Origin of the sequence: Nonomuraea composti, assembly GCF_012034275.1 — a bacterium.
Taxonomy (GTDB): domain Bacteria; phylum Actinomycetota; class Actinomycetes; order Streptosporangiales; family Streptosporangiaceae; genus Nonomuraea; species Nonomuraea composti.
On the sequence record NZ_JAATEP010000031.1, the window covers coordinates 55,614 to 113,284 of the forward strand.

General features: G+C 73.3%; 45 protein-coding genes and 1 pseudogene (1 of these 46 only partly in view). 21 read left to right on the forward strand and 25 right to left on the reverse strand.

Annotation, left to right across the window (positions count from 1 at the left end):
* Window positions 1-57 precede the first annotated feature (57 nt).
* Window positions 58-741 (forward strand): DUF3152 domain-containing protein, encoded by a 684-nt coding sequence (locus HCN51_RS35535; protein ID WP_168015779.1) that lies wholly within the window; start codon window positions 58-60, stop codon window positions 739-741.
* A 45-nt stretch (window positions 742-786) separates the two neighbouring features.
* On the opposite strand, the gene HCN51_RS35540 is transcribed toward HCN51_RS35535, so the two are convergent.
* Window positions 787-1,359, reverse strand: a complete 573-nt coding sequence (locus HCN51_RS35540; RefSeq protein WP_346433904.1) for a TetR/AcrR family transcriptional regulator — start codon at window positions 1,357-1,359, stop codon at window positions 787-789.
* A 122-nt stretch (window positions 1,360-1,481) separates the two neighbouring features.
* On the opposite strand from HCN51_RS35540, the gene HCN51_RS35545 reads away from it, so the two are divergent.
* The 3 genes from HCN51_RS35545 to HCN51_RS35555 all read left to right on the forward strand — a co-directional run bounded on the left by HCN51_RS35545 (window position 1,482) and on the right by HCN51_RS35555 (window position 4,673).
* Window positions 1,482-2,270 (forward strand): SDR family oxidoreductase, encoded by a 789-nt coding sequence (locus HCN51_RS35545; RefSeq protein ID WP_168015781.1) that lies wholly within the window; start codon window positions 1,482-1,484, stop codon window positions 2,268-2,270.
* 91 nt (window positions 2,271-2,361) lie between these two features.
* A complete protein-coding gene (locus HCN51_RS35550; protein WP_168015783.1) occupies window positions 2,362-3,483 on the forward strand; it encodes an MBL fold metallo-hydrolase in 1,122 nt (373 codons plus the stop codon).
* 209 nt (window positions 3,484-3,692) lie between these two features.
* On the forward strand, window positions 3,693-4,673 hold the full coding sequence (locus HCN51_RS35555; RefSeq protein ID WP_346433905.1) for a pirin family protein: 981 nt from the start codon (window positions 3,693-3,695) through the stop codon (window positions 4,671-4,673).
* 92 nt (window positions 4,674-4,765) lie between these two features.
* Here HCN51_RS35555 and HCN51_RS35560 read toward each other — a convergent pair whose 3' ends face one another.
* From HCN51_RS35560 to HCN51_RS35585, 6 genes are all read right to left on the reverse strand, one after another.
* Window positions 4,766-7,081, reverse strand: a complete 2,316-nt coding sequence (locus tag HCN51_RS35560) for a serine/threonine-protein kinase (protein ID WP_168015785.1) — start codon at window positions 7,079-7,081, stop codon at window positions 4,766-4,768.
* Window positions 7,082-7,312: 231 nt separating this feature from the next.
* Window positions 7,313-8,266: an ABC transporter permease gene (locus HCN51_RS35565; protein ID WP_080040411.1), complete on the reverse strand. Its 954-nt coding sequence runs from the start codon at window positions 8,264-8,266 to the stop codon at window positions 7,313-7,315.
* Window positions 8,263-9,234 (reverse strand): ABC transporter permease, encoded by a 972-nt coding sequence (locus HCN51_RS35570; RefSeq protein ID WP_080040412.1) that lies wholly within the window; start codon window positions 9,232-9,234, stop codon window positions 8,263-8,265. The genes HCN51_RS35565 and HCN51_RS35570 overlap by 4 nt, the downstream gene beginning before the upstream one ends.
* Window positions 9,227-10,756: a sugar ABC transporter ATP-binding protein gene (locus HCN51_RS35575; RefSeq protein WP_168015787.1), complete on the reverse strand. Its 1,530-nt coding sequence runs from the start codon at window positions 10,754-10,756 to the stop codon at window positions 9,227-9,229. The genes HCN51_RS35570 and HCN51_RS35575 overlap by 8 nt, the downstream gene beginning before the upstream one ends.
* 1 nt (window position 10,757) lies before the next feature.
* Complete coding sequence (locus tag HCN51_RS35580; protein WP_080040414.1) at window positions 10,758-11,825, reverse strand: ABC transporter substrate-binding protein; 1,068 nt, start codon at window positions 11,823-11,825, stop codon at window positions 10,758-10,760.
* Between the two features lie 61 nt (window positions 11,826-11,886).
* Window positions 11,887-14,403 (reverse strand): PA14 domain-containing protein, encoded by a 2,517-nt coding sequence (locus HCN51_RS35585; RefSeq protein ID WP_206068268.1) that lies wholly within the window; start codon window positions 14,401-14,403, stop codon window positions 11,887-11,889.
* Between the two features lie 163 nt (window positions 14,404-14,566).
* Between HCN51_RS35585 and HCN51_RS35590 the strand changes: the two genes are divergently transcribed.
* The 3 genes from HCN51_RS35590 to HCN51_RS62535 all read left to right on the forward strand — a co-directional run bounded on the left by HCN51_RS35590 (window position 14,567) and on the right by HCN51_RS62535 (window position 18,191).
* Window positions 14,567-15,367: a DeoR/GlpR family DNA-binding transcription regulator gene (locus tag HCN51_RS35590; RefSeq protein WP_222108205.1), complete on the forward strand. Its 801-nt coding sequence runs from the start codon at window positions 14,567-14,569 to the stop codon at window positions 15,365-15,367.
* A gap of 65 nt (window positions 15,368-15,432) precedes the next feature.
* A complete protein-coding gene (locus HCN51_RS35595; RefSeq protein WP_346433906.1) occupies window positions 15,433-16,926 on the forward strand; it encodes a sugar ABC transporter ATP-binding protein in 1,494 nt (497 codons plus the stop codon).
* A 50-nt stretch (window positions 16,927-16,976) separates the two neighbouring features.
* Window positions 16,977-18,191, forward strand: coding sequence for a glycosyltransferase family 2 protein (locus HCN51_RS62535; protein WP_206068269.1), 1,215 nt, complete (start codon window positions 16,977-16,979; stop codon window positions 18,189-18,191).
* On the opposite strand, the pseudogene HCN51_RS62540 reads toward HCN51_RS62535, so the two are convergent.
* Window positions 18,155-18,277 (reverse strand): annotated as a pseudogene (locus HCN51_RS62540) (hypothetical protein); the annotation flags it as partial. The gene HCN51_RS62535 and the pseudogene HCN51_RS62540 overlap by 37 nt on opposite strands.
* 155 nt (window positions 18,278-18,432) lie before the next feature.
* Between HCN51_RS62540 and HCN51_RS35610 the strand changes: the two are divergent.
* On the forward strand, window positions 18,433-19,173 hold the full coding sequence (locus HCN51_RS35610; protein ID WP_168015789.1) for a class I SAM-dependent DNA methyltransferase: 741 nt from the start codon (window positions 18,433-18,435) through the stop codon (window positions 19,171-19,173).
* On the opposite strand, the gene HCN51_RS35615 is transcribed toward HCN51_RS35610, so the two are convergent.
* The 6 genes from HCN51_RS35615 to HCN51_RS35640 form a co-directional block, all read right to left on the reverse strand.
* The gene (locus tag HCN51_RS35615) at window positions 19,152-20,300 is read right to left on the reverse strand and encodes an iron-containing redox enzyme family protein (RefSeq protein ID WP_206068270.1); all 1,149 of its coding nucleotides are present in this window, start codon (window positions 20,298-20,300) and stop codon (window positions 19,152-19,154) included. The two genes, HCN51_RS35610 and HCN51_RS35615, sit on opposite strands and share 22 nt — an antisense overlap.
* 127 nt (window positions 20,301-20,427) lie before the next feature.
* The gene (locus HCN51_RS35620) at window positions 20,428-21,390 is read right to left on the reverse strand and encodes a coiled-coil domain-containing protein (protein WP_346433907.1); all 963 of its coding nucleotides are present in this window, start codon (window positions 21,388-21,390) and stop codon (window positions 20,428-20,430) included.
* A 92-nt stretch (window positions 21,391-21,482) separates the two neighbouring features.
* Window positions 21,483-23,162 carry a serine/threonine-protein kinase gene (locus tag HCN51_RS35625; protein ID WP_168015791.1) on the reverse strand — a complete coding sequence of 560 codons (1,680 nt, stop codon included), beginning with the start codon at window positions 23,160-23,162 and terminating at the stop codon, window positions 21,483-21,485.
* A 138-nt stretch (window positions 23,163-23,300) separates the two neighbouring features.
* Window positions 23,301-24,359: an NAD(P)-binding domain-containing protein gene (locus HCN51_RS35630; RefSeq protein WP_168015793.1), complete on the reverse strand. Its 1,059-nt coding sequence runs from the start codon at window positions 24,357-24,359 to the stop codon at window positions 23,301-23,303.
* A gap of 43 nt (window positions 24,360-24,402) precedes the next feature.
* The gene (locus tag HCN51_RS35635) at window positions 24,403-25,425 is read right to left on the reverse strand and encodes a LacI family DNA-binding transcriptional regulator (RefSeq protein ID WP_080040421.1); all 1,023 of its coding nucleotides are present in this window, start codon (window positions 25,423-25,425) and stop codon (window positions 24,403-24,405) included.
* Window positions 25,409-27,841 carry a beta-xylosidase/alpha-l-arabinosidase gene (locus HCN51_RS35640; RefSeq protein ID WP_168015795.1) on the reverse strand — a complete coding sequence of 811 codons (2,433 nt, stop codon included), beginning with the start codon at window positions 27,839-27,841 and terminating at the stop codon, window positions 25,409-25,411. Before HCN51_RS35640 ends, HCN51_RS35635 begins: the two co-directional genes overlap by 17 nt.
* A gap of 409 nt (window positions 27,842-28,250) precedes the next feature.
* Here HCN51_RS35640 and HCN51_RS35645 point away from each other — a divergent pair, with 409 nt between their 5' ends.
* From HCN51_RS35645 to HCN51_RS35655, 3 genes are read left to right on the forward strand one after another with little or no spacing between them, the layout of a single operon-like run.
* Complete coding sequence (locus tag HCN51_RS35645) at window positions 28,251-29,576, forward strand: extracellular solute-binding protein (protein WP_168015797.1); 1,326 nt, start codon at window positions 28,251-28,253, stop codon at window positions 29,574-29,576.
* A complete protein-coding gene (locus HCN51_RS35650) occupies window positions 29,573-30,484 on the forward strand; it encodes an ABC transporter permease subunit (protein ID WP_168015799.1) in 912 nt (303 codons plus the stop codon). Before HCN51_RS35645 ends, HCN51_RS35650 begins: the two co-directional genes overlap by 4 nt.
* A 3-nt stretch (window positions 30,485-30,487) precedes the next feature.
* Window positions 30,488-31,390: a carbohydrate ABC transporter permease gene (locus tag HCN51_RS35655; protein ID WP_080040425.1), complete on the forward strand. Its 903-nt coding sequence runs from the start codon at window positions 30,488-30,490 to the stop codon at window positions 31,388-31,390.
* Here the strand turns inward: HCN51_RS35655 and HCN51_RS35660 are convergent.
* Window positions 31,368-32,156 carry a phosphotransferase gene (locus HCN51_RS35660; RefSeq protein ID WP_168015801.1) on the reverse strand — a complete coding sequence of 263 codons (789 nt, stop codon included), beginning with the start codon at window positions 32,154-32,156 and terminating at the stop codon, window positions 31,368-31,370. The genes HCN51_RS35655 and HCN51_RS35660 overlap by 23 nt on opposite strands.
* A gap of 101 nt (window positions 32,157-32,257) precedes the next feature.
* Between HCN51_RS35660 and HCN51_RS35665 the strand changes: the two genes are divergently transcribed.
* The 5 genes from HCN51_RS35665 to HCN51_RS61640 all read left to right on the forward strand — a co-directional run bounded on the left by HCN51_RS35665 (window position 32,258) and on the right by HCN51_RS61640 (window position 37,953).
* Window positions 32,258-32,983 (forward strand): response regulator transcription factor, encoded by a 726-nt coding sequence (locus tag HCN51_RS35665; protein WP_168015803.1) that lies wholly within the window; start codon window positions 32,258-32,260, stop codon window positions 32,981-32,983.
* A complete protein-coding gene (locus tag HCN51_RS35670; RefSeq protein ID WP_168015805.1) occupies window positions 32,980-34,617 on the forward strand; it encodes a sensor histidine kinase in 1,638 nt (545 codons plus the stop codon). The genes HCN51_RS35665 and HCN51_RS35670 overlap by 4 nt, the downstream gene beginning before the upstream one ends.
* Window positions 34,618-34,711: 94 nt before the next feature.
* Window positions 34,712-35,617 (forward strand): polyphosphate polymerase domain-containing protein, encoded by a 906-nt coding sequence (locus HCN51_RS35675; RefSeq protein ID WP_168015807.1) that lies wholly within the window; start codon window positions 34,712-34,714, stop codon window positions 35,615-35,617.
* A gap of 6 nt (window positions 35,618-35,623) precedes the next feature.
* Window positions 35,624-36,301 carry a DUF4956 domain-containing protein gene (locus HCN51_RS35680; RefSeq protein WP_168015809.1) on the forward strand — a complete coding sequence of 226 codons (678 nt, stop codon included), beginning with the start codon at window positions 35,624-35,626 and terminating at the stop codon, window positions 36,299-36,301.
* Window positions 36,301-37,953, forward strand: coding sequence for a CotH kinase family protein (locus HCN51_RS61640; protein WP_168015810.1), 1,653 nt, complete (start codon window positions 36,301-36,303; stop codon window positions 37,951-37,953). The genes HCN51_RS35680 and HCN51_RS61640 overlap by 1 nt, the downstream gene beginning before the upstream one ends.
* Here the strand turns inward: HCN51_RS61640 and HCN51_RS35690 are convergent, their stop codons facing one another.
* From HCN51_RS35690 to HCN51_RS35700, 3 genes are all read right to left on the reverse strand, one after another.
* Window positions 37,954-38,925 carry a hypothetical protein gene (locus tag HCN51_RS35690; protein ID WP_168015811.1) on the reverse strand — a complete coding sequence of 324 codons (972 nt, stop codon included), beginning with the start codon at window positions 38,923-38,925 and terminating at the stop codon, window positions 37,954-37,956. It lies immediately after the preceding gene.
* Window positions 38,926-38,927: 2 nt separating this feature from the next.
* On the reverse strand, window positions 38,928-39,695 hold the full coding sequence (locus tag HCN51_RS35695; RefSeq protein WP_168015812.1) for a bestrophin-like domain: 768 nt from the start codon (window positions 39,693-39,695) through the stop codon (window positions 38,928-38,930).
* Window positions 39,696-40,262: 567 nt separating this feature from the next.
* Window positions 40,263-40,421, reverse strand: coding sequence for a hypothetical protein (locus HCN51_RS35700; RefSeq protein ID WP_155128000.1), 159 nt, complete (start codon window positions 40,419-40,421; stop codon window positions 40,263-40,265).
* A gap of 164 nt (window positions 40,422-40,585) precedes the next feature.
* On the opposite strand from HCN51_RS35700, the gene HCN51_RS35705 reads away from it, so the two are divergent.
* The 5 genes from HCN51_RS35705 (at window position 40,586) to menC (ending at window position 47,775) form a co-directional block, all read left to right on the forward strand.
* Window positions 40,586-43,447: an ATP-binding protein gene (locus tag HCN51_RS35705; protein ID WP_168015813.1), complete on the forward strand. Its 2,862-nt coding sequence runs from the start codon at window positions 40,586-40,588 to the stop codon at window positions 43,445-43,447.
* Window positions 43,448-43,586: 139 nt separating this feature from the next.
* Complete coding sequence (locus HCN51_RS35710) at window positions 43,587-45,167, forward strand: Na+/H+ antiporter (protein WP_168015814.1); 1,581 nt, start codon at window positions 43,587-43,589, stop codon at window positions 45,165-45,167.
* A gap of 90 nt (window positions 45,168-45,257) precedes the next feature.
* Window positions 45,258-45,809 carry an acyclic terpene utilization AtuA family protein gene (locus HCN51_RS35715; RefSeq protein WP_080040431.1) on the forward strand — a complete coding sequence of 184 codons (552 nt, stop codon included), beginning with the start codon at window positions 45,258-45,260 and terminating at the stop codon, window positions 45,807-45,809.
* Between the two features lie 125 nt (window positions 45,810-45,934).
* On the forward strand, window positions 45,935-46,678 hold the full coding sequence (locus tag HCN51_RS35720; protein ID WP_346433908.1) for a GNAT family N-acetyltransferase: 744 nt from the start codon (window positions 45,935-45,937) through the stop codon (window positions 46,676-46,678).
* A complete protein-coding gene (gene menC, locus HCN51_RS35725) occupies window positions 46,675-47,775 on the forward strand; it encodes an o-succinylbenzoate synthase (RefSeq protein WP_346433909.1) in 1,101 nt (366 codons plus the stop codon). Before HCN51_RS35720 ends, menC begins: the two co-directional genes overlap by 4 nt.
* Here the strand turns inward: menC and HCN51_RS35730 are convergent.
* The 7 genes from HCN51_RS35730 to HCN51_RS58375 form a co-directional block, all read right to left on the reverse strand.
* Window positions 47,765-48,430 carry an ABC transporter ATP-binding protein gene (locus tag HCN51_RS35730; RefSeq protein ID WP_168015815.1) on the reverse strand — a complete coding sequence of 222 codons (666 nt, stop codon included), beginning with the start codon at window positions 48,428-48,430 and terminating at the stop codon, window positions 47,765-47,767. The two genes, menC and HCN51_RS35730, sit on opposite strands and share 11 nt — an antisense overlap.
* Window positions 48,430-50,400, reverse strand: coding sequence for a dipeptide/oligopeptide/nickel ABC transporter permease/ATP-binding protein (locus HCN51_RS35735; protein ID WP_240973583.1), 1,971 nt, complete (start codon window positions 50,398-50,400; stop codon window positions 48,430-48,432). The genes HCN51_RS35730 and HCN51_RS35735 overlap by 1 nt, the downstream gene beginning before the upstream one ends.
* 56 nt (window positions 50,401-50,456) lie before the next feature.
* Entirely contained in the window at window positions 50,457-51,398 is a 942-nt protein-coding gene (locus HCN51_RS35740; RefSeq protein WP_346433910.1) for an ABC transporter permease, read from the reverse strand.
* Complete coding sequence (locus HCN51_RS35745) at window positions 51,399-52,973, reverse strand: ABC transporter substrate-binding protein (RefSeq protein ID WP_168015816.1); 1,575 nt, start codon at window positions 52,971-52,973, stop codon at window positions 51,399-51,401.
* Window positions 52,974-53,064: 91 nt separating this feature from the next.
* Window positions 53,065-54,900, reverse strand: a complete 1,836-nt coding sequence (locus tag HCN51_RS60130) for a PucR family transcriptional regulator (RefSeq protein WP_240973584.1) — start codon at window positions 54,898-54,900, stop codon at window positions 53,065-53,067.
* Between the two features lie 61 nt (window positions 54,901-54,961).
* On the reverse strand, window positions 54,962-56,272 hold the full coding sequence (locus tag HCN51_RS58370) for a serine hydrolase domain-containing protein (protein WP_346433911.1): 1,311 nt from the start codon (window positions 56,270-56,272) through the stop codon (window positions 54,962-54,964).
* Window positions 56,236-57,671 carry the 3' portion of a S9 family peptidase gene (locus tag HCN51_RS58375; RefSeq protein WP_206068272.1) on the reverse strand. 502 nt of this gene lie beyond the right edge of the window, so the window shows 1,436 of its 1,938 coding nt (coding positions 503-1,938); the start codon falls outside the window, past its right edge; it ends in the stop codon at window positions 56,236-56,238. Before HCN51_RS58375 ends, HCN51_RS58370 begins: the two co-directional genes overlap by 37 nt.

The following is a 57,671-nucleotide window of genomic DNA, read 5'->3' on the forward strand; positions in this document are numbered from 1 at the left end:
CAAGCGGCAACGTAGCATCGGATACCTCCCCACCGTTGACGACGTGGGGAGGCCGCCTTGCCGCTGCTCGCACTGCTCCTGCTGCTGCTCCTGGCCGCCGCCGGCTGCGCCACGAGCCCGCCCGCGGCACCCCGGCGCCCGCCGTCCGCTCCGCCTCGAAGCGCGGTCCCGCCCAAGCCGCTCGCGCCCGGCCGGGAGAAGGTGCGGGTCCCGCACTCGGCCTCGGGCCGGTACGCGGTCGTCCGGGGCGGCGCACCGGCGCGGCGGGGTCGTGGCGAGGTGGTGCGGTACCTGGTCGAGGTGGAGCGCGGGCTGCCGTTCGACCCGGCGGAATTCGCCGCCGAGGTGCACCGGACACTCAACGACGTGCGCGGCTGGGGCCGCTTCGAGCGGGTGGACCGGGGCCCGGTGCGGGTGCGGGTCGCGCTGTCCAGCCCCGGCCTGACGATCCGCCAGTGCCTGCCGTTGCGTACGGGCGGCGAGCTGTCCTGCTGGAACGGCCGCCGCTCGGTCATCAACGCGCTGCGCTGGGCCGAGGGCGTCCCGCAGTACGGCGGCGACCTGGTCGCCTACCGGCGCTACCTGATCAGCCACGAGGTCGGCCACGGTCTGGGCCATCACCATCGCCGCTGCCCGGGGCCCGGGCGGCCGGCTCCGGTCATGGTGCAGCAGTCGAAGTCGCTGGGCCGCTGCCGCCCCAACCCGTGGCCGTTCCCGCACCGGGGCCCGGACAAGCGCTGACCAGCATCTTTACAGGCCGCGCGCGGCGCCCTTCCAGCGCCGGCGCTACAGGCCCTGCCCCGCGCCGACCCCGCGCAGCAGCGTGTCGACCAGCCGGGTGGCCATGGCGTCGGGGTCGCCCTCGCGGTCCTGCGCGGCCTCGTGGCACAGCGCGTAGTAGACCCGCTTGGCCCAGAGCACGTCCACGTCGGCCCGCAGCACCCCCGCGTCCTGGGCCCTCCTGAACAGCTCCTCGCAGCGCCGCTCCACGTCGGAGTGCACCCTGGCCACCTCGGGGTCGTCGGACAGGGCGCGGCTCATCGCGAAGCCCCAGTCGATCTTCACGCGGAGCACGTTGGCGGTGGCCTGGTAGAGCGCGACCAGGGGCGGGGTGCTGTCGGTGTGCGCGGCGTCCATCGCCTCGGCGAATTGCCGGGTGGCCCACGCCGCCATCGCGTCCACCAGCGCCTCGCGGGAGGCGAAGCGCCGGTGCACGGTCGTGCGCGCCACCCCGGCCGCCTCGGCGATCTGCTCCATGGTGGCCGCCGGGTTCCTGCTGAGGACGCGTTCGGCGGCCTCCAGGATCGCGCGCACCGTGCGCTCTGCGTCGGACCGCAGCGCTCGCGTCGTCTCACTCACACCTCACAGGGTACGGCATCGTCCCCTTTATCCCCGAACTTGCGTCATCGATGTTGCAGGTTCTAGATTAACGGCAACATCGCCGACGCGACTGACCGTCGCGACCGACAAGGAGATCCGTCATGGACATGCGACTCACCGGCAAGACCGCCGTGGTGACCGGCGCGAGCAGGGGCATCGGGCTCGCCGTGGTGCGGGCGCTGGTCGCCGAGGGCATGCGGGTCGCCGCCGCCTCGCGCACCGTCACCCCCGAGCTGAAGGAGACCGGCGCCGTCGTGCTGACCGCCGACCTGTCCACCCCCGAGGGGCCCGCCGAGGTGATCGAGCGGGCGACGGCCGAGCTGGGCGACCTCGACGTGCTGGTCAACAACGTGGGCGGCGGCGACTCCGGCACGGAGCTGGTCGGCGGGTTCCTGAGCGTGAGCGACGAGGTGTGGCGCGAGGTCCACGACCTCAACCTGCTCAGCGCCGTACGCGCCACCCGCGCGGCTCTGCCGAGCCTCCTGCGGCGGGGCGGCGCGGTGGTCAACATCTCGTCGAACGGCGCGCGCATGCCGGCCGCCGGCCCGATCGCGTACACGACGGCCAAGGCCGCGCTGACCGCCTTCGGCAAGGCCCTGGCGGAGGAGTTCGGCCCGCAGGGCGTGCGGGTCAACACCGTCTCGCCCGGCGCGGTGCTCACCGCGATGTGGGAGTCCCCCCGTGGCTACGGCGCCGCGGTGGCCGAGGCCCACGGTGTGGAGCACGAGCGGTTCCTGGCGGGGCTGCCGTCGAACGCCGGAATGACGACCGGTAGGTTCATCCAACCGGACGAGGTCGCCGCTCTGGTGACATGGCTGGCATCGCCGCACGCCGCAAGCGTCTGCGGCGCCGACTACGTCATCGACGGAGGGGCGATCAAGACCGTCTGACCTATCGCGATATATCGTAGAAAACGGGAACACCGGGGAGTCCCGTCCGGTTGGGACGGGACAGACGAGACATTCCAGGGGAGAGTGGGCGATGGCAGGATTGCGGACGGCACGGCGGATCCTGGTGGGCGGCGCGACCCTCGCCGCGGCCGGGTGGGCACTGCGCGAGGTGCCCGCCGAGCTGGGCGTGCGACCCTTGACGTCAGGGCCGGAGCGAGCGGCGCGGATCCGGCGCTCGCCGCAGTTCAGGGACGGCATGTTCGTGAACACGATGCCCGAGCAGACCACCCTCGTCAGCGGCCCGCCCGTCGGGCTGCTCGGCGAGCTGGCCAAGGACAAGGAGCAGCGCCGGCCCGCCGGCCTGGTCCCGATGCGCGTCCCGCCGTCCACCTCGCCACCCGCCGACGGAGTGCGCGCCATCTGGTACGGTCACGCCTCCACGCTCGTGGAGATCGAGGGCAAGAGGGTGCTGTTCGACCCGGTGTGGAGCAAGCGCCCCTCCCCCTCGCAGCTCGTCGGCCCCAAGCGGCACCACCCCGTGCCGGTCGCGCTGGGCGAGCTGCCCCAGGTGGACGCCATCGCCATCTCCCACGACCACTACGACCACCTCGACATGGCCACCGTGCGCTCCCTGACCCGCACCCAGAAGGCGCCGTTCCTGGTGCCGCTGGGCATCGGGGCGCACCTGGAGCGGTGGGGCGTGCCCGCCTACCGGATCATCGAGCTCGACTGGGACGAAGAGGCCGAGGCCGGCGGGCTGCGCTTCGTCGCCACCGCCGCCCGCCACTTCTCCGGCCGCACCCTCACCCGCAACGACACGCTGTGGGGCTCCTGGGTCGTCACGGGCAAGACCAGGCGCGTCTTCTACGCGGGCGACTCCGGCTACTTCGAGGGCTACCGCGGCATCGGCTCCGCCCACGGGCCGTTCGACCTGACGCTGATGCCGATCGGCGCCTACAGCCCGGCCTGGCCCGACATCCACATGACCCCGGAAGAGGCCGTCAACGCCCACCTCGACCTGGGCGGAAAGCTGCTCCTGCCGGTCCACTGGGCCACGTTCACGCTCGCCCTGCACCCGTGGGCCGAGCCGGTGGAGCGGCTGTGGCGGGAGGCCAAGGCCCGCGACGTCAAGATCGCCGTACCCCGCCCCGGCGAGGCCGTCGACGCCTCCGCCGCTCCGGCGGTCGAGGGCTGGTGGGAAATGCTGCACTGACGCACGCGGCGCGTACAGTCTTTGCCGTGAGCAACCTGGAGCTTGACCCTCGGGAAATCCACTGCGGCGCCGCCGCCAGTGCCGGTAACAATGCCGACGCCAGCGCTGGTGGCAGTGCCGCTGCCGACGTTGGTGCCGGCGCCAGTGACTCCGGCGCCGGTGCTCGTGCCAGTGTCGGCGTCGGCGTCGGCGTTGGCGTTGGCGCCAGCGTGGGCGACAGTGCCGGCAACAGCGCTGACGACAGCACCGTTGACAGGGCCGACGAGAGGACCGGCGACAGCAGCGACGGGGGCACCGGGGTCGACGGTGGCACCGGGGCGGACGATGGCACCGGCCGCGAAGTGCTGGAAGGGCGGGAGGTGCCGCTCGGCGGGCCGCGCGCGATGGCCGTCAGCAGGACACTGCCCGGCGTCCACCGGCGCATGATCGGCGCCTGGTGCTTCGTCGACGCCTACGGGCCGCAGCGGGCCACCATGCGGGTGCCGCCGCACCCGCACACCGGGCTGCAGACGGTGAGCTGGCTGGTCGCGGGCGAGGTGCTGCACCGCGACAGCCTCGGCACCCTCCAGGAGATCCGCCCCGGCCAGCTCAACCTCATGACCGCCGGCCGGGGCATCTCCCACTCCGAGGAGTCACCCGAGACGGTGCTGCACGGGGTACAGCTCTGGGTGGCGCTGCCGGAGGCGTCCCGGCACGTCGAGCCCGGCTTCGAGCACCACCCCACGCTGCCGGCGCTGTCCGGCCCCGGCTTCGAGGCCACCGTCGTCATGGGAACGCTCGGCGGTGTCACCTCACCCGCCACCGCCTACAGCCCCCTCGTCGGAGCCGAGATCGCGGTCGACGGGTCCTGCGAGGTGCCGGTGAACCCTGCGTTCGAGCACGGCCTGCTGCTGCTCGACGGCGAGGTCGCGGAGGTGGGGCACGGGCCGCTCATCTACCTGCCACCCGGCCGCTCCGGGGTGCGGCTGTCGGGACGCGGACGGGTGCTGCTGATCGGCGGGCAACCGTTCGGCGAGGAACTCGTCATGTGGTGGAACTTCGTCGGGCGCTCCCACGACGAGATCGCCGACTTCCGCAAGGAGTGGATGGAGGGCGAGGCCTTCGGCACCGTCGAGGGCTTCGACGGCGCGCCCCTCCCCGCGCCCATCCTCCCCGGCACCCGCCTCAAGCCACGCGGCCGGGTCCGCTAGCCGCGACGGGCATCCCGCCCCTGGCCGCGGCAGGCATCCGGACCCTGATCGCTGCCGTGTCCCGGGCCCTGGTCGCGGCCGGTGTTGCGGGGCTAGTTGCGGCGGGTGAAGGTGTAGATCATGTCGAGGTCGGGGGCGCCGGTCGGCACGTCGGCCATCGTTCGTACCGACGCGCCGTCGAAGTCGATCACTTGCACCTGCTGGTGGCCGCTGCCGCCGCCCCGGTTCACCCAGCAGACCAGGTGCTCCTCGTCGTACCAGGTGGCCATGCCGTAGCAGGGCGTCACGACGCGTATCACCTCGGCGCCGGTCGCCGACTCGTAGACGCAGCTGTTGCCGTTGCCGAGCCCCGGGCAGTCGGTGACGAACCGCTTGCCCGACGGCGAGAACATCATGTCGGCGATGCCCCCGCCCACGTTCGGCACGCTACGCACGCGCCGGCCGTCGGCGTCGAAGAAGCGCAGCGTCTGCTGCTGGGCGTCGAGCGCCAGGGCCACCACGCCCGCGTCGTTGTGGTCGAAGCCGTACCTGATGTCCTTGAGCGAGCCCTCACGCAGGGACGCGAGCGTGGCCTCGCGCTTGATCACGTCCACGATGGCGAAACCCGTGGACTGCCAGGTGTCGCCCGCCGGCTTGCCGACGTTGACGAGCACGCGGGTGCTGTCGCGCGACCACGCCTGTACGTACGCGCTGAGCGGCTCCTTCGAGGTACGGATCTCGAACCGCTGAGCCGTCACCTTGTCGGTGATCTCCACGCTGTCGTAGCCGTCCACGAAGGTCTTGCCGCGCTGGGCCAGGTAGCGGCCGTCCGGTGAGAGCATGCTCTCCCACATGTTCTTGAAGGGAGTGAAGGAGCCGGTGAGGGAGTCGCGCGTGTAGTACACCCAGTCGCCGGACTTGGCGTCCTTGAGGAGGTACGTGGTGAGCTTGATCGGGTCGGCGGGGCTCTCGTAGATGGTGGCGGTGGTGTCGGGAAGCCGGACGCTGGTCAGGCCCGCCGTGGGGATCGGGGACGAGCTCGGGCTCGGGCTCGGTGTCGCCGGGATGGACGTGAGCCGGGTCGGCTGCGCCAGGGGGCCGGCCGGCCGGTTGACGACGGTGACCACGACGACGGCGATGGCCGCCAGCAGCGCCACGGCCGCCACACTCGCGCCGATCGCCCAGTTCCTCCCGCTGCGGCGCGGCGCCGGCTGCGGGGACGGCCAGGTCGGCTGCCGCCCGAACTCCGGCCCACCGGGCGGCTGGTAGGGCGGTGGTTGGAAGGCGGGCGCGTGAAAGGCGGGCGGCCGCGTCTGCTGCCCAAAGCCGGGCGCGCCACCCGGCACCTGCGCATCCGGCGCGTTGCTCGGAGGGAGCGGCTCCGCGGAGGGCGACGCGAAAGCAGGCGCCGCCCCGGACGGCGGCGACCACAAGGCCGCCGGCTGAGGCTGCGGGCCTGAGCCCGGAAGCTGCGTCCCCGAGCCGGGAGCCTGCGGGCCAGGAAGCTGCGTCCCCGAGCCTGGCATGCTGCCCGCAGAGGGCGGGGGCGTGCTCGGGGGTTGCCACGGTGGCTGGCGGGGGCCGCTGGCCAGGGTCGATGCCTGGTTGATGGGGGCGGGGCCGGCCGCCGGTTGTTCCAGGAGGCGGACGAGCACCTGTTCGGCTGTCGGGCGGAGGGCGGGGTCCTTGGAGAGGCAGGCGGTGGCGATGTCGTGGAGGGGGGCGGGGAGGTGGGAGAGGTTCGGTGGGGCGTGCAGGACTCGTTGGATGATGTCCGGGACGGTTGCGGCGTCGAACGGGCCGCTTCCGGTAGCCGCGAACGCCATCGTGGCGGCCCACGCGAACAGGTCGGCCGCCGGCCCGGCCGGGTGGCCGAGGATTTGCTCGGGTGCCATGAACGCGGGTGTGCCCACCGGCATGGAGGTGATGGCCGAGGTCGCGTCCAGTGCTCTGGCGATGCCGAAGTCGATCACTCGGGGGCCTTCCGAGCCGAGGATGACGTTGGCGGGGCTGAAGTCGCGGTGCACGATGCCGGCCTGGTGGACGGCGGCGAGGGCGGTGGCGGTGCCGACGGCCAGGCGGTGCAGGGAGGCTCCGGTGCGGGGGCCCTGCTCGGCGACGGCCCGGGCGAGGGACGGGCCGTCCACGTACTCGCTGATGATGTAGGGCCGTTCCTCGTGCACGCCGGTGGCCAGGACCCGTGCGGTGCAGAAGGGTGCTACGCGCTGCGCGGCCGCCGCTTCCCTGGCGAAGCGTTCGGCCGCCACCGCGTCGCCGGCGAGGTGGGGGCGCAGCCATTTGATCGCCACCCGTTCGCCTTGGTCGTTCGCCCCCAGGTAGACGACGCCCTGCCCACCCTCGCCCAGGCGTGCGCGTACTTCGTGGCCTCCGAGAACGGCGGGATCTCCTGCTCTCAGCTCAGTCGGCATATGCGCAGTATGGGCGTTGTAAGTTGCAGCCCACTTTCACCTGCTGACCGGCGATGGCGCTCCAAGGTGAAGGGGTGCTCCCGGGGCGACGGGCGCCTCGCAGTGAAGGGTGCCGCGGACCGAAAGGTGCCTCGCCGTGAAGGGTGCTGCGGAGTGAAGGGTGCCTCGCCGTGATGGGTTGCTCCACGGCACAAGGTGCTTCTCCGCGAAGGGATGCTCCACGACCGAGGGTCAGGTGAGTCGCTGGGCCTTGCTCAGCAACCTCTGCGCCACCACCACGAGTGCCAGGAACGCGCCGCTGACCACCTGCTGGAAGGCGGAGGTGAGGCTGCCGACCTGGTTGATGATGCTCTGGATGACGCCCAGCAGCAGCACCCCGGCCACCGACCCGCTGATGCCGCCCGCGCCGCCGGTCAGGAGGGTGCCGCCGATGACGACGGCGGCGATGGCGTCGAGTTCGAGGCCGATGCCGAGGATGGTCACGCCGGAGGAGAGGCGGGCGGCGTTGAGCGCGCCGGCGAGGCCGGCGAGCAGGCCGGACATGACGTACACGTACACCTTGGTGCGGGCGACGGGCACGCCCATGAGGGCGGCGGCCTGCTCGTTGCCGCCGATGGCGTAGACGTTCTGGCCGAAGCCGGTGCGCTGGAGCAGCACCATGGCGGCCAGGGCGAGGGCGATGGTGACGTAGACGGGGTAGGACAGGCCGAGGAGCTCGTTCTGGCCGAGGGCGGCGAAGGTGCGGTCCTCGACGAGGTACGTGGTGGCGCCCTCGTCGGAGATGGCCAGCATGAGGCCGCGCACGCCGAGCAGCCCGGCGAGGGTGACGATGAACGGCGCCATCCCGGTGCGCGCGATCACCAGGCCCTGGAGCAGCCCCACGATCCCGCACACGGCCAGCGGCAGCAGCAGGGCGGCGAGCAGCCCGTGGCGGGAGCCGTAGGCGGCGAGCACGCCGCCGAGGACGAACAGCGAGCCGACGGACAGGTCGATGCCGCCGCTGATGATGACGAACGTCATGCCGATCGCGATGATCGCGAGGAAGGAGGAGGACACGACGACGCTGGCCGCGTTGGCCGGGGTGGCGAAGGAGTCGAAGGCCAGGCTGCCGACGATCACCAGCAGCCCGAGCACCATGACGGCGCCGTGCTGCTGGAGCAGGCGGCTGGTCTGCTCGCGGTTCATCTCGTGCCCCGCTTCCTGGTGGCGTAGACGGCGGCCAGGATGATGACCGCCTGGACCATCTGGGTCCACGACTGCGGCAGGTTGTGCTTGATCAGCGTGGCCGCGAGGAGCTGCATGAGCAGCGCGCCCATGACGGTGCTGAGCACCCGGATGCGGCCGCCGGTCAGGGGGGTGCCGCCGACGACGACGGCGGTGATCGCCGACAGCTCGATGAACAGGCCGAGCGAGGTGGGGTCGCTGGCCTGGAGGCGGGCGGTGGCGAGCACGCCGGCCAGGGCGGCGAGCAGGCCGGAGATCACGTACACGGTGAGCAGCACCCGCTTGACGGGCAGGCCGGACAGCTCGCTGGCGGAGCGGTTGCCGCCGATGGCGACGACCTGCCGGCCGAACGTGGTGCGCCGCACCACGAACAGGACGATGACGGTCAGGGCCGCCGCGATGAGCACGATGACCGGGATCCCGGCGACGGAGCTGCTGCCGAGGGCGATGAGGCCGGGGTTGCGGAACTCGACGAGCTGCGGCACGAGCACGTTGGCCAGGCCGCGCACGCCGACGAGCAGCGCGAGGGTCGCGACGATGGGCTGCACGCCGACGTAGGCGACCAGGGCCCCGCCCGCGGCTCCGACGACGGCACCGCCGATGACGGCGACGATGAGGGCGGGCAGCCAGCCGTATCCGAGGTAGAGCACGGTGAGGGCGGCGGCCAGCGCCATCACGGAGCCGACGGACAGGTCGATGCCCTGGGTGCCGATCACGAGCGCCATGCCCAGCGAGACGATCACGATGGGGGTGACCTGGACGAGCTGGGTGCGGAAGTTGGAGGCGTCCAGGAAGTGGGGGGTGAACAGCACGTTGAACAGCAGGAGCGCCAGGACGGCGGCGTACACGCCGTAGTCCTGCACCCAGGCGTAGACCTGCGGCTTGCGCACGGCGACCCGGCCGCCCTGCCTGGATGTCAGCTCAGCCATCGGCCTGCTCCGCGATCGTGGCCATGATCCTCTCCTCGGTCACCTCGTCGCCCGACAGCTCGCCCACGACCGCGCCCTCGCGCAGCACGAGGATGCGGTCGGCGCCCTCGACCAGTTCCTCCAGGTCGGAGGAGATCAGCAGCACGCCCAGCCCTTCTTCGGCCAGCTCGTCGATGAGCGCCTGCACCTCGGCCTTGGCGCCGACGTCGATGCCGCGGGTGGGCTCGTCCAGCAGCAGCACCTTGGGCCGCACGGCCAGCCAGCGGGCCAGCAGGACCTTCTGCTGGTTGCCGCCGGACAGCTCGGAGACGAGCTGGTGGGGTGAGGCGGCCTTGATCCTCAGCCGCCGCATGAAGATCTCGACCACCCGGTCGATCTTCGCCTCGGACACGACGCCCGCCCTGCCGAGGGCGGGCAGCGCGGCCAAGGCGATGTTCTCGCGCACGGACAGGGTGGGGATGATGCCCTCCGCCTTGCGGTCCTCGGGCAGGAGGCTGACGCCGGCCCTGATCGCGGCGGCGGTCGAGCCGGCCCGCAGGGGCGCGCCGGCCACGAGCACCTGCCCGCCGTCCAGCGGCAGCGCGCCGACGATGGCCTTGGCCGTCTCGGTACGCCCGGCGCCGAGCAGGCCGCCGAGCCCGACGACCTCGCCCGGCCGGACGCTGACGTCCACGCCGTCGAGGACGTGCCGCCGGGTCAGGCCGCGCGCCTCGACGACCGGGGCCTGCCCGTTGCCGTGCGGCTCGCCCGCGTGGTCGCGGGAGAAGCTGGTCAGGCCGTCGGAGCGGACCTCGTTCAGGTCGCGGCCGAGCATGAGCGAGATGAGTTTGAGCCGGTCCAGCTCGGCCAGCGGCCCGGTGTGGGCGAGGCGGCCGTCGCGCAGCACGGTCACCCGGTCGCACACCTGGTAGAGCTCGTCGAGGCGGTGGCTGACGTACATGACGGCGATGCCGCGCTCGCGCAGCTTCCTGATCACCCCGAACAGTGTCTCGACCTCGCGCGGCTCCAGCGACGAGGTGGGCTCGTCCATGATGACCACGCGGGCGTCGACGGACACGGCCCGTGCGAGGGCGACCATCTGCTGCGCGCCCACGCCGAGGGTGCGCAGCGGGCGGCGGACGTCGGTCTCGACGCCGTAGCCGGCCAGCACGCGCTCGGCCTCGCCGTACATGGCGGCGGCGTCGATCACGCCGAACCTGCCGCGCGGCTCGCGGCCGAGCAGCAGGTTGCGGGCCACCGACATCATGGGGACGAGGTTGACCTCCTGGTAGATCGTCTGGATGCCGGCACGCTGGGCCTCCATGGGGGTGGCGAAGGCGGCGGGGCCGCCCTGGTAGCGCAGCTCGCCGCCGTCCGGCCGGTAGACGCCGGTGAAGACCTTGATCAGGGTGGACTTGCCCGCGCCGTTCTCGCCGACCAGTGCGTGCACCTCGCCCGGGCGCAGGGCGAGGGACACGTCGTCGAGGGCGAGCACGCCGGGGAAGCGTTTGCTGATCCCCTTGGCCTCGAGTACGGCTTCCAACTCAGTACGCCTCACCGAGGGAGTCCTTGGCGTTCTCGCCGGTGTAGTCCCGGTCGGAGATGATCACCTTGTCGGGGATGGCCGCGCCGTCGAGGAACTTCTGAGCGGTCTCGAAGGCGAGGGGGCCGAAGCGCGGGTTCGACTCGATGACCGCGTACAGCCAGCCGTCGGCGATGCCCTGGACGGCGCTGCGGGTGCCGTCCACCGACACGATCTTGATGGTGCCGGGCTCCTTGCCGGCGCCCTTGAGCGCGGTGACCGCGCCCAGCGCCATCTCGTCGTTCTCGGCGTAGATGCCGTTGATGTCGGGGTTGGACTGGATGAGCTGCTCGGTGACCTGCTGCCCCTTCTCGCGGGCGAACTCGCCGGTCTGCTCGAAGGAGATCGTGATGCCGGGCGCCTTCTCCTTGACGCGGTCCTTGAAGCCGTTCGTCCGCTCGGTGGTGACGTTGTTGCCGGGCGCGCCGAGCAAAATAGCGACCTTGCCCTTGCCGCCGAGCGCCTCGATCATCCGGTCGGCGGCGCGCTTGCCCTGCTCGTAGAAGTCGGAGCCGATGAACGTCAGGTAGTCGCTGCACGCCTTGGCGTTGATCTTGCGGTCGACGGTGATGATGGGGATCTTCTTCGCGGCGGCCTGCTGGAGCACCGGCTCCCAGCCGTCGGAATTGAGCGGCGCGATGACGAGGAGCTGCACGCCCTGGGCGATGAGCTGCTGCACGTCGGTGATCTGCTTGGAGAACTGCGACTGGGCGTTGGTGACCTTGAGGTTGGTGATGCCCAGCTTGGCGGCCTCGTCCTTGATGGACTTGGTCTCGGCGATGCGGAACGGGTTGGCCTCCTTCTCCGACTGGGAGAAGCCGACCACGGCCGTCTTGAGGTCGAACTTCGTGCCGCCGAACTGCTGCAGCGTGCAGGTCGGGCCGGCGGAGCCGCTCGGGCTCTGGACGACCTGCTGCCCGGCGGTGCCGGTGGCGGCGGGCGCGGCCTGCGGCTCCTCCGCCTTGGCGCAGGCCGCCGCGGTGAGGAGGACGGCCAGGGCCAGGGCGGCCGTCCGGAGGTGGGGGGTCATCGCGGGTCCTTCCTATCAGGTGCCGTGCCCGGGGCACGAGGGCCCCGGGCACGGCGGTGGATCAGCTGCAGGTGGGGTCGATCGCGCTCGTGAGCGCCTTGTGGGCGTCGTGGACGCGCTTGACGTCGGGCTTGGTGATCGCCCTGTCGTAGGTCATGAGGCCGTTGATCTCGGTCTCGACGTCGGTCGTCTGGGTGTAGATCGCGGCGCTGAGCTGCTCGCACGCGTGCAGCTTCTCCAGCTCCTTGACCATGCCCACGTAACGGGTGGTCAGGGACTCGGGGTCGGGCTCGACCGCGTAGCCCCAGCCGCCGCCGGACCAGGTATGGCCGACGATGGGCAGGGCCAGGCCGCCGTACTCGCCGATCACGTTGGCCCGGCTGCCGGACGGTTTGCCGGGGTTGCCGGGGCCCGGGTAGATGTGGAAGTCCTTGACGTCGCCGTTGCCGCCGTCCACGGCGCCGCAGCAGTTGACGCCGCTCATGTTGTTGACCAGGCGCGAGGGGTCCCAGCTCTTGACCAGGTTGGCGATGCGCGCCTGGTCGTACTGGCCCCAGCCCTCGTTGAACGGCACCCACATGATGACCGAGGGGCTGCTGCGGTGCTGGTCCACCATCTCCTTCAGCTCGGCCTCGAACTGCGGCCGGTCCGTGGTCTTGAACGCGGCCGGCATGTCCTGCCAGACCAGCAGGCCCAGCTTGTCGGCGTGGTAGTACCAGCGGTCGGACTCCACCTTGGTGTGCTTGCGCACCGCGTTGAAGCCGAGCGCCTTGGTCTGCTCCAGGTCGTAGCGCAGGGCCTCGTCGGTCGGCGGGGTGTAGATGCCGTCGGGCCAGAAGCCCTGGTCGAGCGGGCCGATCTGGAAGACGGGCCGCCCGTTGAGCAGCATCCGCCAGCCGGAGACGGAGATGGAGCGCATCCCGAAGTACGACTCCACCTTGTCGTTCTTGAGCCGGACCTCCAGGTCGTACAGGTGCGGGTCGTCGGGCGACCACAGCTTCGGGTTCGGGACGGGCAGGCGCAGCTCCTTGCCGGTCTCGCCGCGCACGGTGCCGACGATCCGGCCGCCGTCCCTGGCGGTCACGGTGGCGGTGCCGGGCGAGCCGTGCACGGTCACGTACAGGGCCTGGCCGCGCAGGTCGGGCTCGGTGTCCACGCGCTCGACGTGGTCCTTGGCGACCGGCTCGATCCAGACGGTCTGCCAGATGCCGGACGCCGAGGTGTACCAGATGCCGCTCGGGCTGAGCCGCTGCTTGCCGATGGCCTGGGCGCCGTCGTCGGTCGGGTCGAACACGCCGACCACCAGCTCCTGCCGGCCGGTGCCCTTGAGCGCGTCGGTGACGTCGGCGCTGATCCGGTCGTAGCCGCCCTTGTGGGTGGCGACCTGCTTGCCGTTGACGTAGACGGTGGCGTCCCAGTCGACGGCGTCGAGGTGCAGCATCAGGCGCTCGCCGCGCCAGCCGCGCGGCACCTCGAACGTCCTGCGGTACCACATGCGCTCCTCGTGCCGCCCGATCCCGGACAGCTGCGACTCCACCGGGTACGGCACCACGATCTTCTCGGCCAGGTCCTTGCCGATCGGCGCGGCCTCACCCTCCTTGGCCGGCGCGAACTGCCAGATGCCGTTGAGGCTGCGCCAGCGCTCGCGGGCGAGCTGCGGCCTCGGGTACTCGGGCAGCGGGTTGTTCCTGTCGACCTGGTCGGCCCACTTCGTCTTGAGCACGTACGTGGAGGCGTTGACGACGTGCGCGAACGGGTAGGCGGGCAGCGGGGTGCCGTCGGCGTAGGTGATGCCGCCGTTGCCGTCGTAGGAGGTGCGCACGGTGCTGCCCGCCTTCGCGGGGACCTGGGCGCCCAGCTTGAGCTCGACGGTCTCGGGGCCCTTCTGCGTCGCGGAGGTGACCGGCCAGGCGGCGGCGCCGACGGTGACGGCGAGCTTGCGCGCGGCATCGGCGGGCAGCGCGGCGAGCGGCTTGGCGTAGGTCAGGGTGACCAGGTCGCCGGTGGTGTTGAGCCGGGCGTCGTACGGGCCGTCCGGCTGGAAGTCGGCGGGCACGGTCAGCGCCTCCATGGGCACGACGGCCTTGGGCTGGCTGGGGCTCTGCCAGCGCAGCCGCAGGTTGGCGCCGCCGTAGTGCTCAAAGTACTCGACCTTGATGTCGTACTTCTTGTTCGCCTCAAGGGCGATGGGGGTGCCGACCTGCTCCTTGTCCCAGTCGTCCAGCCAGTGGTCGATGACCGGCTGCCCGTTCACCCAGAGGCGGAAGCCGTTGTCGCCGATCATGGAGAAGGTGTAGGTCTCGGAGTACTTGGGGGTGATCTGTCCCGTCCATCGGACGGTGACGTCGTCCTCCCGGCCGGTCAGCAGCTTGAACGTGGGGTTCAGGTCGGCCAGGTCCAGGTTCGGGTCGATGATGCTCGCCTTGAGCTCGGCGAAGTCGAACGTGCCCGCCGCCGAGGCGAGGTAGTAGTCGCCGCGCAGCCCGTTCCGCTCGGGAAGGGCTGCCGAGGCGGGGGCCGGCATCTGCCATAACACGGACATCAGTACGGCCAGCAGCAACGCGAGGCGCTTACGCACGGGGGGTCCTTTCGCAACGCAGCCGATCAGGTTCGGACAGCTTTTGACCCTGACACGCTCCAAAGTAAGCACCAGCGGACGCAGCCGGTCAAGATTTCCGATCAGATTCGTTCTCGTTCGGTCAGAGGTGAACGCCCCGGTCGCGATCGACTATGATCGGGCCGTGAGCGACACGCAGAGTGACGGACGCAGGCCCGTGTTCGCCGCCGAGCGCCGGCAGCGCATCCTGGAGCTGGTGCGTGCCAACGGCGCCGTGTCGCTGCGCGAGCTGGCCCAGGCGGTGCACTCCTCCGAGGTGACCGTCCGCCGCGACCTGCGCGCGCTGGAGTCGGAGGGCCTGCTCAACCGCCACCACGGCGGCGCCACCCTGCCCGGCGAGCTGTCGCGCGAGGCCGGCTACGCGCACAAGGTGTCGCTGGAGGCGGCCGAGAAGGGCGCCATCGCCGACCTGGCCGGGGCGCTCGTCGAGGACGGCGACGCCATCGTGATCGGCCCCGGCACCACCACGCAGGAGTTCGCCCGCCGCCTGACCAGGCACGCCGAGCTGGCCGTGGTCACCAATTCGCTGCTGGTCGCCCAGGTGCTGGCCGGCTCGCCGCGCATCGAGGTGATGCTCACCGGCGGCACGCTGCGCGGCCCGATCCTGGCGCTGGTGGGCAGCGCGGCCGAGCAGTCGCTGGCCGGGCTGCGGGTGCGCCGGGCGTTCATCTCCGGCAACGGGCTGACCGCCGAGCGCGGCCTGTCCACCCCCAACATGCAGGTGGCCGGCGTCGACCGGGCGCTGGCGGCGGCGGCGGAGGAGGTCGTGGTGCTGGCCGACCACACCAAGGTCGGCGTCGACACGATGGTGCAGACCGTGCCGCCCGACCGCATCGACCACCTGGTCACCGACGACGCCGCGCCCCGCGACGTGCTCGACGACCTGAGCGCGCGGGGCGTTCGCCTGCACGTCGCCCAGTTCTGATCGAATGTGACAGTGCCGTTACTGGATTGTTTCCTTTCTCGACCACGATCGAGGCGGAGGCAACCGTGCTACAGGTCGCTGGCGTTCTCAAGGCGTTCCAGGGTGTCACCGCCCTCGACCACGTCACCATGTCCGTGCGCACCGGCGAGGTGCACGCCCTGGTCGGAGGCAACGGCGCGGGCAAGTCCACGCTCGTGAAGGTGCTGTCGGGCGTGCACCAGCCCGACGCGGGCGAGCTGCGCCTGCTGGGCGAGCCCGTCAGGTTCGCCGGGCCCGCCGACGCCCGGCGGGCCGGGATCGCCACCATCCACCAGGAGACGAACCTGGTGCCGACGATGAGCGTGGCCCGCAACCTGCTGCTGGGCAGGGAGCCGCGCAACCGCCTCGGGCTGATCGACGCCGGGGCCGTGCACGCCCGCGCCGAGGAGATGCTGGCCGCGTACGGGCTGGAGGTGGACGTGCGCCGCCCGCTCGGGTCGCTCGGCGAGGGCGCCTGCCAGATCGTGGCGCTGGCCCGGGCCGCCTCCGCCGACGCCCGCCTGGTCATCATGGACGAGCCCACCACCGCGCTCGACCACGCCGAGCTGCACACCCTGTTCGCGGCCGTGGCCCGGCTGCGCGAGCAGGGCCGCTCGGTCATCTACGTCACCCACCGCATGGAGGAGCTGTACGGGATCTGCGACCGCGTCACCGTGCTGCGCGAGGGCCGCGTCGTGCACACCGGCCCGCTGGCCGGGCTCGACCGGCTGCGGCTGGTCTCGCTCATGCTCGGCCGGCCCTTCCACCACCCGGCCGGGGCCGCGCCGCAGGCGGGCGAGCCCGACGTGCCCGCCGACGCGCCCGTCCTGGAGGCCAAGGGGCTGACCCGCCACCACATGCTGGACGGGGTGTCGCTGGAGATGCGGGCCGGCGAGGTCGTCGGCCTCGGCGGCCTGCTCGGCGCCGGCCGCAGCGAGACCGCGCGCGCCATCGCCGGCGCGCTGCCGGTGGACGCCGGCCAGGTCACCGTGGCGGGCGCGCGGGCACGCAAGTGGTCGGTCAGGAGCGCCGTACGCGCCGGGATCGGCCTCGTGCCGGAGAACAGGAGGACCGAGGGCATCGTGCCGACCCTGTCGGTACGCGACAACATCGCCCTAGCCGCGCTGCCCCGCCTGTCCCGGGCCGGCATCGTGTCCGACACGCAGGTCGACAGCATCGTGGCCACGTTCATGCGGCGGCTCGGCATCAAGGCCGTCTCGCCCCGCCAGCCGGCCGGCGAGCTGTCGGGCGGCAACCAGCAGAAGGTGCTGCTGGCCCGCTGGCTGGCCATGCACCCCAAGGTGCTGCTGCTCGACGAGCCCACCAGGGGCGTGGACGTGGCGACCAAGCTGGAGATGCAGGCGCTGCTCGACGAGCTGGCCGTGGACGGCCTGGCCATCCTGCTCATCTCCTCCGACGTGGCCGAGCTGGTGGAGAACTGCGACAGCGTGGTCGTGCTGCGCGACGGCGCCATCACCGAGCAGCTCACCGGCCCCGAGGTCACCGAGGACCGCCTGCTGGCCGCCCTCGCCAAGGACTAGCGCGCCCCCGTACGGGCAGGTCGTAGTAAGGGGGAACGGGGGCAGCCTGCATGATCGACTACGTGCTCCCCCTGCGCTGGGAGGACGACTCCGGCCTCGGGGAGCTGACCGCCTACCTGCGCGGGGTGAGCCGGCACGCGCGGGTGATCGTCGTGGACGGCTCACCCCAGGAGCTGTTCGAGCGGCACGCCGCCGCCTGGCGCGGCCTGGCCGCGCACGTCAGACCGGCCGCCGACCTGCGCTTCGCCAACGGCAAGGTGAACGGCGTGCTGACCGGCCTGCGGCTGGCCCGGGCCGAGCACGTCGTCATCGCCGACGACGACGTCCGCCACGACGAGCACACCCTGGCCAGGATCGACGCCCTCCTCGACGACGCCGAGCTGGTCCGCCCGCAGAACCACTTCGACCCGGCCCCCTGGCACGCCCTCTGGGACACCGCGAGGACCCTGCTCAACCGCGGCCTCGGCGCCGACTACCCCGGCACGTTCGGCGTGCGCCGCTCGTTCTTCCACCACATGGGCGGCTACGACGGGGACGTGCTGTTCGAGAACCTCGAGCTGGTCCGCACCGTGCGCGCGCACGGCGGGCGGGAGCTGTGGCCGCTCGACCTGTACGTGCCGCGCCGGCCGCCCGACGCCCGGCGCTTCTGGAGCCAGCGCGTCCGGCAGGCGTACGACGACCTGGCGCAGCCCTGGCGGATGGCGCTGTTCCTGCCCGTGCTGCCCGCGCTGGCCGCCTGCGCGGTGCGGCGCCGCTGCGCTCCCGTGGCCGCCGGCGCCGGCGCGGCCGTGGCGCTGGCCGAGCTGGGGCGGCGGCGGGCGGGCGGCCGGCACGTCTTCCCCGCCACGGCGCCGCTGTTCGCGCCCGTCTGGGTCCTGGAGCGGGCCACCTGCAGCTGGCTCGCCCTGGGGGCGGCGCTGTGCGGCGGCGTCCCGTACGCGGGGCGCCGGCTCCGCCGCGCGGCCCACTCCGCCCGCTCACTGCGCCGGGCGGCCGGCTCCGCGCGGCCGTCGCTCTTCGCCCGCGCCCTGCGCGGCGCAGTCGGCTCCGCGCGGCCATCAGTCTTCGTCCGGTCGCTGCGCGGCGCAGCGCGCTCCGTGCGGTCGTCGCTCCGGGTGGCTCAGTCGGGGCGGCGGTCCGGCTCGCTGGAGGCGCGGAAGCCCGTCGCCTTGTGCGAGCCGTCGCAGAACGGCTTCGTCGACGAGCGCCCGCAGCGGCACAGCGCGACGGTCGCCCGGCCCGCGGGGATCACCTCCCCGTCCTGAGTCACCAGCTCGAACGGCCCCCGCACCAGCAGCGGCCCGTCCTCGCACGGCGTCACCGTCACCCTGACATCCCCCTGATGCGACATGCCTGTCCTCCTTCCCCGCGCGAACCCCGCTTCACCTGCGGGATTGGCGCGCGGACCGGCCGGGTAACAGAACCGGTGCCCCCCCGCCGTCACTCGCGAGGAGCCGCCGTGCGCCGATCGTCCCGCCCGTCCCGCTCAGGCGCAGGAGGCCGGTGATGGCCGCCGCGTTCGACCCGTCAGCGTACGGGCGGAGCATCTCCGACATCTACGACGCCACGGTGGAGCACCTGCCCACCGACGCCACCGTGGAGCAGCTCCAGCTGCTGGCCGGCGACGGGCCCGTGCTGGAGTTCGGCATCGGCACGGGCCGGCTGGCGCTGCCCCTGGCCGAGCGCGGGCTGGAGGTGGCCGGCATCGACGGCTCGCCCGACATGGTGGAGGTGCTGCGGGCCAAGCCCGGCGGCGAGCACCTGCGGGTGGCCGTGGGCGACTTCGCCACCACGCGGGTCGAGGGCAGGTTCAGCCTGGTCGCGCTCACCACGAACACGATCTTCGCGCTGCCCTCGCAGGACGCCCAGGTCGCCTGCTTCCGCAACGCCGCCGCGCACCTGCGGCCGGGCGGCCGGTTCGTGGTGGAGGCGTGGGTGCCGGACCTGGCGGCCTTCCACCGGGGCGCGTTCCTGCGGCTGCTGTCGCTCGGCGAGGACGTGGTGGTGGCGGAGGCGGCCAGGATCTCGCCCGCCGAGCAGCACATGGCGACCACGAAGATCCGGCTGACCGGCGAGGGGGTGCGGCTGCTGCCGGCCAACCACCGCTACGCCTGGCCGGCCGAGCTGGACCTGATGGCCCGGCTGGCGGGCATGGAGCGCGAGCACCGGTGGGCCGACTGGCACCGCGCGCCGTTCGGGGACGACAGCCGCACCCACGTCACCGTCTACCGCCTCCCGGCGGAATGACGGCCCGCCTCGTCATCGCGGGACGCGGGCGACCGCCGGCCGGCCTCGGGCTGGTCGCGGGCCGGCTCGGCGTGCCTGCCGTCCAGCGGCCCACCCAGCGGCCCGTCCAGCGGCCCGTCCAGCGGCCCGGCCAGCCGCCCGGACAGCGAGGTGATCCCTCGTTCCCAGCGGGCCAGGACGTGGCCCGCCCACCGCCGTTCCAGCTCCAGCGCGCAGGCGGCCCCGTACAGGACGTCCCCGGCGGCGGACGGGTGCGCGGCGGCGAAGGCGCCGCACAGGTCGTGCGCGGCGATCTGCTCGTGCACGGCGTCGGCCTGCACGTGCTCGTCGTAGAAGCGGACGGCGTCGGCGTCGCCGCCGAGCCGGCGCAGCGCGTCGCCGTAGCGGCGGTTCGGCAGGGACGAGGTCATCTCCAGCGCGGCCAGGTGCCCGACCAGGGCGCCGCGCAGCCGCCGGTGCAGGCCGAACAGCGACATGACGTTGGAGATGGCGAGCGTGACGCCCGGGACGCGGTCCAGGTAGGCGCCGTAGGAGTCGTCCAGGCCCAGGCCGCGCAGGGTGGCGCGGAACAGCTCGGAGTGCATGCGCTCGCGGCGGCCGCCGCCGTACTCGTCGGACTGGATCTCCACCAGCGCCGCCTTCGGCCCGCCCGCCAGCCGGGGGATCGCCCACGTGTGCGGGTCGGCCTCCTTCAGATGGTAGATCGAGCGGTGGATGACGAACTCCTCGAACTGGCGGCGGTCGGCATGGCGCGCCAGGTAGCCGGACAGCGACGGGCCGTCGTCGGCGGCGACCAGCTCGTTGAGCGCGCGCCGCACCCCGTGCGGCCCGTCCAGGGGCGGGCGCGGCACGGCGCGGGCGAGCGCCTGCTCGAAGCGGGCCTCCAGCAGCGCCCGCGCCGCCAGCAGCGACGGCTCCCACTCCCACTGGTCGTCCACGTCGTCGAAGCCCTGGTAGTGCAGCTCGTAGCAGGCGAACAGGGCGAGCTGGAAGTCGTCATCCCCCAGCACCCCGTCCCCCGGCAGGGCGTCGCGTAGTGCCGTCCCCAGGTCGTGCTCCGCGGGCGGGCGGGTCAGGTGGGGGAAGAGCGTCGCGGTGATGGGCCCGCGCGGCGCAGGAAGTCTCATCGCGGGCTCCTGCCCGCCGCCTTCTCCCCCGCGCGGCAGTGTCCTTGACCGGCAGCAGCCGTTCTCACGAGTGCCCCCCTTCTCGCTCCCTGCGAGTGCCCTCGGGCGGGCGGCGCAAACCCGCAGGTCAATAGACCGAGATGTGCGGGTGGTCGTAGTGGTTGGCGGTGGTGCCGCCCCGGTCGGACATGGTGCGCCAGGCGCCGGTCCTGACGTGCCAGATCCGCTGCCGGTAGATGACGTACATGATGCCGAGCCGCCGGGCGTTCTTGATCGCCCAGGCGGCGATCTCGTCGCCGCGCCGCTGCTCGGCGGGCGAGGGGAACGAGCCGCCCCGGCTGAGCATGAAGTCGCAGGCCCGCCCGAGCGGGTGCTCCCCGCCGTCCTGGATGGCGCGGTAGCAGCCGATCCCGTACGGCACCTCGAACCGCTCCTGGATGAGCTTCTTGACCAAGGCCATCCGGGGCGTGATGTTGTCGGCCCCCTGGGGGAGCTGCGGGACCCAGGTGCCGTCGGGCCGCCGGATGCCGGGCGCGGTGTAGAGCAGGTCGATCCTGTCCTTGATCTTCTCGATCTGCTTCTCGGCCTTCTTCTTGCGCTCCTCCAGGTCGCCGAGCGTGCGCTCCAGCTCCTCGGCGCGCGCGGCGGCCTCCTGCTCGGCCTGCTTGCGCGCGTCCCTGACCTGGGCGTAGCCGCGCAGCATGGCCTCCTCCTCGTCGATCACCTGCTGGGTGAGGGCCATGCGGCTGAGCAGCGTGGAGGGGTCCTGGCCGCCGCCGAGCAGCGCCATCGGGCCGGGGTCGCCGCCCATGTAGCGGGCGACGGCCATGGCGCGCAGCTCGGTGGAGTGGCGGTCGTAGACGTCCTGGGCGGCGGCCAGCTTCTCTCGGGCGGCCTTCTCGGCCCGCTCGGCCTTCTGGTGGGCGACGCGGCTGTTGTAGTAGTCGGTGATGAGCTGGTCGGAGCCCTTCTGCAGGCTCGCCAGCTCCTTCTTGAGCTGCTTGACACCGGGCTTGGGCTCGGCCACGGCGGGAGCTGCGGCGAGCACGATCACCGCGACGATCACGGCGGCGGGGGACGCAACCGCCACGCTTCTCCTTAGCCCGAGCCGCAGGGCAGGTTCCGGTCATGGGGAAATCAGGTCCGGGGGATGCCCTCTATTCGACGCACGATAGTAGAGGATCATCCGTCCTCGTGCGCAACTTCCGGCTTTTCCGCTTCGCGGCGTCTGCGTACCCGGCGGGCCACGATCTGCCGGCCGGCCAGCGCCGATCCGGGCACCAGCACGAGGCCCAGGAGGCTGGAGCCGAGGCCCAGGCCGACGTCGGCGTCCACCAGCTTGTCGCCGTCGCCGCCGAGCAGCGGCAGGCCGAGCGACACGCTGACCGAGACCGAGATCAGCGGCTCCTTCACCTTGGTGGGGGCCGGGTCGGGCGCGCGGGTCGTCGGGGCCTGCGTGGTGGCGGGCGGGTCGTCGTCCTTGGGCGGCGGGTTCTCGCTGGAGGGGTCGTCGCGGGGCGGGCTCTCGGGGCGCGGGGTGGCGGGCGGGCGGGTGGCCGGGCGGGTGGTCGGCGCCGGCGCTCCCGTGCTGGTCGGCCGCTCGGTGGGGGTCCTGGTCGGCGCACGGGTGGGGTCGCCGGTAGGCCGCTCCGCGCTCGGTGAAGGCTGGGGGGCCGGCGGCTCCCCGTACGTGATCGGCGGCGTCACCACGATCGGCTCCTCCGGCGTGGGGACCGGCGGCGTCGTCGGCGTCTCAGGGGTCGGCGAGCCGGGCACCATCGTGGGCGGCCCGCTGGACGGCAGGCCGAGGGGCGGCGGGCCCGACGTGGCGGGCGGCAGCGCCGTGCCGCTCTCCGGCTCCGGCCCGCCGCCCAGGATCACGAACGCCGACGCCACCGCCGCCGCGGTCGCCAGCACGAGCCCGCCGGTCACGGCCAGCTTGCTCGCGGGCGAGAGCACGTTGTGGAACAGGGTCGTGGCGGTGCCGGCGTCGGTGACCGCCTGCGGCCTGGGCAGCAACGCGGCCAGCGGCAGCGTGAGGATGCCGAGGCCGGTGCGCCCGCGCAGCTCCCAGTCCTCCCCGTACGCGGCGCGGGCGGCCTCCTCCATCTCGGCGAGGAACGCCTGCGCCGACTCCGGCCGGTCGGCGGGGTCCTTGGCCAGGCCGTGCTCGACCAGCGGGCGCAGCGGCTCCTCGACGTCGTCCAGCGGGGGCGGCACGTGCTGGTGCTGGTAGGCCAGGGCGGCGACGTTCTCGGCGTGGAAGGCGCGGTGGCCGGTCAGGCACTCGTAGAAGACGAGGGCGGCGGCGTACACGTCGGTCTGCGGCCCGGCGGGGGCGTCGTCCCACTGCTCGGGCGCCATGTAGGAGGGGGTGCCGGACAGCTCGGCGGTCTCGCCGACGTGGGCGGCCACGCCGAAGTCGACGAGCTTGCTGTCGCCGTCCTGGGTGATCAGGACGTTCTCGGGCTTGAAGTCGCGGTGCACGACGCCGTGCCGGTGCGCCTCGGCCAGGCCGAGCAGCGCCCCCTTCAGCACGGTGAGCGCGGCCTCGGGGCCGGTGGCGCCCTCGTGCTCCAGCAGCCGCCGCAGCGTGACGCCCTCCACCAGCTCCATGATGATGGCGGCGTCGTCGCCGGTCTCGGCGTAGTCGAGCACGCGGGCGGTGTGCGGGCTGTCGATCTCTTTGATGACCAGGGCTTCGGAGCGGAAGCGGGTCAGGAAGGCGGTGTCGTGGCGTAAGGCCTCGGATAAGTGCTTGACGGCGACGGCCAGGCCGTCGGATTCGCGGACGGCGAGCATCACCCGGCCGGTCCCGCCGTGGCCGAGTTCCCGGATCTCCGTGTAGCCGGGAACCTCCATGCTGGGACCTCCTGACCGGATATAGATCCTGATGTCGGGACGCTATCCCGGCGTCACCGCTCGTGTCGAGTCCCTTCGTGCGAGTAACCGGAACCGTGCCGCAATCGGCATGTCTACTATGCGGGCTAGGAGAAAAGCTCAGGCGGCGAGGCGGCCGGACAGGAGGGCGCGCACGTTGCGGGCGGCCTCGCGGCCGGCCCGGTTGGCGCCGATCGTGCTGGCCGAGGGGCCGTAGCCGACGAGCTGGAGGCGGGGCTCCTTCACCACCTGGGTGCCGTCCACGCGGATGCCGCCGCCCGGCTCGCGCAGGCGCAGCGGGGCGAGGTGGTCGAGGGCGGCGCGGAAGCCGGTGGCCCAGATGATCACGTCGGCGGGCACGCGGGTGCCGTCGTCCCACGCCACGCCGTCGCCGGTGACGCGGCCGAACATCGGCAGCCGGTGCAGCGCGCCTTTCTCCATCGCCTCCCTGACGACGGTGCTGTAGGTCAGGCCGGTCACGCTGACGACGCTCTGCGGCGGCAGGCCCGCCCGGACGCGCGACTCGACCATGGCCACGGCCGCGCGCCTGGCCTCCGTCCCGAAGTCGTCGTCGCGGAAGACGGGCGGCCGGCGGGTGACCCACACCGTGGCGGCGGTCACCCCGGCCAGCTCCGACAGCACGTGCATCGCCGACGCCCCGCCGCCGACCACGACGACGCGGCGCCCCGCGAACTCCCGCGGCCCCCGGTAGGCGGCGTAGTGGAGCTGCCGGCCCTGGAAGCCGGCGGCTCCCGGGTAGTACGGCCAGTACGGGCGCGTCCACGTGCCGGTCGCGTTGACCACGGCCCTGGCCTGCCACTCCCCCGCGTCCGTCTCGACCGCCAGCCGCCCCCGCGCGCCCTCCCGCACGGCCGTGACCCGCACCGGGCGCACCACCCGCAGGCCGGTCGCGCTCTCGTAGGAGGCGTAGTACGCGGGCACCACCTCGGCGGCCGGGCGACCGGGCTCGCCGCCCGCCTCCTGCCGCCCCAGGCCGGGCAGGTCGAAGACGCCGTGCACCTTCTCCATGGTCAGCGTGGGCGAGCGGTGCCGCCAGGCCCCGCCCGGGCCGTGGCCGGCGTCCAGGACGACCGGCTCGACGCCGTACCTGCGCAGGAAGTACGCGCTCGACAGGCCCGCCTGCCCGGCGCCGATCACCACGGCCTCGCTCAGCTCCACGTCAGGCTGCAACCGTGATCGGCCGCCGCCTCTTCCCTGGAGTTCAGCCGCGATCGGGCACCGGCGCGGTCGAGCCGCGCACGACCAGCTCGGTGGCCAGCTCCACGTGGTGGGAGTCGACCTTCTCCCCGGCCGCCAGCCGCAGCGCCGTGCGCAGGGCGACCCCGCCCATCTCCCGCAGCGGCTGCCGGACGGTCGTCAGCGGCGGCGAGGTGAGCTGCGCGATCTGGGTGTCGTCGAACCCCACGATGCTCAGGTCCTCGGGGATGCGCAGCCCGCGCGCCCGCGCCGCCTCCATGACCCCCACGGCCACCTCGTCGCAGCCGGCGAAGATCGCCGTCGGGGCGTGCGGCAGGTCGAGCACCGCCGCCCCGCTCGCCATGCCGTCGTGGTAGCGGAAGTGCCCGGACCGGACGTACCCGGGCAGCACCGGCGCCCCCTCCGCCTCCATCGCCGCCCGGTAGCCGTGCAGCCGCGCCTGGTTGCAGGCCGCGGCGGGGGGCCCGCCGATGTAGGCGATACGGCGATGCCCGAGCGAGAGCAGGTGCTGGGTGGCGGACAGGCCGCCGGCGAAGTTGGTGGAGCCGATGCTGGTGACGCGGGTGCGCGGCAGGTTGAGCGGGTCGATGAGCACGAGCGGCAGCCGCGCCCTGGCCAGCGCGGCGGGCTGCCCGGAGGTGAGCTCGCCGGTGACGGCGATCAGCGCCCGCCGCCCGGCGGCCACGAGCTGGCGGGCCCAGGCGGTGGTGCGGGCGGTGCCGCTCCTGATGCTGACGACGATCCCGATGCCGGCCTCCGCGCCCGCCGCCACCGCGCCCTGGATGATCTCGGTCGAGTACGCGTTGAGGTCGGCGTCGAACTGCAGCTCCACCGTGGCCAGCCCCGGCGGCTCGCGGCGCGGCGCGGGAGCGACGTAGTCGTGCTGCTGCAGCAGCGACTGCACGAGCGAACGGGTCGCGGGCGAGACGTCGCTGCGGCCGTTGAGCACCTTGGAGACGGTCGCGACCGACACTCCGGCGGAGGCCGCGACCGTGGCCAGCGTGGCGCGTCTAGGACTGGATGGCATCCGCACCCCCTCGCCCCCGCACCTCTGCGGGAGTGACGAGCCGCCGGTCGTGGCCGACGTGCCTGGCCGGGCCGGTCAATCGTACGACGCCGCGGCACGGCAGGTCCGCCGCCGACGTGCCGGCCAGCACCTCGACGTCGCCGGGCTCGACGACGCGGCGCAGGTCGCGGCCGGTGAAGGCGGTGCGGTCGGCGTGCACGAGGAAGGCCACCTCGGCGCTCTCGCCCGGCTCCAGCCGGACCCGCGCGTAACCGGTGAGCTGCCGCACAGGCCTGGTGACCTGGGCCAGGAGGTCGTGCAGGTAGAGCTGGACGACCTCTTCCCCGGCCCGGCCGCCGGTGTTGCGGACGGTGACCGTCGCGGTGAACTCGCCGTCGGTGGGCACCTCCTCGTCGCTCAGCCGCAGGCCGGTGACCTCGAAGGTGGTGTAGGAGGCGCCGTAGCCGAAAGGGAACAGCGGCGTCGGGTCGAGGTTGCTGATGCCGTGGCTGTCGGTGCCCAGCGGCGGCTGCAGGTACGTGCCCGGCTGCCCGCCCGGGTGGCGCGGGATCTGCACCGGCAGCCGGCCGACCGGCTGGACCCGGCCGGACAGCACGCCGGCGATGGCCGCGCCGCCCTCCTCGCCGGGCATGAACGCCTGGACCAGCGCGGCGGCGTGCTCGTGGATCTCGCCCAGCGCGTACGGGCGGCCCGAGACGACGACCACGACCAGCGGCGTGCCGGTGGCGGCCAGCTCGGCCAGCAGGTCGGCCTGCACGCCGGGCAGCCGCAGGTCCTCGGCGTCGCAGCCCTCGCCCGACGTGCCGTGCCCGAACAGGCCGGCCAGGTCGCCCACGACGGCCACGCACACGTCGGCGTCGCGGGCGGCGGCCACGGCGTCGGCGAAGCCCGAGCGGTCGTCGCCGCGCACGTCGCAGCCCTTGGCGTAGCGGATCTCCGCTCCGGGCAGCTCGGCGGTGAGCGCGTCGAGCACGGTGGGCGCCTCGATGCCCAGGCCGAGGCCGGGGTGGCGGGGCAGCACGTGGTTGGGGAAGGCGTAGCAGCCCATGAACGTGCGGGGGTCGTGCGCGGCGGGCCCGACCAGCGCCACCCGGCGCGGTGCCGTGCCGCCGTGCTCCTCGAGGAGGGGCAGCGCGGTGCCCGCGTCGAGGAGGATGATCGACCGTTCGGCCAGCTCCCTGGCCAGGGCCCGGTTGGCGGGCGAGTCGATGTCCACGGACCCGGCGCCGGCGACGGAGCCCTCCGGCGTCCAGCCGGGGTCGAGCAGCCCGAGCTGGGCCTTCTGGGTGAGCAGGCGGCGCACCGCCCGGTCGACGACGGCTTCCGGCAGCTCGCCGCGCCGCACCCGCTCGGCCAGGTGCTGCCCGAAGCCGAGCGTGTCGGGCAGCTCGACGTCGATGCCCGCGCCGAGCGCGAGCACGCCGGCCTCCTCGTGATCGGCGGCGACCAGGTGCATGCTGGCCAGGAACGGCACGGCCCAGTAGTCGGAGACGACGGTGCCGGTGAACCCCCATTCCTCGCGCAGCACCTCGGTCAGCAGCCACGGGTCGGCCCCGGCGGGGACGCCGTCCACGTCGGCGTAGGAGTTCATCACCGAGCGGGCGCCGCCCAGCGCGATGGCGGTCTCGAACGGCGGCAGGATCATGTCCATCAGCTCGCGCCGGCCCATCGGCACGGGCCCGTGGTTGCGGGCGGCGCGCGAGGCGGAGTAGCCGGCGAAGTGCTTGAGGGTGGCGATGACGCCGGCGCTCTCCAGGCCGCGCACGTAGGCGGCGCCGAGCGTGGCGACGACGTACGGGTCCTCGCCCATGGTCTCCTCGACCCGCCCCCACCGGTAGTCGCGCACCACGTCGAGGACGGGCGACAGCCCCTGGTGCACGCCCACGGCCCGCATGTCGCGGCCGATCGCGGCGGCCATCCGCTCGACGAGCCCGGGGTCGAACGTGGCGGCCCAGGCGATGGCCGCCGGGTAGACGGTGGCCCCGTAGGCGGTGAAGCCGGTCAGGCACTCCTCGTGCACGATGGCGGGGATGCCGAGCCTGGACGCCGCGACGACGGCGTGCTGCTGGCGGACCACCTCGGCCGCGCCTTGCGCCGGGGTGACCGGGGCGCTGCCGTGCACGCGGGTCAGGTGGCCGAGCCCGTGGCGGACCGCCTCCTCCAGCGGCACGGTGCCGGAGGCGGCGAACACGTCCTGCATCGGCGCCACGTTCAGCGGTTCGGCGCCGGGCTCGGGCTCCGGCTCGTCACCGGAGCTCATGTCGTTGCCCAGCCACCGGCTGCCGAGCTGGCCGATCTTCTCCTCAAGGGTCATCTCCGCAAGGAGGGCTTCGACTCGGTCGGCCACGGCGAGCGCCGGGTCCTGCCACGGGCGCACTGCCCGCTCCGCCGTCGGGGTCCGATCAAGAGCCGTCATGTGGTGCGCTCCTTAAAGAGGTGCTGTGCTGCCGCAAGTTTTCGAAATGTTTCGACACCGATGGGCAACCTCCGCGCAAGCCTTCCGCTCTGGCACGGAGCAGGTGAAGACTGGCGGAAAGTTACCTTACACGTGGGCTCCAGGAAATCCACCCGTTTCCTGATCGACAAGGTCTTGACACCCTTATTGCCGAAACCTAGATTGGCGAACCCCGCGGTCATGTCGAAAATGTTTCGATGAGCTGACTTTAGGAGGAGTGGAAAGTGGCATCGCGAGATGCCGATCCACGACCGCCGGCCATCGAGTCCGATGATCAACGCGCCGCGACCCCAGCCCGCGGCATACAAGTACGGAGATCAGCGTGGAGTCCAGGACAACCTCTCGCCGCAATTTCCTCAGCCTCGTCTCCATGGGTGTCCCCCTGGGAGCAGCACTGGCCGCCTGTGGCGGCACGGGGCCCACCCAGACCGGCGCCGGTGGCGGCTCGGGCAACGCCACCGCCAGCACGGGTGGCGGCGGCGGTAAAAGTGCCACGTACTGGTACCTGTCGACGCAGCCGCAGGAGGGCGTGCGCACCAGGACCATCGAGCGGCACAACAAGGCCAACCCCAACGGGACGATCCAGGGCACGACGTTCCAGAACGACGCGTTCAAGACGAAGATCAAGACGGCCATCGGCGCCGGCCAGGCCCCCACCCTCATCTGGGGCTGGGGCGGCGGCACCCTGCGCAGCTACGTGCAGGCCGGCCAGGTCGAGGACCTGACCTCGTGGTTCGACCAGAACCAGGCCGTGAAGGACAAGCTGTTCCCGTCCTCCTTCGGCGCGGCCACCATCGACGGCAAGATCTACGCGATGCCGTGCGAGACGCTGCAGCCCATCGTCCTGTACTACGACAAGCGGGCCTTCGACAAGATCGGCGCGCAGCCGCCCCAGACGTGGGGCGACATCCTGGACCTGGTGCCCAAGTTCAACGCCAAGGGCATCGCCCCGTTCTCCCTCGGCGGCCAGTCCCGCTGGACGAACATGATGTGGCTGGAGTTCCTGTTCGACCGCCTGGGCGGCCCCGAGATCTTCCAGGCCGTCTTCGACGGCGAGAAGGACGCCTGGAACAACCCGCTCGCCATCCAGGCGCTGGGCGAGGTGCAGAAGCTGGTCAAGGCGAACGGCTTCGTCAAGGGCTTCTCCTCCATCACCGCCGACTCCAACGCCGACCAGGCGCTGCTGTACACCGGTAAGGCCGCGATGATGCTCCACGGCGGCTGGACGTACGGCAGCATGTCGACCGACGGCGGCGACTTCGTCTCCGGCGGCAACCTCGGCTACATGAACTTCCCGCCGATCGACGGCGGCAAGGGCGACCCCGGCAACACCGTCGGCAACCCCGGCCAGTACATCTCGATCTCCTCCAAGGCCACGCCCGAGCAGAAGGAGATCGCCAAGAAGTTCTTCGCCGGCGCGCTGATCGACCAGACCGCGGTCAAGGAGTGGGTCGGCACGGGCGCCGTCCCGATCATCAAGGGCGCGGACGCGGAGTTCGCCGCCTCCAAGGACAAGGACTTCCTGACCTTCGTCTACAACATCGCCGTCAACGCCAAGTCCTTCGCCCAGTCGTGGGACCAGGCGCTCAGCCCGACGGCCGCCGAGGTGCTGCTGGACAACATCTCGAAGCTGTTCCAGCTGTCGATCTCGCCGCAGGAGTTCGCCACGAACATGAACGCGGTCATCGGCAAGTGAGCGCGGTCACGACCACCGCCAGGCCCGCCTCCCGGGCGGGCCGTGGCGGCTCACTCGGGTGGATGACCGTCCCGGCGCTGGTGTTCTTCCTCGGGTTCGCCGTCATCCCGCTGATCGGCGTGCTCGCGCTGAGCTTCGCGCAGTGGGACGGGCTCGGCGAGATCGGCATCGCCGGGTTCGCCAACTGGGGCGCGATCCTGAGCGACCCCGGCCTGCCGCACGCGCTGTGGATCACCTTCCTCGTCATGGCCGTGTCATGGGCGGTCCAGACACCGGCCAGTATCCTCATGGGGGCGTTCCTGGCCGGGCACCAGCGTTACCGGGCGGTCCTGTCGGTGGTGTTCTTCATCCCGCTGCTGCTCAGCTCCGCGGCGCTGGCGATCACGTACAAGGCGCTGCTCGACCCCAACTTCGGGCTCGGCGCGGGCCTCGGGATCCCCTTCCTCGTCCAGGACTGGCTGGGTGAGCCGGTGCTCGCCTTCGGCGTGGTGATCTTCGTGGTGTCCTGGCAGTACATCCCGTTCCACTCGCTCATCTACCAGGGCGGCGTCCGGCAGATCCCGCGCTCGATGTACGAGGCCGCGGAGCTGGACGGAGCGGGCCGGGTGCGCAGGTTCTTCAGCATCACGCTGCCGCAGCTCAAGTACACGATCATCACGTCGTCGACGCTGATGGTGGTCGGCTCGCTGACCCTGTTCGACCTGATCTTCGTGCTGACCGCGGGCGGCCCCGGCGACGCGACCCGGGTGCTCGCGCTCGACATGTACAAGCGCGGTTTCCAGGCCAACCTCATGGGCCCGGCCAGCGTGATCGCGGTCATCCTCGTCCTCGTCGGTCTCGCCCTGTCGCTGCTGCTGCGCCGGCTCGGCGGGCGCGACTCCGGCCACAGCCAGCTCGAAGGGGCCTGACGCATGACGACCGTCCCCACGAGGGCGCCGCAGAGCACCGCCGCCGCCAAGAGCGACCCGCGCCACCGCCGCAACGTCAGGCGCAGCAAGGAACGGCCGAACTACCTGGCCGGCCTGACCAGCGTCCTGTGGCTGGTGATCGTCGTGGTGCCGATCTACTGGATCGTCATCACGAGCTTCAAGTCGCAGTCGAACTACTACCAGGAGAACCCGTTCGCGCCGCCGGCCGAGCCGACGCTGGCGAACTACCGGCTGGTCATCGAGTCCGACTTCGTCCAGTACTTCATCAACAGCGTGATCGCCACGATCGGCGCCGTGGTGCCGGCCGTCGCGGTCAGCTTCATGGCGGCGTACGCGATCGTGCGCGGCCGGCGCAGCCGCCTGCTGCGCTGGACGAACTCGCTGTTCCTGATGGGCCTGGCCATCCCGCTGCAGGCGACGATCATCCCGATCTACCTGATCATCATCCAGCTCGGTCTGTACGACTCGCTGATGGCGCTGATCCTGCCGTCGATCGCGTTCGCCATCCCCCTGTCGGTGCTGGTCCTGTCGAACTTCATCAGGGACGTGCCGAAGGAGCTGTTCGACTCGATGCGGATCGACGGCGCGACCGAGCGCGGGATGCTGTGGCGGCTGGCGTTCCCGCTGACCCGGCCCGCCGTGGTCACGGTGACGATCTACAACTCGCTGCAGATCTGGAACGGGTTCTTGCTGCCGCTGGTGCTCACGCAGAGCCCCGGCAAGCGCACGCTGCCGCTGGCGCTGTGGTCCTTCCAGGGCCAGTACAGCATCAACGTGCCCGCCGTGCTGGCCTCCGTCGTGCTGACCACGCTGCCCATCCTCATCCTGTACGTGGTGGGCCGGCGCCAGCTCCTCAGCGGCCTCACCGTGGGCTTCGGCAAGTGAGCTCGAAAATGAGAGCGCTCTCGCTGCGGCGCAAGTGCTCCATGTTCATCTCGTAGAAGCGATCGTCCCCGCGGGCGACGTGGCCGGCGAAGGCCGCGTCGCCCGCGGCGGCCCGTTCCCGCATGAACCGCACCAGGTGCTCCAGCCGCTTGACCGCGGTCTCCACCAGCGCCGCCCGGTCGTCCGCGCCGAGCCCGTACGCGTCGGCGAACAACCGCAGCCGCCGCGCCTGCTCCCCCACCGGGATCCCGTCGCCGTCACCGGGATCGTGCAACGGCACGAACCGGTAGGCCGCGTACGCCACGTCCCAAACGCGCGGCCCCGGGTGCGCCGTGTCGAAGTCGATGAACGCGACCGGCCCGCCCTGCCGGAACACGCAGTTGTACGGCGCCACGTCCCCGTGGCAGATCACCTCCACCGGCTCCACCGGCAGGAAGTACCACTCGCCCGCGCGGGAGCAGCCCGCCGTCGCGTCGTGGTAGCCGCGCAGCAGCCGGGCCACGCCCGCCAGCGCCTCGTCCGTCCGCACCCAGCCCGGCAGCGGGTAGCCGGCCGTCTCCCCGGGCACGAAGTCGAGGACCTCCCGCCCCCGCTCGTCGAGCCCGTGGCAGCGCGGCGCGCCGGCGAATCCCTGGGCCTCCAGGTGTCGCAGCAGCCGGTGCACGGCCGGGGTCCACGGGCCCGCCGGACGGCGTACGGTGGCGCCGGCCCGTACCACGTGGTTGACGCCCCCGCCGGCCAGCACCACTTCCTCGTTCTCCGGCACCGCACCTCCTTGATCGCGCCGGGACAGTGTGCCACGCGGCCTTCAGCCCACGCGCCCCCTTTTCTCACCGGATTCCCAGGCACGCCGGATAGAACAGGCGGATGGACGCCCCGCCGAGACTCCCCGTGGTGCTCGTCGTCGACGACGAGCCCAACATCCGCGAGCTGCTGCTCGACGCCCTTGAGCTGAACGGGTTCGAGGTGCGCACGGCCGCCTCGGGCACGCAGGCGCTGGAGTCCGTCCGCCGCGAGCCCCCCGACATCATCCTGCTGGACGTGATGCTGCCCGACCTCGACGGGTTCGCCGTCGCGCAGCGGCTGCGGCCGGACGGCGGCGGGCCGCCGGTGCTGTTCCTGACCGCCCGCGACACGGTGGCCGACCGGATCGCGGGGTTGTCGGCGGGCGGCGACGACTACGTGACGAAACCGTTCAGCCTGGAGGAGGTGGTGCTGCGCATCCGCGCCATCCTGCGCCGCACCGGCCCGCGCGCGGACGCCGCCTGCGACGACGGGCTGCTCCGCTACGCCGACCTGGAGCTGGACGAGGAGACGCACGTCGTACGGCGCGGCGGGCGGCGCATCCACCTGTCGCCCACCGAGTTCGCGCTGCTGCGCTACCTGATGATCAACGCGGAGCGGGTGGTGAGCAAGTCCCAGATCCTCGACCGGGTGTGGAGCGCGGGGTTCGGGGCGGACAGCCGGATCGTGGAGTCGTACATCAGCTACCTGCGGCGCAAGATCGACGCCGAGGGGGCGCCGCTGATCCACACGTTGCGCGGAGTCGGCTACTCCCTGCGCGACCACACCCTCCTGGACCGCCGTCGATGACCGCGCGGGACACCGGACAGGACAACGGACGGGGCGCCGCGCGGGACGCCGGGCAGGGCGCCAGGTGGGGCGCCGGGCGGGCGTGGCCGTTGCGGCATCGGCTGCTGGCGGCGCTGCTCGGGCTGTCGGCGGCGGCGCTGGCCGTGTTCGCGGCGGCCGGGGTGCTGCTGCTCGACCGCTCCCTGCTGTCCCGCGTGGACACGCAGCTCACCGAGTTCGCCACGAACTTCCACAAGGGGCCGCCGCCGGGCGCGCCGGTGCCGCCGCCCCGGGACGACGTGGAGCTGCCCACCCAGTTCCGCCTGGCCGTCTACAGCCCGTCGGGCACCGTGGTCCGCCGCCTGCCCGACTCCGGCTCCGGCTCCGGCTCCGGTGGCGGTGGCGGTGGCGGTGGCGGGGTTGGCGGTGGCGGTGGCGGGGGTGGCGGCCCGGTCGTGCCCCCGAGTGCGATCGCCGACCCGCCGCCCGCCCCGTTCACCGTGCCGGACCGGGCGGGCGCGGGCGAGTGGCGCACGTTCGTGGTCCGCCTGCCGGACGGCGACCGGGTCGCCGTGTCGATCTCCCTGGAGTCGAACCGCAGCACCGTACGGCAGCTCCTGCTCATCGAGGCGGCGGCGGGCGCGCTGGTGCTGGTCCTGCTGGGCGCGGTGGCGCTGGCGGTGGTGCGGCTGGGCCTGCGCCCGCTGACCAGGATGGAGCGGACGGCCGCCGCGATCGCGGCGGGCGAGCTGGACCGGCGGGTGTCCGACTGCGACCCGCGCACCGAGACCGGCCGGCTCGGCAACGCGCTGAACATCATGCTCGGCCGCCTCAGCGAGGCCCTGCGCCAGCGGGAACGCTCGGAGCGCCGGCTGCGCCGCTTCCTCGCCGACGCCTCCCACGAGCTGCGCACGCCGCTGACGTCCATCAGGGGGTTCGCCGAGCTGTACCGGCACGGGCGCAGCGAGCCCGACCCGGCGGTGGCCAGGATCCTGCGCCGCATCGAGGGCGAGGCGGAGCGGATGGGCGTCCTGGTGGACGACCTGCTGCTGCTCGCCCGGCTGGACCAGGAGCGGGCGCTGGACCTGACGGAGGTGGACCCGCACGTCATCGCGGCCGACGTGGTGCACGGGGCGCGCGCCCGCGATCCGGGGCGGGCCGTCGAGCTGGTGCCGCCGCACCGACCGGTGCGGGTGCTCGCCGACGAGCACCGCCTGCACCGCGTCCTGTCCAACCTGGTCGGCAACGCCCTCGCCCACACCCCTCCGGAGGCATCGGTCCGGGTGGTCATCCGCCACGCCCCGAACCCCTCGACCCCCTGGACCCTCTCGGAGCCCGTGCCGCACGACAGCACGACGGGTGGCGGGGCGGAGGCGGTGGCGGTCGCGGGGGGTGAGGTGATCGGGGAGAGCGTCGTGATCGAGGTGTGCGACGACGGGCCGGGGATCGAGCCCGAGCACCTGCCGCACGTCTTCGACCGCTTCTACCGCACCGACGCGGCCCGCTCCCGCACCGGCGGCGGCACCGGCCTCGGGCTCGCGATCGCGGCGGCGCTGGTGGAGGCGCACGACGGCCGCATCGAGGCAGGCAGCCGCCCCGGCCACGGCACGTGTTTCCGCGTGGTGCTCCCGCTGCGCGGCCCGCGCGGCGCCTGACCCGTTCCCCTCCCGTTAACCACCGATCCGGGCGGCGTTCACACATTATTCCCAGGTTGTTGCTGTCCCATATGGCTGACACGGAAGGAGAGCCATGCTGCGTAGATTTCGCAGACGCACCGTCTCCGCAGGTCAGCCCGCACTCCCCGAGGAGGCCCGGGCCGAGGCGGGGCACGCGTTGCGCGCCCCCAGCAGGCTGCACGCGTTCAACCGCTACGAGATCAAGTACCTGGTGGACATGGCGCAGGCGGCCGAGCTGCGCGAGGAGATCGAGCAGCGCCTCGATCGCGACCGGCACAGCGGCGACACCGGCTACGGCATCTGGAGCGTCTACTACGACACCAGGCAGCTCCGCTTCTACTGGGAGAAGATCGAGGGGCTGAAGTTCCGCAGGAAGCTGCGGGTGCGCCACTACGGCGACCGGTTCGCCGTCGGCGCGGACACGCCGGTGTTCGTCGAGATCAAACAGCGGGTCAACCGGGTGACGCAGAAACGCCGCGTCCAGTTGCCGTACGCCGACGCGCTCAAGCTGTGCGACGGGCGGCAGATGGTCGAGCACGACCCCTCCCAGCGGGCCTTCCTGGAAGAGGTGCTCGATCTGGTCCTCCGCCTCGACCTGCGAGCCGTGGCCATGACCGGCTACCAGCGGCACGCCTACGTGGGCCGCGACGCCGACGTGGGCCTGCGGGTCACCTTCGACCACCGCGTCCGCGGCCGGGACCGCGACTTCCACCTCGGCGCCGACACCACCAACCGGCTCATCGTGCCGGCCCGCAAGGCGATCGTCGAGGTCAAGGCCAACGAGCGGGTGCCGTACTGGCTGACCGACCTGACCGCCAAGCGCAACCTCCAGGTGGTGCGGGTCTCCAAGTACTGCCAGAGCGTCGAGGCGCACGGCCTGGCACCGCGCTCGATCTTCCACATCCCCGACCACGACCACGACCTCGACCACGATCTCGATCTCGGCCGCGACCGGCCGAGCGTTCTCTCGGAGGCCTGACCCCCCATGGACTTCTCGTTCCAGGACCTGTCCGGCACGTTCAGCGTGGCCGACATCGCGATCGCGATGGCCCTGTCGTTCGTGCTCAGCGCGATGATCGGCTGGGTCTACCGGGCGACGCACCGCAACGTCTCCTACAGCCAGTCGTACGTGCAGACGCTGGTCGTCCTGGGCATGCTGATCTCGCTCATCATGCTGGTCGTCGGCTCGAACATCGCGCGCGCGTTCGCCCTGGTCGGCGCCCTGTCGGTGGTACGGTTCCGCAACGCCATCAAGGAGACCCGCGACGTCGGGTTCATCTTCCTGGTGATGGGGGTCGGGATGGCCGTCGGCACCCGCTTCTACCTGCTCGCGGTCGTCGCGGCGGTGGCGATCTCGCTGATCGTCATGGTCATGCACCGCTTCAACTGGTTCGCGCTGAACGTGCGCCGCCAGGTCGTCAAGGTGCAGGTGCCGTCCGACGACGACTACACGCCCGTCATCCAGGACGTGCTCATCCGGCACACCGACGAGTTCGAGCTGGTCAGCATGGAGTCGATCCGGGCGGGCGCGCTGATGGAGCTGATGTACACGGTCAAGATCAAGAAGGGCAGCGAGCCGTCGGACGTCATCGCGGCCCTGCGCGAGCGCAACCACGGCCAGTCGGTCACCGTCCTGACCGGGTACGACCAGACCGACCTGTGATGAAGCTCAGACATCGCATCCCGGTCCGGCTGCGGCACGACTGGAAGCTGGTCGCGCTGTGCGTGGCGTTCCTGGTGGCGTGCTGGGGCGTGTTCGGCAGCGGCACGATCCGCCCGTACGTCACCACCTCCCGCACCACCGAGGCGCACGTCGCGGTGCAGAACCTGACCGGCTCCCGCGAGCTGTTCGACGCCTCCGCGCCGCACGAGGTGACGCTCACGTTCCGGGACGAGAGCTACCAGGACATGCTGACGGAGTACTTCAAGGACGGCGACAAGAAGTACGTCGAGGCGGACCTGACGATCGACGGGACGAGGATCCCGAGCGTCGGCATCCGGCTCAAGGGCAACTCGACGCTGATGGGCCTGACCTGGAAGGGCCAGTCCCGCCGCCGCGCCGTCCCGAACGGCGGCGACATGCCCGGCGGTGGCGGCATGCCGGGCGGCGGCATGCCGGGCGGCCAGTTCCCTGAGGGCTTCCAGCCTCCAGAGGGGCGGCAGGGCGGGAACGGGCAGGGCGGGAACGGGCAGGGCGGGAACGGGCAGGGCGGCGGTGGACGGCCCGGCGGGTTCGGCGGGTTCGGGGCCGTGCTCAAGGCCGAGGAGCCGGAGAACCTGCCGTGGCTGATCAGTTTCGACGAGTTCGTGGCGGGCCGCCGCTACCAGGGGCACTCGCAGCTCGCCGTACGTCCCGCCGCCGCCCAGTCCTCGACGCTGCTGAACGAGGCGCTGGCGATCTCGATGGTCGGCGCGGCGGGCGAGCCCACCCAGCGCTCGGCCTACACCGCCTTCACCGTGAACGGCCGCGCGTCCGAGCCTCGCCTCCTGGTGGAGTATCTCGACGAGGGGTACGCGGAGAGCCTCGGCCACGGCGTGCTCTACAAGTCCCTGGCCTCCAGCAGCTTCACCTACCAGGGCGAGGACCAGACGTCGTACGTGGACGACTTCAAGCAGGTCAACCTCAAGGGCGAGCGGGACCTGCAGCCCGTCATCGACCTGATCAAGTGGGTGGAGCAGGCGTCGGCCGAGGAGTTCTCGGCGGGGCTGGCCAAGCGCCTGGACGTGGAGTCGTTCGCCCGGTACGTGGCGCTGCAGAACCTGCTGCTGAACTTCGACGACATGGCGGGCCCCGGCCGTAACTACTACCTGTGGTATGACCTCGGCACGAAGCGCTTCAAGGTCATCAGCTGGGACCTCAACTTCGCGCTCAGCGGGGACGCCACGGCCGGGCCCGGCGACACGATCGGCATGGGCTTCGGCGGGAACCGCGGCACGAGAGCCGACCAGCCCGCCCGGGCCGGTCAGCCCACTCCAGCGGGTCAGCCCACTCCAACGGGTCAGCCTCGTCAGCCTGGTCCGCCCGCGCGCGCCGGGCAGGACGGGGCCGGCGGGCCGGGAGGCATGCGGATGGGGCACGCGCTGAAGGACAAGTTCCTCAAGGACGCCGGCTTCAAGAAGCTCTACGAGCAGCAGTACGCCGCCCTGTACCGCGAGCTGCTGGCCGGCGGCACCGCCACGGGGTTGCTGGAGCGGGCGCTGGCGGCGTACGAGCTGAACGCGGGCGCCGACACCGCCAAGGCCAGGCAGGAGGCGGCCACCCTGCGCGAGACCCTGGAGACCCGCGCGAAGGCGCTCAGCTCGCTCGCCTCGTGATCAGCGGCGCGCCCGGAACGCCACGGCGGTCGTGGAGGTGATCGCGGTCACCAGCACGACGGTGAGCAGGACGGTGTTCAGCGGGTTGCGGCGGCGGGCGGGCGGCTCGGCGCGCTGGACGTGCCGCCGGGCCGACGGGGTGCTGCTCGGGGTGGGCGCCGGGCTCGGTGACGGCTGCGCGCGGGGCGGCACCACGGGCGCGACGGCGGGAGGGGCGGCGGGCGGGGCGACTTCCCTGGGCACCGCCCGCGGCTGGCGGCGCGGGCACTCCCCCAGCACGACCCCGCCCGCGCACACGCCGTCGGGGTAGACCGTCACGTGCGGCACCGTCACCTCGGGCGTGGCCCGCCGCTTGGCGCGCGGCATCGAGATCGACACCTTGGGGTCGGGCGAGCGCCGCGTGGACACCCGGGGGACCTTCACGGTGGGCCCCACGGTGACCCGTTTGGGGGGCGCGGGCCGGCGTACGGACACGCGCGGCACGGGCCGCGGCGAGGGCACCCGCCCCACCTTGGGCCCCGGCACCGCCCGCGGCACCGCCCGAGGCACTGCGCGCGGCGAAGGCACCCGCCCAGCCACCGGCACCGCTCCCGGTGACGGCGCCCGCCCAGCCATCGGCACCGCTGCGACCTGCCCGGCCACCGGAACCGCCGCGACCCGCCCGGCCACCGGAACCGCCGCGACCCGGGCGGCCACCACCGGCACTGCCGGCAGCCGCGCGGCCGTCACCGGTGGCGCGGCCGCCCGCCGGGCCATCACCTGCGAGGCGGGGACGTGTGCGGCCATCGCCCGTGGTGCGGGGACCTGTGCGGCCAGCGCCTGCGGCATCGGGCCGGCCATCACCTGTGGCGCCGCGGCCTGCCCGGCCTCTGGGGCGGGCCACCGTTCGAGGTCGGCCGCCGCGAAGCCGGCGGCGGCGGCGGTGAGGGCGAGGGTGGCGGCGAGCAGGAGGGGCGCGCGTCGGACGCCCACGGTCACATCCCCCCGCTGATCCGCGTGAACTCCTGCAGCGCCTCGCGGAACGCCTCGGGCCCCACGGCCAGCGGCCCGTCGAAGGCGCGGGAGATGTCCCACGTCAGGTAGGTGCCGAACCCGATCAGCGCCGCCGTGGCCACCAGCGGCAGCAGTGCCAGCCCCCGGGGCCGGGCCCCGGCCAGGAACGGGAAGACGATGACCAGCACCCCGGTGAGGATGGTGAGCAGCAGCAGCCCGTCGGGTGGCGTGGCGGCGGCGTCGGCGGTGCGCTGGGCGCGGGCGGTGGAGATGGCGCTGATGTGCTCCAGGACGCTCGCCTTGGCGTCCTCCTCCTCGTTGTCGTGCGTCTGCAGGGCGTTGACCCGGGCGCGCAGGTCGTCCATGCGCTCGTCGCCGACGGGGTGCATGTGCCCGCCGGCCATGAGCGGCCACTCGTCCTTGGCCACGAACGCCACGTAGTCGCGCAGCGATCTGCGCACCTCGTCGGGCGCGGAGCCGGGCAGCCCGGACGCGGCCCAGTAGGCGTCGACGGAGGCCTGGCTCTCGGCGTGGGTGTTGAGCCTGGCGGCGTCGGCGGTGGTCCACGGGACGATGATCGCGATGGCGAACACCAGCAGGAACATGGCCGACAACATCGCGCCGGCGTGCGCGGCGGACGGCCCGCTGGGGTCGCGGTCCTCCCCGGCTCCCTTCACCCGCCGGAACACCAGCGCCATGAGCGCCACCGCGCCCATCGCCGCCAAGATCGAGAGTGTGTACGCCACCATGAAGATCTCCCGGATCTCTTTCGGATACGCAGTGTCACATTACTATCACACAGCGCAATGATGGCGTGAGGCCCTGAAAGGTAAAGTCCCGGGCAAGCGCCACGGCCGGGCCCGGCGTCGCGCGGCCCCGTGATCCGCGCGACCCCGGCCCCGGCCGGCAAGCACCGCACCGAGGCGATCGGCAGCGGACACTCCAAAGGCGGAGCCCGCGGCGGACCGCCGGGGAGCCGCCGCCGCGGGCGTGTGAGCGGGCGTCCGATCACCGCGTGGCACAGTCGCGGTGAGCACCGCTACAGGCGCGTCCTCCAAAGAGCGGGGTGACGGGGGTGTGGTGACCGGGACGGCCGCGCATGGCTACGTGCGGGACCGCCCCGGTACGGCCGCCGGACCCGGCGCCGGCATGGCGAGGACCGGCGCGGCGGCGTGGCAGCTGCTCCACGGGGGCCGGCGGACACCCCCTGCGCGGCGAAGACCCGGCCGTCCCTCCGCGAACGGCCTGGAGGTCTCCACCTGCGCCCCTCCCACGGGGGACGCCTCACATCCTGGGGCATTCCCGCTCGAAGCGCTTCAGGGTCCGTCCCAGGGATTACCCCTGGAGCGCGGCGATTCGAGCACGCTCAGCAGCTCCAGCCATCCGTGGAAGGGCTCGGACCGGTCGCAGCCCTCCCGCGTCACCAGCCCGTGGACCCCGTCCGTGCCGTACTCCAGATCGACGATGAACCGCATCAGGCCTCCCGGCTCACCGCGAGCCTAGAAATCCTGCCCCGGGACCGCACCTGGGGATAACCCCTGATTTTCGGGCGGGCTCTGGACACATGGACAGGCATGTCTCCACCGGAGGTCTCGACACGGCCCGCGAACCTGGGATACCCAGGATGCGGAGGGTCGTCATGGCTGAGGCGATCGCGATGTTCGTCGGGCGGGACGCCGAGCTCCGCTGCCTGCGGGAGGAGTTCGAGCGCGCCCGTGCGGGCCTGCCCAGGCTCGTGGTGGTGGAAGGGCCGGCGGGCATCGGGAAGACGACCCTGGTCCACCGGTTCCTGGAGGGGTGCGGGCCGGCGGACGTGCTGTTCACCGATGGTGACGAGGGCGAGAAGCTGCTGCCGTACGGGACGCTGACGAGGTTGTTCGGCGGCCCGGCCGGGCTGCCGGAGCGCCTGACGGAGCTGGGGCTGGGCCTGGCGCCGGGCCCCGACGGCCAGGCGCGGTTGCCCGATTCGCTGGCGGTCCGGGCGGCCCTGCCCGATCCGCTGGCCGTCGGCGCGGCGCTGCCGGACGCGCCGCCGTTCAGGGCGGCGTTGCCGGATCCGCTGGCGGTCGGGGCGGCGCTGCTCGGCGTGGTGACGGAGCGGCAGCGCAGCGAGCCGCTCTGCCTGGTCGTGGACGACGTGCACTGGGCCGACGAGCCGACGCTGCGGGCGCTGACGTTCTGCCTGCGCCGGCTGCGCGTGGACCGGGTGCTGGCGGTGCTCATGCTGCGCGACGCGGCCGCGCTGGCGGGCCCGGAGGGGCTGCTGCGGCTGGTGGCCGCCGACCAGACGCGCCGGCTGCGCCTGTCGGGGCTGGGCGCTCCCGAGGTGGGGGCGATGGTCGGCGAGCTGGGCGGCGCGCCGGTGTCGCAGCGCGGCCTGGCCCGGCTGGTCGAGCACACCGAGGGCGTGCCGCTGCACCTGCGCGCGCTGCTGGAGGAGGTGCCGCCGGCGGCCCTGGACGATCTGGGCCAGCCGTTGCCGGCGCCGCGCTCGTACGGGCTGCTGGTGCTGGGAAAGGTGGCGCGGTGCGGGCCGGCGGCGCGGGAGCTGATCAGCGCGGTGAGCGTGCTGGGCCTGTCGTGCCCGCTGCACCTGGCGGCCAGGGTGGCCGCGGTGGAGGAGCCGCTGCAGGCGCTGGAGCAGGCGGTGCGCGAGGGCGTGCTGCTGGAACGCTCCTCCGCGCGCGGCCCGCTCGCGGCGTTCGCGCACCCTCTGGACCGGGCGGCCGTCTACCGCGACCTCGGCCCGGCGCACCGCTCGGCGCTGCACGCGCGGGCCGCGCTGGTCGCGGAGGGCGAGCAGGCGCGGCTGCGGCACCGCATCGAGGCGGTGGCGGGCCCGAGCCCGGAGCTGGCCGCCGAGCTGGCGGAGCTGGGCCGCACGCAGGTACGGCTGGGCGCGTTCGGCAGCGCGGCCGAGCACCTGAAGGCGGCGGCGGAGCTGTCGGGCGATCCCGCTCCGCTGGCGGCGGAGGCGGTGGAGGCGCTGCTGCTCGACGGGCGGGTGGAGGAGGCGGCCCGGCTGACCGCGAGCCTGCCCGAGCGGGCGCACGCCGCGGTCCGCGGCTACGCGCTGGGCCATCTGGCGATGGTGCGCGGCCAGATCGAGGAGGCGCGCGCGCACCTGGTCACCGCGTGGGAGCGGGCCGGCGCGCCCGAGTCGGGGCTGGCCGCGCGGGCGGCGCAGCAGCTCGCCATGCTCTGCCTGGTCAAGGCGGAGGGCAGGCAGGCGGCCCGGTGGGCGGAGCGCGCCAGGAACTCCCCCGGCTACCGCTTCAGCATCGACTACAACCGGTACACGCTGCTGGCCGGGCTGGGCGTCTCCGGCCAGATCGACGCCGCCCTGGCCGCCACGACGGACCTGCCCGCGCCGTCGTCGGCGTCGATCGCCGAGCTGGACGCGCTGCTCGGCCGCGGGGTGCTGCGCACGTGCAGCGACGACCTGCCGGGTGGGCTGGCCGACCTGTCGGGCGCGGTCGCGGCGTGCGGCGAGCGCTCGGTGCCCTTCCGCATGCTGGCCATGGCGATGCTGGGGCAGGCCGAGTACCGCGCCGGCCGCTGGGACGACGCGGGCCTGCACGCCGAGACCGCCGCCTCGGTGGCCGACGACGCCGACCAGCGGTGGCTCTCGCCGGTCTGCCACGCGGTGGCCGCGCTGGTGCCCGCCGCCCGCGGCGACTGGCCGGCGGCCGAGGCGCACGTGGCGGCGGCCCTGTCGGCGAGCCAGGGCGCGGGCGTGGACGCGGTGGCCTCGCTGGCGTACGCGTGCAGCGCCGCCGCCCACCTCGCCACCGCCCGGGGCGATCACGTCCGCACGGTGGAGGCGCTGGAGCCGCTGGTGTCGGTGAAGGTGCACGACATCGTGTACGAGCCCGGCATCGTGCAGTGGCTCGACCTGCTGATCGACGCCCTGGTGGCCCTCGGCGAGCAGGACCGGGCCGAGCTGCAGCTGGCCGGGATGGAGCGGCTGGCGGGGCGGCGTGGCAGGCGTTCGGCGATGGCGGCGGCGGCCCGCTGCCGGGGCGGCCTGCACGCGGCCCGGCACGAGAACGACCTGGCCGAGGCCGCCTTCACCACCGGCCTGGCCCAGGCGGGCATGGCGGGGCTGCCGTTCGACGAGGCGCGGCTGCGGCTGGCGTACGGGCGGTTCCTGCGCAGGCTGGGCCGGCGCAGGCAGGCGCAGACGCAGCTCGACCTGGGGCTGGCGTTGTTCGCCCGGCTGGGCGCGCTGCCGTACGTGGACCGGTGCGAGCGGGAGCTGAGCGCGTGCGGGCTGCCGCGGGCGGAGTCGGGGGCCGCGCCGCTGCTGCGGCTGACGCCCCAGGAGCAGGCGGTGGCGCGGCTGGTGGCGACCGGGATGACGAACCGGCAGGTGGCCAGGGAGCTGGTGCTGAGCGTGAAGACGATCGAGTACCACCTGGGGAACGCGTTCGCGAAGCTGGGGGTCAGCTCGCGGGTGGCGCTCACCACCAAGATCCAGTCAGGCGCGGACGGCGGCTGAGCGGGACCCCTCGGGTGCCTTCCGGGCGCTGACCGGGGACGATCGGGCGCCGGCAGGGGGCTGACCGGGGTTCCTGACCTTCTGTCGGGCGGCTGGGAAGGAGCGGTTAGGCTGGTGCCGACGATGATCAGGGGGCGTCGTGGACCAGTTCGTGCTGCTCATGCTGGTGGGGCTGGGCGCCCTGGTCACGGTCCCGCTGGGCGAGCGGCTGGGGCTGCCGCCGCCGGTGCTGATGACGTTGCTGGGCATCCTGCTGGCCGTCCTGCCCTTCGTCCCCGACGTGGACGTCCCGCCCGGCATCGTGCTGCCGCTGCTGCTGCCGCCGCTGCTGTACGCGGCGGTGCAGCGCACGTCGTGGCGCCAGTTCGCGGCCAACTGGCAGCCGATCTTCCTGCTGGCCGTGGCGCTGGTGTTCGTGACGACGGCGGCCGTGGCGGGGGCGGCGCACATGCTGGTGCCGGGGCTGCCGCTGGCGGCGGCGGTGGCGCTGGGCGCGCTGGTGGCGCCGCCCGACCCGGTCGCGGCCACGGCGGTGGCGGGCCGGCTGGGGCTGCCCCGGCGCATGGTGTCGCTGCTCGAAGGCGAGGGGCTGTTCAACGACGTGACCGCGATCGTGCTCTACCACGTGGCGATCGCGGCGGTGGTGACCGGCTCGTTCTCCTGGCCGGGGGCGCTGGCCGAGTTCGTGCTGTCGGCGGTGGTGGCCGTGCTGGTGGGGCTGGCGCTGGGCTGGCTGGGCGGGCGGCTGATGACGTTGCTGGGCGACGCGACGCTGCAGGTGGGGCTGTCGCTGCTGGTGCCGTTCGCGGCCTACGCGCTGGCCGACGAGTGGCGCGGCTCGGGCGTGCTGGCGGTGCTGACCAGCGCGTTCTACCTGAGCGATCGCATGTTCGACGCCGACGACGTGTTCGGCAGGTTCGCCTCCACGACGTTCTGGCAGGTCGTGGACACGCTCGTGACCGGGGTGGCGTTCGGGCTGATCGGGCTGGAGCTGCACGCCGTGTTCGGCACCGTGCACGGGCGGCTCGTGACCGTGCTCGGCTGGAGCGCGGCCGTGGTCGCGGTCGTGGTGCTCGTCCGGCTGCTGTGGCTGCTCCCGGCCGCGTGGCTGGCGCGGAAGGTGGGCCGGGGCGGCGACACCGAGGTCCCGCTGAGCTGGCGCGAGACCGTGGTGATGTGGTGGGCCGGCATGCGCGGGGTGGCGTCGGTGGCGCTCGCGCTGGCCATCCCGCTGCGGGCGGACGACGGCACGCCGTTCCCCGAGCGGCCGGTCATCGTGTTCGTCGCGTTCGCCGTCATCCTGACCACGCTCATCGCGCAGGGGCTGACGCTGCCGTGGCTGGTGACGCGGCTCGGGGTCAAGGCCGACACGGCGGCCGAGCGGGAGCTGGAGAAGCGCCTGGCCCTGCGGGCCGCCAAGGCGGCCAAGCGGCGGCTGCGGGAGATCGACGAGGCCGAGGAGCTGCCCGAGGACGTCGTCGAGGTGCTGAGCCGGCGGATGCTCGACCTGGGCTTGCGGATCAGCCCCGAGGTGGCCGACGAGGAGCGGCGGGAGGCGTTCGAGCAGCGGGCGCGGCGGGTCAGGCTGTTGCGGCGGGTGCAGGCGGAGATGATGTCGGCCGCCCGGCAGGCGGTGCTGGAGGCGCGGCGCGACCCCAGCGCCGACCCGGTGGTGGTGTCGCGGGTGCTGCGGCAGCTCGACGCCAGAAGCCTGCGATGACCCGGGCTGTCAATGCTCCAAGGTACGTTCGGGGCACCCTCAAGCGAGTGACGGTGTGTGACGGTTCGCGGCAAAGGGTAGTCAATAGACATGCTGCGTATCGGCACGTGGAGGTCTCCCGCGTCGGTCGATGTCATCGCCTGCGGCTGGCACGACGACGGTCCCGGCCCGCTCGGCACGGGCATCAAGCTCATCTACGACATGTCAGGCCCGGCACCGCACCTGCCCGGGCTCAAGGTCGGCGCCCTGGTCGCACGGAGCACGGAAGAGATCGCCGAGCTGCTGGTGCAGGGCATGGACGTCGTCCTCACCGCGCCCGGCGGCTGCCCGGCCGCGCCGGTGGTGGCGGCCGGCATCTGGCACTACGGCTGGACGCGCCACGATCGCGGGGCCCTGGCCGGGGCGACGGTGGCGGGGCTGGCGCTGGCGGCGCAGCCCGGCCCGTGCGTGGTGGAGATCTGGCGCGACGGGCGCAGCTCGCTCGACGGCGACGTGACGGCGGCGGCGGTCCGCGCCGACCTGGCCGACCGCTTCGCCGGCGGCCGCTACCGCACGCCCGAGGTGACGGTGCCGCTGGAGTCGGTACGGCTGAGCCAGGTGGCGCCCAGCCGCGTCCGCATCGCGCTGGCCGCCGCCATCTGACCGGTCCCGCGACGGTGACAGTGGGCGGTGCGACGAAAAGGCGCGCCGTCTTGGTGGTCCACGACGAATCCGCACGCCCCGCCATGGCATAACGTCGCAGGGGATCGTGACGGAAAGGGCGGGCTGTGGTCGAGGTCAGAGAACTCCACGAGATGGCGGAGCTCGAACGCGTGGACGCGCTGTTCGACGACATCTGGCAGTTCGGCCCCGGCGCGCCGCCCATCACGATCGAGCTGATGCGGGCGCTGTCGCACGCGGGCGGCTACGTCGCCGGCGCCTTCGACGGCGAGCGCCTGGTCGGCGCCTCGGCGGGCTTCCTGGCGGCCGGCCGCGCGCTGCACTCGCACGTCACGGGCGCGACCCTGCGCGGCGCCGGGCTGGAGCTCAAGCTGCACCAGCGCCGCTGGGCCCTGGAGCGCGGGCTGGAGCGCATCACCTGGACCTACGACCCGCTCGTGCGCCGCAACGCGCACTTCAACCTGGCCAAGCTGGGCGCCCGGCCGGTGGAGTACCTGCCGTGCTTCTACGGGGTCCTCGACGACGCGATCAACCAGGGCGACGAGACGGACCGGCTGCTCGCCTCCTGGCCGCTGGCCGGGCCGCCCGTGCGGGCCGATCGTCCTGTTCCGGATGACGCGGTGGTGGCGCTGGCCGACGAGGGCGGGCGGCCGGTGACGGCGTCCGTGGCCGGTGCCCGTACGGTGCTGGTGGCGGTCCCCGAGGACGTCGAGGGGCTGCGGCGGGCCGACCCAGGCGCGGGCAAGGCGTGGCGGCACGCCGTCCGCGAGGTGCTCGGGGGTCTGATGGCGGAGGGCCACACGGTCACGGGGTTCTCCGGGAAGCGGTACTACGTAGTGGAGAGAGCGTGAAGATCACTGGAGTCGAGCTGCGGCGGATCGCGATGCCGCTGGTGGCGCCGTTCCGCACCTCGTTCGGCACGGAGACGGCCCGCGACGTGCTGCTCGTGCGGGTCGTGACGCCCGACGCGGAGGGCTGGGGCGAGTGCGTGGCCATGTCCGAGCCGCTCTACTCCTCCGAGTACGTGGACGGCGCCGCCGAGGTGATCCGCCGCTTCCTGCTGCCCGCGCTGCCGAAGAACGTCGGCGCGTACGACGTGGGCCGCGCCCTGGAGCCGATCAAGGGGCACCGCATGGCGAAGGCGGCGCTGGAGACGGCGGTGCTCGACGCGCAGCTCAGGGCGTCGGGCGAGTCGTTCGCCCACTTCCTCGGCGCGGCCAGGACGCGCGTGCCGTGCGGGGTGTCGGTCGGCATCATGGACTCCGTCCCGCAGCTCTTCGACGCGGTCGCGGGCTACCTCGACGAGGGGTACGTCCGGATCAAGCTGAAGATCGAGCCCGGCTGGGACGTCGAGCCGGTCCGGGCCGTGCGCGAGCGGTTCGGCGACGACGTGCTGCTCCAGGTCGACGCGAACGCCGCCTACTCCCTGACCGACGCGCCCCGCCTGGCCCGGCTCGACGCGTTCGACCTGCTGCTGATCGAGCAGCCGCTCGCCAACGACGACCTGGTCCAGCACGCCAAGCTGGCGCAGCGGATCAGGACGCCCATCTGCCTCGACGAGTCGATCGAGTCGGCCGAGCACGCCGCCGCCGCGATCGCGCTCGGCTCCTGCTCGATCGTCAACATCAAGCCGGGCCGGATCGGCGGCTACCTGGAGGCGCGCCGCATCCACGACCTGTGCCGGGCCAACGGCGTCGCCGTGTGGTGCGGCGGCATGCTGGAGACGGGCCTCGGCCGGGCGGCCAACGTGGCGCTGGCCGCCCTGCCCGGCTTCACCCTGCCCGGCGACACCTCGGGCTCGCGCCGCTACTTCGCGACCGACGTGACCGAGCCGTTCGAGCTGGTGGACGGCCACCTGGAGGTGCCTGCGGGGCCGGGGCTCGGGGTCGAGCCGATCCCGTCCGTGCTGGACGAGGTGACGACCGCCACGGAGTGGATCACCCTCTGAGCCTCGGGACCGCGGCCAGCAGGGCCCGCGTGTACTCATGGGCGGGCTCGCCGACGACCTGCTCGGCGGGCCCCGCCTCGACCAGCCGGCCCCGGTGCATGACGGCGACGACGTCGGCCACGTACCGGACGACGGCCAGGTTGTGCGAGATGAACACCATCGTCAGCCCCAGCTCGTCGCGCAGCCCCCGGATCAGGTTGAGCACGGCCGCCTGCACGGACACGTCCAGCGCGCTGGTGATCTCGTCGGCGACGAGCAGGCCGGGGTCGCCGCCGAGCGCGCGGGCGATCGCGACCCGCTGGCGCTGGCCGCCCGAAAGCTCGCGCGGGTAGCGGCCGGCCAGCTCGGCGGGCAGCCGGACGAGCCCGAGCAGCCGCTCGACCTCGCCTGGCCCGGCGCCTTCCGCGATCGTGCGGGCGACGGTCATGCGGGGGTTCAGCGACGCGTACGGGTCCTGGAAGACCATCTGCGTGCGGCGCGCGCCCTCCACCGTGCCCGTGTGGGGCACGAGCCCGCACATCGCCCTGGCCAGCGACGACTTGCCCGACCCCGACTCGCCGACGAGGCCGACGATCCGGCCGTCCGGGATCTCCAGCGTGACGTCGTCCACGGCGGTGAAGCGGCCGTAACGCACGCTCAGGTTCCTGATGATCATCAAGCCTCCCAGCAGGCGACCCGGTGCCCGGCGCCGCGGGCGGCGAGCTCGGGCCGGTCGCTCTCGCATCGTGCGGTGGCCAGGGCGCAGCGCGGGGCGAACGCGCAGCCCGGGCCGGCGTCCGCCGGGCCCGGCTGCGCGCCGGGGATGCCGGCCAGCGGCCGCTCGCGGTCGGTGTCCAGGTCGGGCAGCGAGGCGATGAGCGCCTTCGTGTACGGGTGCGCGGCCCCGCCCGCCAGCCGGCCCGCGGGCAGCTCCTCCACGACGCGCCCCGCGTACATGACCACGACCCGGTCGCACAGCTCCCCCACCACGGCGATGTCGTGGGAGATGAACAGGGTCGCCGCGCCCGTCTCGTCCACCACCTCGCGCAGCAGCCGCAGGATCTGCCGTTGCACGGTCACGTCCAGCGCGGTCGTGGGCTCGTCGGCGACGATCAGGCGCGGCGTCCCCATGAGGCCCATGGCGATGACGGCGCGCTGCCGCATGCCGCCCGACAGTTCGTGCGGGTGCCGCCCGGCCAGCCGCTCCGGCTCGGGCAGGTGGACGTGACCGAGGCGGTCCACGGCGCGTCGGCGGGCCTCGGCGCGGCTCGCGCCCTCGTGCACCACGGCCACCTCGGCGAGCTGCCCGCCCACCTTGAGCGCCGGGTTGAGCGCGGCCAGCGGGTCCTGGAACACCATGGCGAGCGCGGTGCCGAGCTCCCGGTCCGACAGCGTGGCGACGTCCCGGCCGGCGAGCCGCAGCGCCCCGTACGTGACCGTCCCCGGGTACGGCACCAGCCCGCCGATGGCGGCGGCGGTCAGGCTCTTGCCGCTGCCCGACTCGCCCACCAGGCCGACGATCTCACCGGGCGCCACGCTCAGGGACACCTGCCGTACGGGAGTGAGGCCCCCGGGGAAGGCGACCGTCAAATCCCGCACCTCCAGCACCGCGCCGGGGTCCGGCTCGCCGGGCGGCGCGGCAGCCGGGGCCGGGGCCGGCGCACCGGTCGCGGAGGTACGGGCGGCGGCCCTGGCCAGGGCGTCGCCCAGCAGGTTGAAGCCGATCCCGGCCAGCGCGATCGCGGCGGCCGGGCCGAGCGCCACCTCCGGCGTGACGTAGATGCGCGGGAACCCGTCGAACAGCAGCCGCCCCCAGTCGTACTGTGGCGGCTGCACGCCGAGCCCCAGGAACGACATGCCCGCCAGGCCGAGCAGCGCGCCGCCGAACGCCTGGGCGAGGTTGAGTATGAGCGGCTCGGCGATGTTCGGCAGCACGTGCCTGGTCAGGATGCGGCGGCGGGGCACGCCCAGCATGCGGGCCGCCGCGACGTAGTCCGCCCCCGCGACCCGGGCGGCCAGCGTCTGCGTGAGCCGGGCGAAACCGGGCGCGATGGCCGCCCCGATCCCGAGCACCGCGCCGCGCGCCCCCAGCCCGGTCACGACCGCCGTGAACATCGCCAGCAGCAGCCCGGGGAACGCCACCAGCGCGTTGACCGTGGCCGTGACCAGCCGGGCGGCACGCCTGGGCAGCACCGACGGCAACGTCCCCAGCACGACGCCCGCGGCGGCGCCGACGAGCGTGGCGGCCAGGGCCAGCAGCAGCGAGTAACGCCCGGCCACCAGCACTCTGGCCAGCAGGTCGCGCCCCAGGTTGTCGGTGCCCAGGGGGTGCTCGGGGCTCGCGCCCTGGAGGATGGCGGCGGCGTCGATCCGGCCGGCGGCCTCCCCCCAGACGAGCGGCCCCACGACGGCCAGCGCCACCATCCCGGCCACGATCACCACCCCGCCCACCCCTGGCGCGCCCAGCCGCCCGACCCACCGAGGCCGTCCCGCGCGGGCCCGCGGCGGGCTTGACGACACCGGCCCGTGCCCATGGGGCGCGCTCGCGAGCGGCGAGCCGGGCACGGGCGGCGTGCCCGGCTCGGGAGACGTGCCCGGCTCGGGAGACGTGCCCGGCTTGGGCGGCGTGCCCGACACAGGCGACATGCCAGGCAGAGGCGACATGCCGGGCACAGGTGGGTCGGTGCTGGGGGGTGGGGTCATCATGCCTCCTTGATCGCGGACGTCGGGTCGAGCGCCCCGAGTGCCAGATCGACCGCGAGGTTCACGACCAGCACGATCGCCCCGTAGGCGAGGATCACGCCCTGGGCCACCGGATAGTCCTTCTGCGTGATCGACTCGACGATCTTCAGGCCGAGCCCCGGCCAGGCGAACACGTACTCGACCAGCACCCCGCCCGCGATGAGCGAGGTCAGCAGCAGGCCGCCGACGGTCAGGGTGGCGGTGAGGGTGTTGGGCAGCACGTGCCGCAGGTGCAGCCGCCCGCCGGGCAGCCGTTTGGCGCGGGCCAGCCGCACGTAGTCCTTGCCCAGCTCGCGCAGCGTCTCCACGCGCGAGATGCGGGCGATCATGGCGGCCGGTCCGATGGCGAGCGCGACGACGGGCAGCACGTACGTGGCGGGCCCGGCCATGCCGGCGGGCGGGAACCAGCCGAGCCCGATGGCGAGCACGGCGACGAGCCCGATGGCGTACAGGAACTCGGGCAGGGCCACGGCGGCGCCGGTGGCGGCGCTGAAGGCGAGGTCGGTGCCGCGGTTGCGGCCGTTCTCGGTGCGGACGGCCGCCCACATGCCGAGGGGGACGGCCACGATCAGGGCGAGGGCGGTGGCGAGGAGGGCCAGGGCGAGGGTGTTGGGCAGGCGGGTCAGGATGACGTCGCCGACGGGCTCCCCCGTCAGAAACGATGTCCCGAAATTTCCGGACAGGACGCGGGCGGCGTACGTGAAAAGCTGCTCCGGCAGCGGCCGGTCGAGCCCGAGCGCCGCCCGCCGCGCCTCCACCAGCTCCACGGGCGCGGCCGGCCCCAGCGAGGTGCGCACCGGATCGCCGGGAATGAGATGCACCATCGCGAACGACGCCACCATCAGCACCACGAGCGACACCAGGAACCGCACCACCCGCCGCACCCCGGCGCGGGCGCCCACTCAGCCGCCCTGCCCGAGCCGGATCGACGTGGCCACGAACAGCCCGCCGACCTGCTCGTACGTGGCGCCCTTGGCCGCCTGCAGCACGGTCGTCTCCGTCACCGGCACCAGGTCCGCGCTCTCGAACAACGCCGACTCGGCCTCCAGCCACTGCGCGCAGCCCTCGGCGGCCGGTTTCAGGCTGGCCTCGGCGACGAGCTTCTCGTACCGGTCGTTGGAGACGTGCGCGAAGTTGGCGCCCTTGGGGGCGGCCGGGCCGGACAGGAAGCCGACGAGCTGGCTGGGCAGCGGGACCCCGATGGGCAGCCAGACGACGTCCCAGTCCTGGGTGGCGTTCAGGGATTCCGACAGCTTGGTGTCGATGACGCCGTTCAGCTTCACCTCGGCCCCGGCCTGGCGCCAGGCGGCGGCCAGGTACTCGGCGGCGGCCTGCGTGCCGGCGCCGCGCGTGGTCGCGTACAGGTAGCGCAGGGTCAGCCGCCTGCCGTCCTTGACCCGCACGCCGTCGGGGCCCGCCCGCCAGCCGGCCGCGTCGAGCGCCGCGGCGGCGGCCGCCGGGTCGTGGGCGGGCACGTGCCCGGTGACGGTGTCGCCCTGGCAGGGCCGTGGCGGCAGGACGAGGCCCGTGGGCGTCTTGCCGGTGCCGCTGGAGGCGATGCCGGCCAGCTCCTTCAGGTCGACGGCCTGGGTGAGGGCCTTGCGGACGGCCGGGTCGGCGGTGGGGCGGTCCTCGCCCTGGTGGTAGAAGAACTCGCCGTTGGCCTCCGAGACGGCCTTCTTCCCGATGCCGGGCGTGGCCTCCAGGCGGGCGCGGTCGGGGCCGTACAGGGTGGCGCCGTTGATGGTGCCGGAGATGAGCAGGTTCGCGGCGGTCTGCTCGTTCGGTACGACCTTCAGCACCACGGTCTCCGGCGCGTCCTTGATGGTGGAGCCGGGCCGGCCCCAGGCGTACTCGCGGCGCACCTTGAACGTGTAGTGGTCACCCGGCACGGCCTCCGTGAGCTTGTAGGGGCCGCTGCCGGAGGTGCCGCGGGCCAGCAGCGAGCGGTCCTTCAGCCCCTTGCCGCACACCACGAAGATCAGCCGGGTGCTCTCCAGGATGAAGCTGAACGGCTTCGGCATCGACAGCGTCACCGTCCCCGCCGCGTCGTCGGCCGTGGCCTTCATGCCGGTCGGCATCAGCACGCCGTAGATGGGCGACTTGGCGGCCGGGTCGGCGATGTGGTTGACGCTCGCGGCCACGTCGGAGGGCGTGACGGGGGCGCCGTCGGAGCAGGTGGCGTTCTTGCGCAGGGTGAATGTGACCTTGTCCGGCTCCACCGCCCACTTCTCCGCCAGGCCCGGCACCACCTTGCCGTCGGCCGTGACGCCGGTCAGGGTGTCGTAGGCGAGCGAGAGCGTCGTGATGGTGACGCCCAGCACGCCCGTCGCCGCGTCCAGGACGCCCGGGTCGGACGGGAGCGCGTACGTGAACGTGCCGCCCCCGGCCGGCGCGGCGCCCCCTCCTCCCGTTCCTCCGCAGGCGGCGGCGAGCAGGGCGAGCGCGGTCAGGGCCGCCGCGCGTGGTGTTCTCATGTGGCTCTCCAGGCAGCGTGGGGGGAGAGCACCACCCTTGCCGCTCGGCGGGGCCCGTTCTTCGTGCCCGGTCACGAAAAAGCCGGGCGCGCTAGTGCCGGCGGCCGAAGATCCGGAGCTGGAGCTGCACGGTGAGGCGGGCGTCGGGGTCGTCGAGATCGAGGCCGCCGATCTCGGCCAGGCGCTTGAGCCGGTAGCGGAAGGTGTTGGGGTGCACGTGCACGCGGGCGGCGGCCACGCTCACGTCGCCGAACGCGTCGAGATACGCCTCCAGCGTCGCGGCCAGCTCGGTGCCGTGCTCGGCGTCGTGGTCGAGCAGCCTCCGGTAGGGGCCGGTCGGCGCCTGCTCCTCGGCGGCGGCCACGTCGGCGACCTGGAGCAGCAGCGACTCGAAGTGCACCTCCGAGTATCCGGCGGCCCGGCCCGCCACGCCCCGGGTGCGCAGCACGCGCAGCGCCCGGTCGGCGTCGGCCCGCGACCGGGCGACCTGGGCAAGACTCAGCGCCAGGCGGCCGACACCGATGTTGGCGGCGTGCCGGGGGCCGACCCTGGCCAGGAAGCTCTCGGCCACCCGCACGGCCCTGGCCTCCTCGTCGCCGCCTGGGGTCATGGGCAGCACCGCGTACGCGACCGAGCCGACGAGCGCGGCGGCGGCCTTGGGGTGGATCGCGGCGACGTGCAACGCCAGCGCGTCACAGAAGCGCTGCCGATCGCTCTCGGCCCGCGCGCTCTCGGCCGCGTGATCGGCCCCCTGCTCGGCCACCTGGCCGCCGGCCCCCCGGACGCCACCTCCGCCCGCACTCCGGGGCACGCCCTCACCGGCGCCTCCGCCCGCCCTTCTGCCGGCGCCCCCGCCGCGGCTGCGGGTCGCGCTCGGGGTGGCGGAGGCGGTGACGGAGGTAAGCGCGGTGGCGGAGGTACCGGTAAGGGCGGAGACGGAGGCGGTCGCGGAGGCGCCGGTGAGGGCGAAGGCGGTGGCGGAGGGTGGGGTGGCGAGCTGGGCGGCCAGGACGCACAGGCGGGTGGTGGCGATGCCGAGCCGGCCGGCCGCCTCCGCCGCGTCCGCGCCCCCGGCCAGGACCGTGGACAGCAGGTCGGCGCGCAGCCGGCGCTGGGTGTCGGCGCCGGCCCGCTCGTGCAGCAGCCGCAGCGCCACGATCTTGGCGGCGTCGGACAGTGCCCGCCGCCGCTGCGCGTTGAGCGGGTCGCGCACGGCCACCCAGATCGAGCCGAGGATCTCGTCGCCCGCCCGCACCGCGACGGCCTCCCGGTTGATCGGGCTGCCGTCGTCGAGCTCGATGTGGATCGGCTCCTGGCTCTGGTAGAGCCGCTTGAAGACGCCCTGCTCGTCGAGCAGGCGCAGGTAGCGCTCGGGCACCTGGCGGCCGAGCACGGTCTCGACGCGGCCCCGGTCGGCTTCGTCCTGGCGCCCCGAGTAGGCGAGGACGCGGGAGGAGCGGTCCTCGATCGTGACGGGCGCGTCGAGCAGCGCGCACACGGCGTTGGCCAGCGAGAACAGGTCGCCGTGCGCGCCCTCGCCCGGCTCGGCCAGCTCCCCCTCGGCCAGCAGCGAGCGCAGCAGCGCCGCCACCTGCGCCCAGGAGGCGGCCCTGGTCAGGCCGAGCACGGCGACGCCGGTCTCCCGCACGGCGGCGCGTACCCGCTCGTCCACGTCGACCGGCAGCTTGACCACGACGCCCGCCGCGTGCGGGGCGCGGGCGAGCAGCCCGCAGATGTCGGCCGCGCCCTGGACGCCGACGGCGAGCAGCATCGTGCCCGCGGGCACGATCAGCTCGTCGAGCGGGTCGTAGATGTGCACGCCGGTCACCTCGGCGTCGAGGCCGCCGGGCGAGGCGGCCACGTCGAGGACGGTGGTGCCCAGGTCGTGGATGATCCGCCCGAGACTGGCGCGTGGGCGGTCCCTCATGGCATCAAGATAGTCCACGCCGCGCCCCGCCCGGACGGGACAGCTCAGGGGTGGCGGGCGGTCAGCCGGCCTTGGGAGTGGCGCGGGCGCCCATGTGCACGTACGGGGAGCCGTCGGGCAGCTCGTAGAAGACGGCGGACATCCAGTCGGGCGAGCCGCCGAGCTTGAACAGGAACGTGTCCTGGTCCACGGGGACCATCGGGCTCTCCTCCGGCGGCTGCAGGGCGGCCAGCGCCCCGGTGGCCTCATACCGCAGCCACGGCTCGCCGTCCCTGACGGACACCGTGATCAGGGCGCCGGCCCGCTCGTAGCGGCCCGCGTGGCGGGCGAGGTCCACCTCGGCAGGTGTCGCGGGCGGGACCGGCGCGGGCGGCACGGTGAGGCCGTCGAGCTCGGCGAACAGCTCGGCGCCGAGCGCCCGCGTGAAGGCGTTGGCGTGGCCGCCGTTGGCGGCGGCGCAGACGACGGTGCCGGTCTCGGGCACGACCCAGAGGATGGCGTGCTGGCCGATGGTGTTGCCGGCATGGGAGATGACGCGCTTGCCGTCCCATTCGTCCACGATCCAGCCGAGACCCCACTGCCGGCCGAGGCCGTCCGGGTTGGGGACGTCCACCTGCGGCTCCCACATGGCGCGGGGGTCGTCGAGCAGGCCGCCCTCCAGGTGGGCCCGCCCGAAGGCCACCACGTCGGCCGGGCGGGCGCAGATGAGACCCGCCGGCCCCATGCCGCGCATGAGCCCCCACTGCGGGGCGGGCGCGCCGTCCACGTGGCCCATCGCGGCGCGGAAGCGCAGCACGTCCTCGGGCAGGGTCCAGGTGTGGGTGAGGCCGAGCGGCTCGGCGATCTCCTCGCGGATCAGGTCGTCCCAGCGCTTGCCCGCCAGCTTCTCCGCGACGCGGCCCGCGATGACGAACCCGGAGTTGCAGTAGGAGTGGGTGACGCCGAGCGGGTGGTTCTGGGCCAGGTCGGCGCACGCCTCGACGTACTTGGCCACGCAGTCGTCGCCGCGCCCGGTGTCGAGGAACAGGTCGCCGTCGATGCCGCTGGTGTGCGTGAGCAGGTGGCGGATCGTGACGGTCTTGCTGACCTCGGGATCGGCCACCTGGAAGCCCGGCAGCACCTCGGCGACCGGGGTGTCGAGGGTGAGCCTGCCCCGCTCGATCTCGCGCATGAGCAGGGTGGCGGTCCACACCTTGGTGACCGAGCCGATCTGGAAGAGGCTGTCGGTGGTCGCCTCGACGCCGGTGGCGACGTTCAGCGTGCCGGCCGCGGCCTCGTGCAGCTCCCCTTCGTGCAGGTACGCCAGCGCCGCGCCGGGCACCTCGTACTCGGCGATCAGCTCCGCGAGCCGCCGGCCCATTGCTCCAGCCACGCGATCATCCTTTCGTTGTAGTCGTAGCGGTGTGAGGGCCGGCCGCCGCCCTGGAACAGGTGACTGGCCCCCGGGTAGCGCACGAGCTCGACGGGCACCCGGCGCTCGCGCAGCGCGGCGAACCACTGCTCCGACTGGCCGACGGGGCAGCGGTCGTCGCTCTCGCCGTGCAGGAGGAGAGTGGGCGCGGTGACCTCGCCCACGTGGGTGAGCGGCGACTGGGCGGCCAGGTCGCCGGGGCACTCGTACGCCTTGAGCGCGAGCCCCATGTCGGACGTGCCGCTCATGCTGGTGAGATCGGTGACGGCGCCGCCGGCCACGGCCGCCTTGAACCGGCCGGTCACGCCGGTCAGCCAGCACGTCATGTAGCCGCCGTAGCTGTAGCCGGTGACCGCCAGCCGCTCGGGGTCGGCGACGCCCTCCGCGATCAGGGCGTCCACGGCGGCCAGGAAGTCCTGCGTGTCGGCGAGCCCCCACGCGCCGACGGCGGCGGTGTAGAACGCCTCGCCGTAGCCGTCGCTGCCGCGCGGGTTGATCGCGAGCACGGTCCAGCCGCGGGCGGCCAGGACCTGGCGGTAGACGCGGAAGGCGTCGAGCACGGGGGCCCAGGCGTTGTGGGGGCCGCCGTGCACGTCGAGCAGGAGCGGGCCGGGGGCGGTGGCGTTCGCGTCGCGCCAGACGAAGCCCTCGATCTCGGTGCCGTCGGGGGCGGTGAACATGCGGCGTTCCGGCACGTACAGGTCCACCCCGGCGGGCGCGTGGTCGGTGAGCCGCCGCGCGGTCGTCGCGCCGGGCTCCAGCAGGTAGATGTCGCCGGCGCTGCGCGGGGTCGCGGCCACGTACGCGACGCGCCCGGCCGCGGTGCTCGCCCCGGCGACGCCGACCTCCTCGGGCACGATCTTCGCCGCGAGCTCGTCGCCCCTGATCCGGTACAGGTGGGTGTGGCCGCCGTCGCGGGCGCAGAACACGAGGTCGTCGCCGAGCAGGGCCGGGGAGGCGCCCGGGTAGCCGGGGTGGCCGGTCATCACGTTGCGGTCGAGGCCCGTCTCGATCTCGGCGGCGCCGTCGGGGCCGAGCGCGTACAGGCGGACGTGCCCGACGGGGCCGCCCTTCAGCGCGGCGGCGACCAGCCGCCCGCCGAGCCACCACACGCCGCCGACCAGCAGCTCCGGACCGCTCAGCCGCTCAAGCTCACCCCCGGACGCGGGCTCGGAGGCGGGCTCTGACGCGAGCCCGGCGACGGGCGCACGTAGCGGCTCGGGAAGCGTGACGCTGTAGGCGGCGCCGCCCGGCCGCAGGTCGCGGTCGGCGTCGAGGTCGGTCACGAACGCCAGCCGCGTCCCGTCCGGCGACCACGACGGCTCGCCCGCGTGGAAGTCGCCCTCGGTGACCTGGACGC

Bases quoted from the DNA above. Each gene is read 5' to 3' on its own strand.
- HCN51_RS35565 (WP_080040411.1), bottom strand. From the start codon at position 8,266: ATGAACCGCGAGCAGACCAGCCGCCTGCTCCAGCAGCACGGCGCCGTC.
- HCN51_RS35610 (WP_168015789.1), top strand. From the start codon at position 18,433: ATGGCCGCCGCGTTCGACCCGTCAGCGTACGGGCGGAGCATCTCCGAC.
- HCN51_RS35545 (WP_168015781.1), top strand. From the start codon at position 1,482: ATGGACATGCGACTCACCGGCAAGACCGCCGTGGTGACCGGCGCGAGC.
- HCN51_RS35745 (WP_168015816.1), bottom strand. From the start codon at position 52,973: ATGAGAACACCACGCGCGGCGGCCCTGACCGCGCTCGCCCTGCTCGCC.
- HCN51_RS35705 (WP_168015813.1), top strand. From the start codon at position 40,586: ATGGCTGAGGCGATCGCGATGTTCGTCGGGCGGGACGCCGAGCTCCGC.
- HCN51_RS35675 (WP_168015807.1), top strand. From the start codon at position 34,712: ATGCTGCGTAGATTTCGCAGACGCACCGTCTCCGCAGGTCAGCCCGCA.
- HCN51_RS35615 (WP_206068270.1), bottom strand. From the start codon at position 20,300: ATGAGACTTCCTGCGCCGCGCGGGCCCATCACCGCGACGCTCTTCCCC.
- HCN51_RS35560 (WP_168015785.1), bottom strand. From the start codon at position 7,081: ATGCCGACTGAGCTGAGAGCAGGAGATCCCGCCGTTCTCGGAGGCCAC.
- HCN51_RS35640 (WP_168015795.1), bottom strand. From the start codon at position 27,841: ATGACGGCTCTTGATCGGACCCCGACGGCGGAGCGGGCAGTGCGCCCG.
- HCN51_RS35700 (WP_155128000.1), bottom strand. From the start codon at position 40,421: ATGCGGTTCATCGTCGATCTGGAGTACGGCACGGACGGGGTCCACGGG.
- HCN51_RS35645 (WP_168015797.1), top strand. From the start codon at position 28,251: ATGGGTGTCCCCCTGGGAGCAGCACTGGCCGCCTGTGGCGGCACGGGG.
- HCN51_RS60130 (WP_240973584.1), bottom strand. From the start codon at position 54,900: ATGAGGGACCGCCCACGCGCCAGTCTCGGGCGGATCATCCACGACCTG.
- HCN51_RS35735 (WP_240973583.1), bottom strand. From the start codon at position 50,400: ATGTCGCCTGTGTCGGGCACGCCGCCCAAGCCGGGCACGTCTCCCGAG.
- HCN51_RS35550 (WP_168015783.1), top strand. From the start codon at position 2,362: ATGGCAGGATTGCGGACGGCACGGCGGATCCTGGTGGGCGGCGCGACC.
- HCN51_RS35670 (WP_168015805.1), top strand. From the start codon at position 32,980: ATGACCGCGCGGGACACCGGACAGGACAACGGACGGGGCGCCGCGCGG.
- HCN51_RS35715 (WP_080040431.1), top strand. From the start codon at position 45,258: ATGCTGCGTATCGGCACGTGGAGGTCTCCCGCGTCGGTCGATGTCATC.
- HCN51_RS35625 (WP_168015791.1), bottom strand. From the start codon at position 23,162: ATGGAGGTTCCCGGCTACACGGAGATCCGGGAACTCGGCCACGGCGGG.
- HCN51_RS35695 (WP_168015812.1), bottom strand. From the start codon at position 39,695: ATGGTGGCGTACACACTCTCGATCTTGGCGGCGATGGGCGCGGTGGCG.
- HCN51_RS35570 (WP_080040412.1), bottom strand. From the start codon at position 9,234: ATGGCTGAGCTGACATCCAGGCAGGGCGGCCGGGTCGCCGTGCGCAAG.
- HCN51_RS35730 (WP_168015815.1), bottom strand. From the start codon at position 48,430: ATGATCATCAGGAACCTGAGCGTGCGTTACGGCCGCTTCACCGCCGTG.
- HCN51_RS61640 (WP_168015810.1), top strand. From the start codon at position 36,301: ATGAAGCTCAGACATCGCATCCCGGTCCGGCTGCGGCACGACTGGAAG.
- HCN51_RS35635 (WP_080040421.1), bottom strand. From the start codon at position 25,425: ATGCCATCCAGTCCTAGACGCGCCACGCTGGCCACGGTCGCGGCCTCC.
- HCN51_RS35655 (WP_080040425.1), top strand. From the start codon at position 30,488: ATGACGACCGTCCCCACGAGGGCGCCGCAGAGCACCGCCGCCGCCAAG.
- HCN51_RS35580 (WP_080040414.1), bottom strand. From the start codon at position 11,825: ATGACCCCCCACCTCCGGACGGCCGCCCTGGCCCTGGCCGTCCTCCTC.
- HCN51_RS35680 (WP_168015809.1), top strand. From the start codon at position 35,624: ATGGACTTCTCGTTCCAGGACCTGTCCGGCACGTTCAGCGTGGCCGAC.
- HCN51_RS35665 (WP_168015803.1), top strand. From the start codon at position 32,258: ATGGACGCCCCGCCGAGACTCCCCGTGGTGCTCGTCGTCGACGACGAG.
- HCN51_RS62535 (WP_206068269.1), top strand. From the start codon at position 16,977: ATGATCGACTACGTGCTCCCCCTGCGCTGGGAGGACGACTCCGGCCTC.